The sequence below is a fragment of the Neisseria sicca genome, from assembly GCF_017753665.1.
In the GTDB taxonomy this organism is placed as follows: domain Bacteria; phylum Pseudomonadota; class Gammaproteobacteria; order Burkholderiales; family Neisseriaceae; genus Neisseria; species Neisseria flava.
On record NZ_CP072524.1, the window covers coordinates 1,901,616 to 1,956,799 of the forward strand.

60 protein-coding genes, 3 tRNA genes, 3 rRNA genes, 3 pseudogenes and 1 riboswitch (2 of these 70 cut by a window edge) are annotated in these 55,184 nt (G+C 49.6%); of the genes and pseudogenes, 16 read left to right on the top strand and 53 right to left on the bottom strand.

Annotated features, from left to right (window positions below; genetic code table 11):
• The 4 genes from J7445_RS08895 to J7445_RS08910 form a co-directional block, all read right to left on the bottom strand.
• Positions 1–443 carry the 5' portion of an ABC transporter ATP-binding protein gene (locus J7445_RS08895; protein ID WP_070655892.1) on the bottom strand. It extends 301 nt beyond the left edge of the window, so 443 of the gene's 744 nt are visible here — the first part of the coding sequence; its start codon is at positions 441–443; the stop codon falls past the left edge of the window.
• A 1-nt stretch (position 444) separates the two neighbouring features.
• Positions 445–1,377: a FecCD family ABC transporter permease gene (locus J7445_RS08900; protein WP_070655891.1), complete on the bottom strand. Its 933-nt coding sequence runs from the start codon at positions 1,375–1,377 to the stop codon at positions 445–447.
• 228 nt (positions 1,378–1,605) lie between these two features.
• The gene (locus tag J7445_RS08905; protein ID WP_070655889.1) at positions 1,606–2,394 is read right to left on the bottom strand and encodes a heme/hemin ABC transporter substrate-binding protein; all 789 of its coding nucleotides are present in this window, start codon (positions 2,392–2,394) and stop codon (positions 1,606–1,608) included.
• Positions 2,395–2,478: 84 nt separating this feature from the next.
• Entirely contained in the window at positions 2,479–2,709 is a 231-nt protein-coding gene (locus J7445_RS08910; protein WP_070655888.1) for a ChuX/HutX family heme-like substrate-binding protein, read from the bottom strand.
• Positions 2,710–2,741: 32 nt separating this feature from the next.
• Here J7445_RS08910 and J7445_RS12590 point away from each other — a divergent pair.
• Positions 2,742–2,849 (top strand): annotated as a pseudogene (locus J7445_RS12590) (IS5/IS1182 family transposase); the annotation flags it as partial.
• A gap of 234 nt (positions 2,850–3,083) precedes the next feature.
• Positions 3,084–5,876 (top strand): isoleucine--tRNA ligase, encoded by a 2,793-nt coding sequence (gene ileS / locus J7445_RS08915; protein ID WP_070655886.1) that lies wholly within the window; start codon positions 3,084–3,086, stop codon positions 5,874–5,876.
• Between the two features lie 237 nt (positions 5,877–6,113).
• Here the strand turns inward: ileS and miaB are convergent, their stop codons facing one another.
• Together miaB and J7445_RS08925 are read right to left on the bottom strand one after the other, a co-directional pair.
• The gene (gene miaB, locus J7445_RS08920; protein WP_003743791.1) at positions 6,114–7,442 is read right to left on the bottom strand and encodes a tRNA (N6-isopentenyl adenosine(37)-C2)-methylthiotransferase MiaB; all 1,329 of its coding nucleotides are present in this window, start codon (positions 7,440–7,442) and stop codon (positions 6,114–6,116) included.
• Positions 7,443–7,643: 201 nt separating this feature from the next.
• Positions 7,644–8,051 (bottom strand): hypothetical protein, encoded by a 408-nt coding sequence (locus J7445_RS08925; RefSeq protein WP_070655884.1) that lies wholly within the window; start codon positions 8,049–8,051, stop codon positions 7,644–7,646.
• 213 nt (positions 8,052–8,264) lie between these two features.
• Between J7445_RS08925 and hemL the strand changes: the two genes are divergently transcribed.
• A complete protein-coding gene (gene hemL, locus J7445_RS08930) occupies positions 8,265–9,548 on the top strand; it encodes a glutamate-1-semialdehyde 2,1-aminomutase (protein ID WP_070655882.1) in 1,284 nt (427 codons plus the stop codon).
• Positions 9,549–9,653: 105 nt separating this feature from the next.
• Positions 9,654–9,770 (top strand): annotated as a pseudogene (locus J7445_RS08935) (IS5/IS1182 family transposase); the annotation flags it as partial.
• A 172-nt stretch (positions 9,771–9,942) separates the two neighbouring features.
• On the opposite strand, the gene J7445_RS08940 reads toward J7445_RS08935, so the two are convergent.
• A complete protein-coding gene (locus J7445_RS08940) occupies positions 9,943–10,875 on the bottom strand; it encodes an AEC family transporter (protein ID WP_019270966.1) in 933 nt (310 codons plus the stop codon).
• A gap of 663 nt (positions 10,876–11,538) precedes the next feature.
• On the opposite strand from J7445_RS08940, the gene J7445_RS12365 reads away from it, so the two are divergent.
• The 5 genes from J7445_RS12365 to J7445_RS08965 all read left to right on the top strand — a co-directional run bounded on the left by J7445_RS12365 (position 11,539) and on the right by J7445_RS08965 (position 16,349).
• A complete protein-coding gene (locus J7445_RS12365; RefSeq protein WP_209283009.1) occupies positions 11,539–13,557 on the top strand; it encodes a YadA C-terminal domain-containing protein in 2,019 nt (672 codons plus the stop codon).
• Positions 13,558–13,790: 233 nt separating this feature from the next.
• On the top strand, positions 13,791–15,104 hold the full coding sequence (locus J7445_RS08950; RefSeq protein WP_019270964.1) for an NCS2 family permease: 1,314 nt from the start codon (positions 13,791–13,793) through the stop codon (positions 15,102–15,104).
• 92 nt (positions 15,105–15,196) lie between these two features.
• Positions 15,197–15,547 (top strand): helix-turn-helix domain-containing protein, encoded by a 351-nt coding sequence (locus J7445_RS08955; protein WP_244969474.1) that lies wholly within the window; start codon positions 15,197–15,199, stop codon positions 15,545–15,547.
• Entirely contained in the window at positions 15,451–15,879 is a 429-nt protein-coding gene (locus J7445_RS08960) for an IS3 family transposase (protein ID WP_209283011.1), read from the top strand. Before J7445_RS08955 ends, J7445_RS08960 begins: the two co-directional genes overlap by 97 nt.
• On the top strand, positions 15,810–16,349 hold the full coding sequence (locus tag J7445_RS08965) for an IS3 family transposase (RefSeq protein WP_209283012.1): 540 nt from the start codon (positions 15,810–15,812) through the stop codon (positions 16,347–16,349). The genes J7445_RS08960 and J7445_RS08965 overlap by 70 nt, the downstream gene beginning before the upstream one ends.
• A gap of 150 nt (positions 16,350–16,499) precedes the next feature.
• On the opposite strand, the gene J7445_RS08970 is transcribed toward J7445_RS08965, so the two are convergent.
• The 9 genes from J7445_RS08970 to J7445_RS09010 all read right to left on the bottom strand — a co-directional run bounded on the left by J7445_RS08970 (position 16,500) and on the right by J7445_RS09010 (position 25,537).
• On the bottom strand, positions 16,500–16,964 hold the full coding sequence (locus tag J7445_RS08970; protein WP_019271154.1) for a type IV pilin protein: 465 nt from the start codon (positions 16,962–16,964) through the stop codon (positions 16,500–16,502).
• Between the two features lie 174 nt (positions 16,965–17,138).
• Positions 17,139–17,429, bottom strand: coding sequence for a ComEA family DNA-binding protein (locus J7445_RS08975; RefSeq protein WP_209283013.1), 291 nt, complete (start codon positions 17,427–17,429; stop codon positions 17,139–17,141).
• A gap of 348 nt (positions 17,430–17,777) precedes the next feature.
• Positions 17,778–17,891: ribosomal RNA gene (rrf, locus tag J7445_RS08980) — 5S ribosomal RNA — on the bottom strand.
• A 93-nt stretch (positions 17,892–17,984) separates the two neighbouring features.
• A 23S ribosomal RNA gene (locus J7445_RS08985) occupies positions 17,985–20,876 on the bottom strand.
• A gap of 431 nt (positions 20,877–21,307) precedes the next feature.
• A tRNA-Ala gene (locus tag J7445_RS08990) sits at positions 21,308–21,383 on the bottom strand.
• Between the two features lie 5 nt (positions 21,384–21,388).
• Positions 21,389–21,465: transfer RNA gene (locus tag J7445_RS08995), tRNA-Ile, on the bottom strand.
• Positions 21,466–21,566: 101 nt separating this feature from the next.
• Positions 21,567–23,107 (bottom strand): 16S ribosomal RNA (locus tag J7445_RS09000).
• Together the 16S, 23S and 5S rRNA genes with 2 tRNA genes alongside form the textbook arrangement of a ribosomal RNA operon.
• Positions 23,108–23,608: 501 nt before the next feature.
• Positions 23,609–24,574 carry an IS30 family transposase gene (locus tag J7445_RS09005; RefSeq protein ID WP_209283014.1) on the bottom strand — a complete coding sequence of 322 codons (966 nt, stop codon included), beginning with the start codon at positions 24,572–24,574 and terminating at the stop codon, positions 23,609–23,611.
• 156 nt (positions 24,575–24,730) lie between these two features.
• Positions 24,731–25,537 (bottom strand): cytochrome C assembly family protein, encoded by an 807-nt coding sequence (locus J7445_RS09010; RefSeq protein ID WP_019270386.1) that lies wholly within the window; start codon positions 25,535–25,537, stop codon positions 24,731–24,733.
• A 116-nt stretch (positions 25,538–25,653) separates the two neighbouring features.
• On the opposite strand from J7445_RS09010, the gene ffh reads away from it, so the two are divergent.
• Positions 25,654–27,024, top strand: a complete 1,371-nt coding sequence (gene ffh / locus J7445_RS09015; protein WP_019270387.1) for a signal recognition particle protein — start codon at positions 25,654–25,656, stop codon at positions 27,022–27,024.
• Between the two features lie 127 nt (positions 27,025–27,151).
• On the opposite strand, the gene J7445_RS09020 is transcribed toward ffh, so the two are convergent.
• Positions 27,152–27,739, bottom strand: a complete 588-nt coding sequence (locus tag J7445_RS09020) for a YdcF family protein (protein ID WP_070656420.1) — start codon at positions 27,737–27,739, stop codon at positions 27,152–27,154.
• A 331-nt stretch (positions 27,740–28,070) separates the two neighbouring features.
• On the opposite strand from J7445_RS09020, the gene J7445_RS09025 reads away from it, so the two are divergent.
• Together J7445_RS09025 and J7445_RS09030 are read left to right on the top strand one after the other, a co-directional pair.
• Positions 28,071–28,643 (top strand): TMEM165/GDT1 family protein, encoded by a 573-nt coding sequence (locus J7445_RS09025; protein WP_070656417.1) that lies wholly within the window; start codon positions 28,071–28,073, stop codon positions 28,641–28,643.
• A 10-nt stretch (positions 28,644–28,653) separates the two neighbouring features.
• Positions 28,654–29,277, top strand: a complete 624-nt coding sequence (locus J7445_RS09030) for a TIGR01621 family pseudouridine synthase (RefSeq protein WP_070656414.1) — start codon at positions 28,654–28,656, stop codon at positions 29,275–29,277.
• A 76-nt stretch (positions 29,278–29,353) separates the two neighbouring features.
• Here J7445_RS09030 and J7445_RS09035 read toward each other — a convergent pair whose 3' ends face one another.
• The 4 genes from J7445_RS09035 to tpiA form a co-directional block, all read right to left on the bottom strand.
• Entirely contained in the window at positions 29,354–29,752 is a 399-nt protein-coding gene (locus tag J7445_RS09035) for an Arm DNA-binding domain-containing protein (protein ID WP_019270390.1), read from the bottom strand.
• Positions 29,753–29,972: 220 nt separating this feature from the next.
• Positions 29,973–30,058, bottom strand: a tRNA-Leu gene (locus tag J7445_RS09040).
• Positions 30,059–30,071: 13 nt separating this feature from the next.
• Positions 30,072–30,434 (bottom strand): preprotein translocase subunit SecG, encoded by a 363-nt coding sequence (secG, locus tag J7445_RS09045; RefSeq protein ID WP_009310962.1) that lies wholly within the window; start codon positions 30,432–30,434, stop codon positions 30,072–30,074.
• A gap of 7 nt (positions 30,435–30,441) precedes the next feature.
• On the bottom strand, positions 30,442–31,215 hold the full coding sequence (gene tpiA, locus J7445_RS09050) for a triose-phosphate isomerase (protein ID WP_003742925.1): 774 nt from the start codon (positions 31,213–31,215) through the stop codon (positions 30,442–30,444).
• A 206-nt stretch (positions 31,216–31,421) separates the two neighbouring features.
• Here tpiA and J7445_RS09055 point away from each other — a divergent pair, with 206 nt between their 5' ends.
• The 3 genes from J7445_RS09055 (at position 31,422) to J7445_RS09065 (ending at position 33,111) form a co-directional block, all read left to right on the top strand.
• Positions 31,422–31,925, top strand: coding sequence for a GAF domain-containing protein (locus tag J7445_RS09055; protein ID WP_100066875.1), 504 nt, complete (start codon positions 31,422–31,424; stop codon positions 31,923–31,925).
• 103 nt (positions 31,926–32,028) lie between these two features.
• Positions 32,029–32,685, top strand: coding sequence for a protein-L-isoaspartate O-methyltransferase family protein (locus J7445_RS09060; protein ID WP_070656410.1), 657 nt, complete (start codon positions 32,029–32,031; stop codon positions 32,683–32,685).
• A gap of 99 nt (positions 32,686–32,784) precedes the next feature.
• Positions 32,785–33,111 (top strand): rhodanese-like domain-containing protein, encoded by a 327-nt coding sequence (locus J7445_RS09065; protein WP_019270395.1) that lies wholly within the window; start codon positions 32,785–32,787, stop codon positions 33,109–33,111.
• On the opposite strand, the pseudogene J7445_RS12595 reads toward J7445_RS09065, so the two are convergent.
• The 8 genes and pseudogenes from J7445_RS12595 to J7445_RS09100 form a co-directional block, all read right to left on the bottom strand.
• Positions 33,111–33,221, bottom strand: a pseudogene (locus J7445_RS12595) (IS5/IS1182 family transposase); the annotation flags it as partial. The gene J7445_RS09065 and the pseudogene J7445_RS12595 overlap by 1 nt on opposite strands.
• 54 nt (positions 33,222–33,275) lie before the next feature.
• Entirely contained in the window at positions 33,276–33,503 is a 228-nt protein-coding gene (locus J7445_RS09070) for a SlyX family protein (protein WP_003742919.1), read from the bottom strand.
• Positions 33,504–34,877, bottom strand: coding sequence for a Na+/H+ antiporter family protein (locus tag J7445_RS09075; RefSeq protein ID WP_070656407.1), 1,374 nt, complete (start codon positions 34,875–34,877; stop codon positions 33,504–33,506).
• 438 nt (positions 34,878–35,315) lie between these two features.
• A complete protein-coding gene (locus tag J7445_RS09080; protein WP_070656405.1) occupies positions 35,316–36,800 on the bottom strand; it encodes an EVE domain-containing protein in 1,485 nt (494 codons plus the stop codon).
• A 9-nt stretch (positions 36,801–36,809) separates the two neighbouring features.
• Positions 36,810–39,599 carry a DNA polymerase I gene (gene polA, locus J7445_RS09085; RefSeq protein ID WP_209283015.1) on the bottom strand — a complete coding sequence of 930 codons (2,790 nt, stop codon included), beginning with the start codon at positions 39,597–39,599 and terminating at the stop codon, positions 36,810–36,812.
• 205 nt (positions 39,600–39,804) lie between these two features.
• A complete protein-coding gene (locus J7445_RS09090; protein WP_209283016.1) occupies positions 39,805–40,593 on the bottom strand; it encodes a thiazole synthase in 789 nt (262 codons plus the stop codon).
• Between the two features lie 59 nt (positions 40,594–40,652).
• Positions 40,653–40,847 carry a sulfur carrier protein ThiS gene (gene thiS, locus J7445_RS09095; RefSeq protein ID WP_070656398.1) on the bottom strand — a complete coding sequence of 65 codons (195 nt, stop codon included), beginning with the start codon at positions 40,845–40,847 and terminating at the stop codon, positions 40,653–40,655.
• A 30-nt stretch (positions 40,848–40,877) separates the two neighbouring features.
• On the bottom strand, positions 40,878–41,231 hold the full coding sequence (locus J7445_RS09100; protein WP_003684634.1) for a winged helix-turn-helix transcriptional regulator: 354 nt from the start codon (positions 41,229–41,231) through the stop codon (positions 40,878–40,880).
• Positions 41,232–41,335: 104 nt separating this feature from the next.
• Between J7445_RS09100 and J7445_RS09105 the strand changes: the two genes are divergently transcribed.
• Complete coding sequence (locus tag J7445_RS09105) at positions 41,336–42,355, top strand: zinc-binding alcohol dehydrogenase family protein (RefSeq protein ID WP_070656395.1); 1,020 nt, start codon at positions 41,336–41,338, stop codon at positions 42,353–42,355.
• Between the two features lie 115 nt (positions 42,356–42,470).
• Here J7445_RS09105 and thiE read toward each other — a convergent pair whose 3' ends face one another.
• The 24 genes from thiE to rpmC form a co-directional block, all read right to left on the bottom strand.
• Complete coding sequence (gene thiE, locus J7445_RS09110) at positions 42,471–43,088, bottom strand: thiamine phosphate synthase (protein ID WP_070656392.1); 618 nt, start codon at positions 43,086–43,088, stop codon at positions 42,471–42,473.
• 16 nt (positions 43,089–43,104) lie between these two features.
• Complete coding sequence (locus tag J7445_RS09115; RefSeq protein ID WP_070656389.1) at positions 43,105–43,752, bottom strand: nuclease-related domain-containing protein; 648 nt, start codon at positions 43,750–43,752, stop codon at positions 43,105–43,107.
• 143 nt (positions 43,753–43,895) lie between these two features.
• The gene (locus J7445_RS09120) at positions 43,896–44,354 is read right to left on the bottom strand and encodes a methyltransferase family protein (RefSeq protein WP_070656387.1); all 459 of its coding nucleotides are present in this window, start codon (positions 44,352–44,354) and stop codon (positions 43,896–43,898) included.
• 51 nt (positions 44,355–44,405) lie between these two features.
• Entirely contained in the window at positions 44,406–45,500 is a 1,095-nt protein-coding gene (locus J7445_RS09125; RefSeq protein ID WP_070656384.1) for an FAD-dependent oxidoreductase, read from the bottom strand.
• Positions 45,501–45,607: 107 nt separating this feature from the next.
• Positions 45,608–45,717: riboswitch (TPP riboswitch) on the bottom strand.
• 302 nt (positions 45,718–46,019) lie between these two features.
• Positions 46,020–46,397 carry a 50S ribosomal protein L17 gene (gene rplQ, locus J7445_RS09130; RefSeq protein ID WP_019271041.1) on the bottom strand — a complete coding sequence of 126 codons (378 nt, stop codon included), beginning with the start codon at positions 46,395–46,397 and terminating at the stop codon, positions 46,020–46,022.
• Positions 46,398–46,421: 24 nt separating this feature from the next.
• Positions 46,422–47,408, bottom strand: a complete 987-nt coding sequence (locus tag J7445_RS09135) for a DNA-directed RNA polymerase subunit alpha (RefSeq protein ID WP_019271040.1) — start codon at positions 47,406–47,408, stop codon at positions 46,422–46,424.
• Between the two features lie 25 nt (positions 47,409–47,433).
• Positions 47,434–48,054, bottom strand: a complete 621-nt coding sequence (gene rpsD / locus J7445_RS09140) for a 30S ribosomal protein S4 (RefSeq protein WP_070656381.1) — start codon at positions 48,052–48,054, stop codon at positions 47,434–47,436.
• 15 nt (positions 48,055–48,069) lie between these two features.
• Positions 48,070–48,465 carry a 30S ribosomal protein S11 gene (gene rpsK, locus J7445_RS09145; RefSeq protein WP_002216249.1) on the bottom strand — a complete coding sequence of 132 codons (396 nt, stop codon included), beginning with the start codon at positions 48,463–48,465 and terminating at the stop codon, positions 48,070–48,072.
• Positions 48,466–48,484: 19 nt separating this feature from the next.
• Positions 48,485–48,847: a 30S ribosomal protein S13 gene (gene rpsM, locus J7445_RS09150; protein WP_003749295.1), complete on the bottom strand. Its 363-nt coding sequence runs from the start codon at positions 48,845–48,847 to the stop codon at positions 48,485–48,487.
• Between the two features lie 65 nt (positions 48,848–48,912).
• A complete protein-coding gene (rpmJ, locus tag J7445_RS09155; protein ID WP_003697674.1) occupies positions 48,913–49,026 on the bottom strand; it encodes a 50S ribosomal protein L36 in 114 nt (37 codons plus the stop codon).
• A gap of 19 nt (positions 49,027–49,045) precedes the next feature.
• Positions 49,046–49,264, bottom strand: a complete 219-nt coding sequence (infA, locus tag J7445_RS09160; RefSeq protein WP_003684714.1) for a translation initiation factor IF-1 — start codon at positions 49,262–49,264, stop codon at positions 49,046–49,048.
• Positions 49,265–49,268: 4 nt separating this feature from the next.
• A complete protein-coding gene (gene secY / locus J7445_RS09165) occupies positions 49,269–50,582 on the bottom strand; it encodes a preprotein translocase subunit SecY (RefSeq protein ID WP_070656423.1) in 1,314 nt (437 codons plus the stop codon).
• Between the two features lie 13 nt (positions 50,583–50,595).
• Entirely contained in the window at positions 50,596–51,030 is a 435-nt protein-coding gene (rplO, locus tag J7445_RS09170) for a 50S ribosomal protein L15 (protein WP_070656378.1), read from the bottom strand.
• 1 nt (position 51,031) lies between these two features.
• Positions 51,032–51,217 carry a 50S ribosomal protein L30 gene (gene rpmD, locus J7445_RS09175; protein ID WP_019271035.1) on the bottom strand — a complete coding sequence of 62 codons (186 nt, stop codon included), beginning with the start codon at positions 51,215–51,217 and terminating at the stop codon, positions 51,032–51,034.
• A complete protein-coding gene (rpsE, locus tag J7445_RS09180; RefSeq protein ID WP_003742903.1) occupies positions 51,210–51,728 on the bottom strand; it encodes a 30S ribosomal protein S5 in 519 nt (172 codons plus the stop codon). Before rpsE ends, rpmD begins: the two co-directional genes overlap by 8 nt.
• A 17-nt stretch (positions 51,729–51,745) precedes the next feature.
• Positions 51,746–52,099: a 50S ribosomal protein L18 gene (rplR, locus tag J7445_RS09185; protein WP_003742901.1), complete on the bottom strand. Its 354-nt coding sequence runs from the start codon at positions 52,097–52,099 to the stop codon at positions 51,746–51,748.
• Between the two features lie 13 nt (positions 52,100–52,112).
• Positions 52,113–52,646: a 50S ribosomal protein L6 gene (gene rplF / locus J7445_RS09190; RefSeq protein WP_003742899.1), complete on the bottom strand. Its 534-nt coding sequence runs from the start codon at positions 52,644–52,646 to the stop codon at positions 52,113–52,115.
• Positions 52,647–52,659: 13 nt separating this feature from the next.
• Positions 52,660–53,052, bottom strand: a complete 393-nt coding sequence (gene rpsH, locus J7445_RS09195) for a 30S ribosomal protein S8 (RefSeq protein ID WP_003742898.1) — start codon at positions 53,050–53,052, stop codon at positions 52,660–52,662.
• Positions 53,053–53,066: 14 nt separating this feature from the next.
• Entirely contained in the window at positions 53,067–53,372 is a 306-nt protein-coding gene (rpsN, locus tag J7445_RS09200) for a 30S ribosomal protein S14 (RefSeq protein ID WP_003684736.1), read from the bottom strand.
• A gap of 2 nt (positions 53,373–53,374) precedes the next feature.
• Entirely contained in the window at positions 53,375–53,914 is a 540-nt protein-coding gene (gene rplE, locus J7445_RS09205) for a 50S ribosomal protein L5 (protein ID WP_003759725.1), read from the bottom strand.
• Between the two features lie 9 nt (positions 53,915–53,923).
• Positions 53,924–54,247: a 50S ribosomal protein L24 gene (gene rplX, locus J7445_RS09210; protein WP_070656375.1), complete on the bottom strand. Its 324-nt coding sequence runs from the start codon at positions 54,245–54,247 to the stop codon at positions 53,924–53,926.
• Between the two features lie 11 nt (positions 54,248–54,258).
• On the bottom strand, positions 54,259–54,627 hold the full coding sequence (rplN, locus tag J7445_RS09215) for a 50S ribosomal protein L14 (RefSeq protein ID WP_002215434.1): 369 nt from the start codon (positions 54,625–54,627) through the stop codon (positions 54,259–54,261).
• Positions 54,628–54,852: 225 nt separating this feature from the next.
• The gene (gene rpsQ, locus J7445_RS09220) at positions 54,853–55,116 is read right to left on the bottom strand and encodes a 30S ribosomal protein S17 (protein ID WP_070656372.1); all 264 of its coding nucleotides are present in this window, start codon (positions 55,114–55,116) and stop codon (positions 54,853–54,855) included.
• Positions 55,116–55,184 carry the 3' portion of a 50S ribosomal protein L29 gene (gene rpmC / locus J7445_RS09225; protein ID WP_003675882.1) on the bottom strand. Its footprint extends 123 nt past the window's final position, so only the last 69 of its 192 coding nucleotides appear in the window; the start codon falls outside the window, past its right edge — the gene reads right to left on this strand; it ends in the stop codon at positions 55,116–55,118. Before rpmC ends, rpsQ begins: the two co-directional genes overlap by 1 nt.

The window sequence follows — 55,184 nt, forward strand, 5'->3', positions numbered from 1 at the left end:
TCCTGCAACAGCGCGCGGATGACGGCGGCGCGTTGCTGTTCGCCGCCGGAGAGGGTTTGGATGCGTTTGTGTTGCAGGTCGGCGAGGTCGAAATGCTCGAGCAGGGTTTGGGCGCGTCGGGTGTCCGCCTGTTTGGGCCGCCGATACCAGGCGAGTTTGGGGTATCGTCCGATGAGGACGTATTCAGACAAGGTCATGGGGAGGTTGAAATGTTCGTGTTGCCCGACCCAGGCGATTTTATGTTGCCTGAGCGCGTCCTTCATGGGCGTTCCACACCAGCTTGCTTGCGGATGGTAGAGGAACTGTTTGAGCAGGGTGGACTTGCCCGCGCCGTTGGGTCCGATGACCGCGCTGACGGCGCATTGGGGAAATTCGGCGCGGTCCAAAGACAGGATGGTGCGTTTTCCGGCTTTGACGGTGCAGTTTTCGATCAGCAATGCCATGTCAGCTCCTTTGGTCTTTGACAATCAGCCACAGGAAAAACGGCCCGCCCAAAATGGCGATGACGATGCCGACGGGCAGGTCGATGGGATAGACCACCCAACGGGCAAACGTATCGGCGAGCAACATAAAAATCGAACCGACGACGGCGGACAGGATAATCAGGCGGGTGCGCGAGCCGCCGACTGCTTGCGCCAATACGTTGGGTATCATCATGCCGACGAAACCGATAATGCCGCCGAGCGAGACGGCGGCTCCGGTCATCAAAGCCGCGCCGATGATGGTTGCCACGCGGGTGGCGGCGACGCTGATGCCCATGGTGTGCGCCGTTTCGTCGCCCAAGAGCAGATAGTCGAGATGGCGACCGACAGCAGTCAACACGACCAAACCCGCCAACATCACGCCGCCTGCGTAGCCGGGCGAAACAAAGCCTGCTTCGGAAAAGCTGCCCGAGAGCCAAGTCATGGCGCTGCGCAATGCCATGTCGTCTGAAAGGAAAAGAATCAGGCTGACCAACGCGCCGCACAAAGCGCTGACCACAAAACCCATGACCAACAGCCCCAGCTTGCCGCCGCCGACCAGACGGTGTCCGAACAGAATCAGGATACAGACGGCAAACGCGCCCGAAAATGCCGCCAGTGGCACGGCGATGCTCCAGCCCATCGCAATCGCCAGCACCACACCCATTGCCGCGCCGCCCGACGTACCGATCAGGCTCGGGTCGGCAAGCGGGTTTTCAAACAACGCCTGCAACGCCGCACCGCTGGCGGAAAGTGCCGCGCCGACCAGCAAAGCGACAAAAATACGCGGCAGGCGGATTTCCATCAACACGGGATCGGCAGCAAGCGGATTGCTCCACCCCCCCTCGCCCACTCCGGCGCAAAACCAGATCAGAAACAAAGATAAAACCGGCAACGCCGGAAGCCATTTTTTCATGTTGTGATTCTTTGAAGAGTATTTCGGCAGCGGCTGCGAAACGCCGACGGATTCGCCGTTGATTGCTTTTCAGACGACCTGTTCGCAATAAACGAACGCAGAAAGCTGCTGCCTTCATGTGCATCCATTCCAAAACAACGACGGCAAAAGAAGGTCGTCTGAAACCGACAAGAAGCCGGATTGCCCATCCGACTTCATGCCATCACGCAACTTTCAGACGACCGCTCCTTATTTCCCTAAATCATGCAGCTTGCGGATGATGTCGGACGTGTAGAGGCCGTAGCGCATATAGTCGTCCGCCTGCCAGAACAGGATGCGTTTGTTTTTCCCGGCGGGGCTGGAGGCGATTTCGGGGCGGGTCATGATTTTGTCGAGGCCGCCGAGGGCTTTTTCATTGTGTTTGGCGATGATGATGACGTCAGGTTTCGCGTTTAGCCAGCCTTCGCGCGAGAACGGTTTGAGTCCGTCCACCGAAGCCGCCGCGTTCGTCCCGCCAGCTAAGCGGATAAGCACGTCGCCGACGGTGTTTTTACCCGCAACATAACGGCCGTCGTAGCTGAGGATGTAGCGTTTGCCGTTGGCTGGTTGCGCCTTGATACTGCTTTTAAACTGCTGCGCCAAAGCCTGCGCCTGCTTTTCCTTGCCCAACAATTTGCCGATGCGGGCGAAACTTTGCTGGTATTGCTCCAGCGTTTCGTTTGAATTGACGTTTTCCGCTTTGACACCGGCGCGGCTGAGTTGGGTGTAAATGCCGTCGGGTTTCGCCATCCAGCTTCCGATGACCAAATCAGGCTTTTTGGCGATGATGGGTTCGGCGGAGAAATTGCGGTAGAAGCCGATGGACGGCGTGTTTTTATAGGCGGGATTGCGGTTGAACTCGTGGATGCCGACGACTTCTTTATCCGCACCGAGTTTCGCGGCGATGTCGGCAACGTCGGGCGTCAGGATAACGACGCGCTGCGCGGCGGCATGGGCGGCAAGCAGGGTCAGGACGGCGGCGATGATGGTTTTTTTCATGATGTTTCCGTATGGTTTGCAGGGTTTGGAGGTCGTCTGAAAACCCAAAACGGGGTTTCAGACGAGGTGTGGATTTAAAAAAGATTACAGCCCGTATGTTTGGCGCACTTCGGCAATCAGCGCGCGCCACGCTTCGGATTCCGCCTCCGCATCGGCAGGTCTGCCAAACAGTTGCAACACCAAATTGCGGCGTTCGTCATAGGCTTCGATGCTGTGAACAATGCCGTTGCTGCCCGGACGGCGGACGAACCAAAGTTCGGCGAGTTTGGCGTCGTCGAGGAAGATATTTAGAAGGTTAATGATATAAATTATCATTTTATTTCAATTTAAGGTCAACCTTCATTAAAAAGTATAGTGGATTAAATTTAAATCAGGACAAGGCAACGAAGCCGCAGACAGTACAGATAGTACGGCAAGGCGAGGCAACGCCGTACTGGTTTAAAGTTAAGCCACTATAACGAAAAATCAAAGCAAATCGAGACTATGCCGCCTCGGTTTAATGTGAACCCGTCAAACCGCAAAAATGACGGTAAAACCGACTCCCCACCCTTGCGCCAAGCCCCAAGCTTTCGTCCAAACCCCTTATAAAAACAATACAATTCCGCTACAATAGCCCTTTGCATTTTTTCAGACGACCTTAGCGAAACGTCGTCTGAAACCGAAATACCGAAACCATAGAGAATCACAACATGACCGATTACAGCAAAACCGTAAACCTGCTTGAAAGCCCGTTTCCGATGCGCGGCAATCTTGCCAAGCGCGAGCCTGCGTGGCTGAAAAGCTGGTACGAGCACAAACGCTATCAAAAACTGCGCGAAATCGCCAAAGGCCGTCCGAAATTCATCCTGCACGACGGCCCGCCGTATGCCAACGGCGACATCCACATCGGTCATGCCGTCAACAAAATCCTCAAAGACATCATTATCCGCAGCAAAACCCAAGCCGGTTTCGACGCGCCTTATGTGCCGGGTTGGGACTGCCACGGTCTGCCCATCGAAGTGATGGTGGAAAAGCTGCACGGCAAAGACATGCCCAAAGCGCGCTTCCGCGAATTGTGCCGCGAATATGCCGCCGAACAGATTGCCCGTCAGAAAAAAGACTTCATCCGTCTGGGCGTGTTGGGCGACTGGGACAATCCTTACCTGACCATGGATTTCAAAACCGAGGCGGATACCGTGCGTATGCTCGGCGAAATCTACAAATCGGGCTATCTCTACCGCGGCGCGAAACCGGTTCAATTCTGCTTGGACTGCGGCTCTTCGCTGGCTGAAGCGGAAGTGGAATACAAAGACAAAGTATCGCCTGCGATTGATGTCGGCTATCCGTTTAAAGACACCGCCGCGCTTGCCGCCGCATTCGGTTTGGCAGGCATCGAAGGCAAAGCGTTTGCCGTCATCTGGACGACCACGCCTTGGACGCTGCCTGCGAGCCAAGCCGTGTCTGCGGGTGCGGACGTGGTTTACCAACTGATTGATACGCCCAAAGGCAAATTGGTATTGGCGAAAGATTTGGCGGAAGACACGCTCAAACGCTACGGTTTTACTTCAGACGACCTGAAAGTATTGGCAGAAACCACCGGTGACAAGCTGGAAAACCTGCACATGAATCATCCGTTCCTCGAACGCGATATTCCCATGCTCAACGGCGAACACGTTACCACCGACGCCGGTACGGGCTTGGTACACACCGCCCCCGCACACGGTTTGGAAGACTACGCCGTCTGCAACAAATACGGCATCGAGCTTTACAACCCCGTCAACGCCGAAGGCAAATACATCAGCGAAACGCCGCGCGTCGCAGGCATGAGTGTTTGGGAGGCGAATCCCGTCATCCTGCAATGGCTGGAAGAAACCGGCAACCTCTTGGCAAGCAGCAAAATCGAACACAGCTACGCCCACTGCTGGCGCCATAAAACCCCGCTGATTTACCGCGCGACAGGTCAGTGGTTTATCGGCATGGACAAAGCCGGCAGCGACGGCAAAACCCTGCGCGACAAAGCCATCAAAGCCGTGGACGACACCGAGTTCTTCCCGTCTTGGGGTCGCGCGCGCCTCGAAGCCATGATCGAAGGCCGCCCCGACTGGGTCGTTTCGCGCCAACGCTACTGGGGCACGCCGATGACCTTCTTCGTCCACAAAGAAACCGGCGAACTGCATCCGAACTCCGCCGAGCTTTTGGAAAAAATCGCCCTGAAAATCGAAGAAAAAGGCATTGAAGCATGGTTCTCCCTCGATAAAAGTGAATTGTTGAGCGCGGAAGATTGCGAAAACTACGACAAACTTTCCGACACGATGGACGTATGGTTCGACTCCGGCTCGACCCATTATTCCGTTTTGAAACAGCGCGAAGAATTGGACTGGCCCGCCGACCTCTACCTCGAAGGCAGCGACCAACATCGCGGCTGGTTCCAATCCTCCATGCTGACCGGCTGCGCCTCCTCCATGGGACGCGCCCCGTACAAACAGCTTCTGACCCACGGTTTCGTGGTTGACCAAAACGGCCGCAAAATGTCGAAATCCATCGGCAACGTCGTCGCGCCGCAAGAAGTCTATAACGAGTTCGGCGCCGACATCCTGCGCCTGTGGGCGGCATCCACCGATTACAGCGGCGAATTGGCGATTTCTAAAGAAATCCTCAAACGCGTCACCGAAAGCTACCGCCGCATCCGCAACACCTTGAGCTTCCTGTTTGCCAACCTCAGCGATTTCGACCCGTTCGAACACACCGTACCGCAGGCAGACATGGTCGAAATCGACCGCTACGCCTTAGTATTGGCGCGTCAGTTGCAAGAGCGTCTGGCAGGCGACTTCTATCCGCGCTATGCCTTCCACTTCGCCGTGAAAGACATCGTCGCCTTCTGCTCGGAAGACTTGGGCGCGTTCTACCTCGACATCCTGAAAGACCGCCTCTACACCACCCAAGCCGACAGCCACGCCCGCCGCAGCGCGCAAACCGCCCTGTATCACATCACGCGCAGCCTGGTTCTCTTGATTGCACCGATTTTGTGCTTCACCGGCGAAGAAGCGTGGGACATCATCGGCGGCGGCGAAGAAGACAGCGTCCTCTTCCACACTTGGCACGAGTTCCCACCCATCAACGAAAAAGCCGAAGCCGAACTGGTGAAAAAATGGACGGCAGTCCGCGAAGCCCGCGAAGCCGTAACCGCCGCCATCGAGCCTTTGCGCGCCGACAAAACCGTCGGCTCGTCCTTGCAGGCAGAAGCCGAAATTACCGCGCCGGAAGCCACCGCTGACTACCTGAACGCCTTAGGAGAAGAATTGCGCTTTGCCCTCTTGGTGTCCAAAGTCGAAGTCAAAACCGGCAGCGAACTTGCCGTTACCGCCAAAGCCAGCGACGGTGAAAAATGCGAACGCTGCTGGCACTACACCCACGACATCGGCTCAGTCGCAGGCCATGAAACCATCTGCAAACGCTGCGCCGAGAATGTCGATGGCAAAGGCGAAGAGCGGCATTACGCTTAAGTGCTGCCGACATTTGATTTTCGAAGTGGATTTTTGTTTGAAAAGCGGCAAAATCAAGCTGGAAACCGCAGCAAGATTGGATACCTTGCGAGAATTTCCAACGCGGAAGATGCCGCTTTAAGAACAAAAAGATACAGAAATTATTGAATATCGACAGACTCTCAGGTCGTCTGAAAAAAGGTCGTCTGAAAACCAAGATACAGGTTTTCAGACGACCTTTGCTATGGCGGAACGGCTTTATGCTTCGACTGGTTTGCCGCGCAGGGAGAAGGTGTAGGCTTCGGTGATTTCCAAATCGATCATTTGGTTGATCATGTCGGGCGTACCGGTGAAGTTGACCACGCGGTTGTTGGCGGTACGGGCTTGGAGCTGGTCGGGGTCTTTTTTGGAGATGCCTTCGACCAGACAGCGTTGTACGGTGCCGATCATGGTTTGGTTGATGCGGGCGGTTTCGGCTTCGATGACTTCATTCAGGGCTTCGAGGCGGCGCACTTTTTCGGCATGCGGGGTGTCGTCCGGCAGGTTGGCGGCAGGTGTGCCGGGGCGCGGGCTGTAAATGAAGACGAAGCTCAAATCGAAAGCGATGTCTTTCACCAGCTTCAGGGTCTGCTCGAACTCGCGCTCGGTTTCGCCGGGGAAGCCGACGATGAAGTCGCTGCTCAGGCACAAGTCGGGGCGGATGGCGCGCAGTTTGCGGATGATGGATTTGTATTCCAAGGCGGTGTAGCCTCGTTTCATCGCGCTCAATACGCGGTCGGAACCGCTTTGAATCGGCAGGTGCAGGTGCGACACCAGCTTGGGCAGGTCGCGGTAGCACTCGATAATCGAGTCGGTAAACTCGCGCGGGTGGCTGGTGGTAAAGCGCATACGCTCGATGCCGGGGATTTCGTGGACGATGCGCAGCAGGGTGGCAAAATCGCAGATTTCGCCGTCTTCCATTTCGCCGCGATAGGCGTTGACGTTTTGTCCCAAGAGGTTGATTTCTTTCACGCCTTGCTGGGCAAGGTTGGCGATTTCGGTCAAAACGTCGTTCAGCGGGCGGGAGAACTCTTCGCCGCGTGTGTAGGGGACGACGCAGAACGAGCAGTATTTGGAACAACCTTCCATAATGGACACGAATGCTGCGCCGCCTTCGACGCGGGCGGGCGGCAGGTGGTCGAATTTTTCGATTTCGGGGAAGGAAATATCGACTTGCGACAGGCCGCTGGTTTCTTTATCCACAATCATTTTGGGCAGGCGGTGCAGCGTTTGCGGGCCGAAGACGACGTCCACATAAGGCGCGCGTTTGATGATGTTTTCGCCTTCTTGGGAGGCGACGCAGCCGGCAACGCCGATGATGAGGTCGGGATTTTTTTCTTTGAGCGGGCGCACGCGGCCTAAGTCGGAGAACACTTTTTCCTGCGCTTTTTCGCGCACGGAGCAGGTGTTGAAGAGGATGATGTCGGCTTCGTCGGCTTCGGTCACTTGTTCGATGCCGCCGTTTTCTTCGGCGAGTACGGCGAGCATTTTTTCGCTGTCGTATTCGTTCATTTGGCAGCCGAAGGTGCGGATAAATACTTTTTTCATGGTTTGTGTCTTTCTCAGGTAGCCCGTAATTGCGGGGCTGATTGTTATAAAAATCTTCATTTCAGACGACCTTTGGAACGTGGACAGGTCGTCTGAAACGCAGATTCGTCAGGGCGCAAAAATGCGCGGTTGCGCTGCTGCGGCTGCAACAGCCAACCACGCGGTGTGTGTTTGGGTCGTCTGAAACGGGCAAACGACGGCTTATTGCGCGTCTTTTTTAACCTCGTCGCGGACTTCTTTTTGCGCGGTAAAACGGGAGGCTTCGTCGTCGGTCAAAACCCACACTTCGCGCACAAGGGCGTTGGTGTCGTTGTGTTTGAACGCGATGGTTTTGCCGGTTTTGCCTGCCAGCCGCCCCATCGGGATGAAGCGGTCGTTTTCGTCGTGGATTTTGGTGAAACGGGTGATTTGCAGCTTGGCGGAATTGCCGTCGGCAATGCCCAGCGTCAAGAGGCGCGTCCATGAGAAGCCGCCACGGCTCACTTTCAGATAAGGCAGTTCGACCTGTTTCAAAACCGCCGCGTCCATATCGCTCGGCAGCCTGCGCTGGGCGGCGTAGGAGACGGTGGAAACCAAAAGGGTAAGCATTAAAATGAATCCGCGTAACATGATGTTTTCTTTATGGTATAAATGGGTGCGGATTATAGCACAAACGCTTCAAATATGAACAGAGTGATTGTTTTTACAGAACAATTTTCATTTTCAGATACAGAGTTCAAGTCTTGGCGGTTTGGGCTTTAGGGGTCGTCTGAAACGGCTGGCGCGGGCAATCTGATGATAAAATACCGCTTATTTTTCAGACGACCTCAGAAAGAATCCGCTATGAACCGTAACGAAACCCTGTTTGACCGCGCCAAAGCCATCATCCCCGGCGGCGTAAACTCCCCCGTCCGCGCATTCGGCAGCGTCGGCGGCGTACCGCGCTTCATCAAAAAAGCCGAAGGCGCGTATGTTTGGGACGAAAACGGCACGCGCTACACCGATTACGTCGGTTCGTGGGGGCCTGCGATTGTCGGACACGCGCACCCCGAAGTCATCGAAGCCGTGCGCGAAGCCGCCTTGGGCGGTTTGTCGTTCGGCGCGCCCACCGAAGGCGAAATCGTCATCGCCGAAGAAATCGCCAAAATCATGCCGTCGGTCGAACGGCTGCGCCTCGTCAGCTCCGGCACCGAAGCGACCATGACCGCCATCCGCCTCGCACGCGGCTTTACCGGACGAGACAAAATCATCAAATTCGAAGGCTGCTACCACGGCCATTCCGACAGCCTGCTCGTCAAAGCCGGCAGCGGCCTGCTTACCTTCGGCAACCCGTCTTCCGCAGGCGTTCCCGCCGATTTCACCAAACACACCTTAGTCCTCGAATACAACAACATCGCCCAACTCGAAGAAGCGTTCGCCCGCAACGGCGACGAAATCGCCTGCGTCATCCTCGAACCCTTCGTCGGCAATATGAACCTGGTCCGCCCGACCGAAGCCTTCGTCAAAGCCCTGCGCGAATTGACCGAAAAACACGGCGCCGTGTTGATTTACGACGAAGTGATGACCGGCTTCCGCGTCGCGCTCGGCGGCGCGCAGTCGCTGCACGGCATCACGCCCGACCTGACCACGATGGGCAAAGTCATCGGCGGCGGTATGCCGCTTGCCGCGTTCGGCGGACGCAAAGACATCATGGAATGTATTTCCCCGTTGGGCGGCGTGTATCAGGCAGGCACATTATCAGGCAACCCGATTGCCGTCGCCGCCGGCTTGAAAACGCTCGAAATCATCCAGCGCGAAGGCTTCTACGAAAACCTGACCGCCTTGACCTGCCGCCTCGCCGACGGGCTTGCCGCCGCCGCCAAAGCACACAACATCGAGTTCACCGCCGACAGCGTGGGCGGTATGTTCGGTCTGTATTTCGCCGCACACACCCCGCAAAACTACGGCGACATGGCGCGCTCCAATATCGACGCCTTCAAACGCTTCTTCCACGGTATGCTCGACCGCAACACCGCCTTCGGCCCGTCCGCCTACGAAGCAGGCTTCGTCTCCGCCGCGCACACGCCCGAGCTGATTGACGAAACCATCGCCACCGCGCACCAAGTGTTCGCGGAAATGGCGAAGTAGGGCGAAGCGCATCCGCAGAAGCAGGTGTGATTTACATAGCAAAGGTTGTCTGAAAACTCGAATTTAGGTTTTCAGACAACCTTTTAAATTTGAAGCGATACCCGAAAATATAGTGGATTAAATTTAAATCAGGACAAGGCGACAAAGCCGCAGACAGTACAAATAGTACGGCAAGGCGAGGCAACGCCGTACTGGTTTAAATTTAATCCACTATACCTTATCGCCTCCCGCAAGTCTGATGTCGGTATTCGACAACGCTGTAATCAGGAAGCAGCCGCATCGAAGGCCAACATTCTGCGGCATACAGGAAACAAAAATCATATCTGCTTTAAAGGCAAGGTCGTCTGAAAGCCTGAATTCAGGCTTTCAGACGACCTTGCCTTGCCCTCCCCTTTTAAACCATCGCTTGATACAACGCAATCATCAGCGGCATGGTGATGACGCACAGCAGCGTCGTGATGCCGTAAATCGCGCTGGCTTTACGGGCGTTTTGACCATAAACCATCGCCATTTGGGTAACGGTGGACGCGGCGGGGCTGACGGTGGCGAGGAAGCTGATAAGGACGACGGTATCGCTGTGTCCGCCCAAGCGGGCTATGCCTGAAACTTTGACAAACACCAACAGAATCAGCGGGATAAGTATCAGGCGCAGGAAGGCGACGAGGTAAATCCGTTTGGAGAGGACGATTTCTTTGAGCGGCAGCGAGGCAATCAACATTCCGGCAACGAGCATGGCGACTGGGCCTATCATGCTGCCGACAGTAGCGAGCGTATTGTCGATGATGTGCGGCAGTTTGATTTGGAAAGCAAACATGAACACGCCGATAAAGATGGAAAGGATGTTGATGTTGGTCAGTACGGTTTTCCACGCAAGATTGCCGCGCCCGCAAAGCAGCAGGCGCAGGTGCGTCCAGAAAAGGAACATTTGGACGATGATGAAGCCGCTGGTGTAAATCACCCATTGCGGTCCGAAAATGGACATTACCAGCGGGATGATGAGGTTGCCGGAATTGGTGTAAACCGTGGCAGCGTGTTCGAGCGTATCGAGCTTAAACACAGTTTTGAAAAGCCTGCCCAGCGCAATCAGCAGGATGTGGAACACGACCGCCAAGGCGACCGAGAGTTTCAACCCGTCAACGATGTCGGGCGTGTTCTCGATTTGGAAAGCGTGAATCATCACCGACGGGCTGATGAGGTAGAGCGCGATGACGGAGAGCGTGCGGCTGTGTTCGGAATTCAGAAGCTTAAACTTCACCAACGCCATGCCCATCAGGACAATCAGGGTCAGCTCGGTGATTTTGCCGGCAAGGAGCAGGGCGGTTTCCATAGCTTATCCGTATCTGAATATAGAAAAGGAATTCTATAGCAAATCGCAGCTTTCGTTATCCATAAAGCCCCGGTTTTCCAAGCTATATCGCCATCACTATGCAGACCCCTATAAATAAAAAGCAAAAGGGTCGTCTGAAACCTATTTAAGCCTTATGCCAGAATACCAGAGCCTTTCCGACAACAAGTACATCATCCTCATACGCAAGAGAAGTCTTTACAAAAATTAAAACATTTACTTGTAGTAGTAAAATGCCAAATGCATCCTAATAGTCAGATAAAAATACCGTTCGTCGCTTTTTCCCCACAAATTGATAAAAATAGAAATTTAAAATATTTTCTACCAAACAAGGTAATACCCATCAAAAAACCCAAAAATCAAATTAAAATATCATATATTTCATATGCTTATTATTCTATTGCAATTTATTGCATCAAAATACATTTCAAAAAAATCGAAGAATACAGGCCTATGCGCCCCTGTTCCCACTATAAAAAATTACACAAGCCTTGATTTTTAATTTCGTACTTTTACAATATGCATTGAAACTTTTCTTGGCGATTATTAAGTTCCAGCCCGAAACGGCATAATCCTTTTACAGTTTACGGGGAGCCGCCGGAAAAGCATCAACGTCCCTACACCCACCATACAAAGGTAAAAAACATGAAAAAATTCAATGTAAAAGTATTGAGCATGGCTGTTACGGCAGCCGTAGCAAGCGGCGCAGCGGGAGCGGCTGAACAAAACTTTGCAGCAGCGGTTGGCGGCAAAGACGATCAAGGTCAAGCAGCGTTTTTTACTGTCTTCGGCGAAGGCACAACATATGATAAAGATACCGGTAAGCTGACTTTCAAAAAAGATAGCGATGCCCTGCTTTTGAAAACCTTAGAGTTAGAACAAACCATTAATGGTTTTGCATCTGGTTCAAATTTCATCACAACTGATGCTAATGGCAACAAAACCGTCCGCGAAGCCACTAATGAAGATGTTGAAGCCGATGAGTTTAAAGGACTGGGCTTGAAAGAAGTTGTCGCAGCACACGATGAAGCATTGGGTGACTTGACTGAAACCGTCAACGAAAACAGCGAAGCATTGGTGAAAACTGCAGAAGTCGTTAATACCATCAGCGCAGATGTAAATGCCAATAAAGCGGCAATCGAAACCAACAAAACAGCAATCGCCACGAAAGCCGACAAAGCTGATGTTGACAAATTGGTGGAATACACTGCCGATATGGGCAAAAAAGTTAACGATATCGGTGATACGGTAACTGAATTGGGTGATTCAACCAAGGAGGCAATCGCTACTGTTGAACAGGACATCGTTGGTTTGACAAAGGGCTTGGGGCTTGCGGCAGAAGCTGTAGAAGACAATCGTAAAGAAATTGATGCCAATAAAGCGGCAATCGAAACCAACAAAACAGCAATCGCCACGAAAGCCGACAAAGCTGATGTTGACAAATTGGTGGAATACACTGCCGATATGGGCAAAAAAGTTAACGATATCGGTGATACGGTAACTGAATTGGGTGATTCAACCAAGGAGGCAATCGCTACTGTTGAACAGGACATCGTTGGTTTGACGAAGGGCTTGGGGCTTGCGGCAGAAGCTGTAGAAGACAATCGTAAAGAAATTGATGCCAATAAAGCGGCAATCGAAACCAACAAAACAGCAATCGCCACGAAAGCCGACAAAGCTGATGTTGACAAATTGGTGGAATACACTGCCGATATGGGCAAAAAAGTTAACGACATCGGTGATGCGGTAACTGAATTGGGTGATTCAACCAAAGAGGCAATCGCTGCTGTTGAAAAAGACATCGATGCCAATAAACAAGACATCGTTGGTTTGACGAAGGGCTTGGGGCTTGCGGCAGAAGCTGTAGAAGACAATCGTAAAGAAATCGACGTCAACAAAGCAGCAATTGATGCCAACAAAGAAGCAATTGCAACCAAAGCCGACAAAGCTGATGTTGACGAATTGGTGAAATACACTGCCGATATGGGCAAAAAAGTTAACGACATCGGTGATGCGGTAACTGAATTGGGTGATTCAACCAAAGAGGCAATCGCTGCTCTTGAAGAAGACATTGATAGCAATAAAACAGCAATTGAAAACAAAGCTGATAAAAAGGATGTGGAAGGAATCAGAATCAAAGCTATTGAAGCTAAAGAATTAGCTCAATCTGTACAAGGTTCTGTTGAAGTTGCTAAAAAATCAGCTAAAACTGCCGCGGATTCTGCTCAAGCTGCACAAAAGGCTGCTGATGCAAATGCAGCACAAGTTGAAACTAACAAAGCCGATATTGTTACACTGCAAACAGCAAGCAACCAACACGCTACCGATATTGCTACGCTGCAAACAGCAAGCAACCAACACGCTGCAGGTATTGCTAAAAACTCAGCTCGCATCGACAGCTTGGATAAAAACGTAGCAAACCTGCGTAAAGAGACCCGTCAGGGCCTGGCAGCACAAGCAGCCCTCAGCGGCCTGTTCCAACCTTACAGCGTCGGTAAATTCAACGTTACCGCTGCTTTGGGTGGTTTCAAATCTGACACCGCAGTTGCAGTCGGTGCAGGCTACCGCTTCAATGAAAACTTTGCAGCCAAGGCCGGTCTTGCAGTGGGTACCTCTTCAGGCGGCTCTGCATCTTACAACGTAGGTTTGAACTACGAATGGTAATATTCTTCGTAGAACTGACCTAAATTGACCCGCAGCTTCGGCTGCGGGTTTTTTATGCATTTAATCTTTGAAAGAAAAAATGCCCAAAGGTCGTCTGAAAACCCAACTCTGATTTTCAGACGACCTTTTCTCAAACCATTTCAACCGAAATGTTGACAATTTTTCACCCGATAACAAAGCGTTTTCAGTATAATACCGCCCGCAAATTTCCTTTTTTTTGAAAAGCATAAATCATGACTACTTCAAATCAAAATGTGCTGGAGCGCATATTCAATTTAAGCGCAAACGGCACGAATGTACGCACGGAGCTGACGGCTGGGCTGACCACCTTCCTCGCCATGTGCTACATCATCATCGTCAATCCGCTGATTCTCGGCGAAACGGGCATGGACATGGGCGCAGTATTCGTCGCCACCTGTATCGCTTCCGCCATCGGCTGCTTCGTGATGGGCTTCGTCGGCAACTATCCGATTGCGCTCGCGCCGGGTATGGGCTTGAACGCCTACTTTACTTTCGCCGTCGTCAAAGGCATGGGCGTACCCTGGCAGGTGGCTTTGGGCGCGGTATTCGTTTCCGGCATCATTTTCATTTTATTCAGCTTTTTCAAGGTGCGCGAAATGCTGGTGAACGCGCTGCCTATGGGTTTGAAAATGTCGATTGCCGCCGGTATCGGACTGTTTCTGTCGCTGATTGCACTCAAAGGTTCCGGCATTATCGTTGCCAGCGACGCGACTTTGGTGAAACTGGGCGACATCCACCAACCTGCCGCGCTCTTGGTATTGGCGGGCTTCGCCATGGTGGTGGCTTTGGGGCATTTCCGCATCAAAGGGGCGATTATCCTGACCATTCTGACGATTACTGCCATTTCCACCCTGCTGGGCTTGAGCGAGTTTAAAGGCGTAATCGGCGAAATTCCAAGTATCGCGCCGACTTTCATGAAGATGGATTTCAACGGCCTCTTTACCCTCAGCATGGTCAGCGTAATTTTCGTCTTTTTCCTGGTTGATTTGTTTGACTCCACCGGCACGCTGGTCGGTGTTTCCCACCGAGCAGGCCTGCTGGAAGACGGCAAACTGCCTCGTCTGAAACGCGCCCTGTTCGCCGACTCGACCGCCATCGTAGCCGGTGCCGCACTGGGTACGTCTTCAACCACGCCGTATGTCGAAAGTGCGGCGGGTGTTGCCGCAGGCGGCCGCACCGGTCTGACTGCCGTAACCGTCGGCGTATTGATGTTGGCGTGTCTGATTTTCTCACCGCTGGTGCAGAGCATCCCCGGTTTCGCCACAGCGCCTGCGCTGCTCTACGTTGGTGCGCAAATGCTGCGTAGCGCGCGTGAAATCGACTGGGACGACATGACCGAAGCCGCCCCCGCTTTCCTGACCATCGTGTTCATGCCGTTTACCTATTCGATTGCAGACGGCATCGCCTTCGGCTTTATCAGCTATGCAGTGATTAAACTTTTGTGCAACCGCGTGAAAGACGTACCACCTATGGTGTGGATAGTTGCCGTATTGTGGGCGTTGAAATTCTGGTATTTAGGAGGCTAATGCCCCATTTGCAGAAAGATCGTCTGAAAAAACCTGAACTGCACCCCAAAAGTTGGACACATCCCCTCCAACTCGCAAGGTGCAGTTTTTTTATGAGCAAATATACATTACACTTCAAATACCAAGCCGTACTCCACTACCTGCACATACGCAGCCAACAGCGTACCGCAGACCATTACGGCATTTCCCGAACCCACCTGCGGCGATGGATACGCGCCTATCAAGAAGGCGGCATCGGCGCACTCGAACATCCCCAATCCAAAACCATGACCGACCACCGCAAAAACCCCTTCATCGCCGACAAACCCGACAACGAAAAAACACAGGCAGAGCTTATCGAAGAGTTGTGCTATATGCGCGCAGAGGTCGCCTACCTAAAGGAGTTAAAAGCCCTCAGCCAAAAGCAGACCGCAAAGGACAAAGCCAAACCGTCCAAACACTGAGGGCGCAACATCCGCTCAAATACCTGCTGCACATCGCAAACCTGCCCAAAAGCAGCTTTTACTACCACCACCAAGACCGACCCGACCCCGATGCAGCCGACAAAGCCCTTATCGCCGAAATCTACGAACGGCATAAAGGACGCTACGGGCAAAGGCGCATTGCCGCAGCATTGGATTGGAACCGCAAAAAAGCAGCGAGGTTGATGAAGCAGTTGGGGCTGAAAGCCCTTATACGGGCGAAAAAGCCTACCGCCATCCCGCCATGGGCGAAATATCGGAACACCTCCTCAAACGCCGGTTCAAAGCCCGAAAGCCCAACGAAAAATGGCTGACCGACGTGACCGAACTCAAAGGAAAGGACGGCAAACTGTACCTCTCACCAATCTTGGACCTGTTCAACCGCGAGATCGTCGCCTACGCCATGAGCCGCAATGCTAACAGCGAAATGGTGAAGGAAATGCTCGAAAAGGCCGCACCCGGTCTGACTGATAAGAAAGGAACGATGCTGCATTCCGACCAGGGTGTGCTGTACCGTACGGCGGGGTATAGGGAATTGCTTGCGGAGCATTCCATGGTTCAAAGCATGTCGCGTAAGGCGAACTGTTGGGACAATGCGCCGATGGAAAGCTTCTTTGCGGTGTTGAAGACGGAGTGTTTCTATAACGCAGGTGAATTGACGGTAGATGAATTGATGAAGCAGATAGATGACTATATGGATTACTACAACCGGGAGCGTTGCAGTTTGAAATTGAAAAAGCTGAGTCCTGTCGCATACAGAACCCAGCTTGCACAGAGCGCCTGAAAAGGCTTTTATGAGTGTCCAAGATTTGGGGGGCAGTTCACAAGTTTTCAGACGACCTTTTATATATAATAAGTAGTGGCTCAGGCTCTATTAATTAATATTAGTTTAAATAGACGTATAAACCATTCAGTAATAACTGCACAAACTCTCTTAAAGCCGATATACGGAACAGTTTTTATCTGCACCAGAAAAATAGTTTTTCGTAACATCATCACAAGAACTAGCAGTACTCTCACAAATAAAAGTCGTTAGAGATTCATTAATCTTTATTACCCTAGGTTCTTTATTTTTATCCAATGCAACTGCCTTTAAAGTAAATTTCCCATCTAACGCGCCTCTAGCAAGCCCATGAGGATAAATACAAAAGTTTTCTAAACTCCGCGAGTTAGGTAAATCAGGCCACGCTGTAGAAGTTTTCTTGAAACTACCATTCTGCTGATAAAATCGCTCCATAAACTGAGCACTCTCAACAAGCGCTGCTAGAGCCTGACGTATTTCTGAGTCTCTAAGATATTTTTGATAACTTGGATAAGCTATTGAAGTTAAGAACCCAATTATTGCAATTACAAAGATTAATTGAGTAAGAGAATACCCTTTACAATTTTCTTTATTCATAATTTATTACCTATTGATAATTTCATCACCCAATTTCAATATATATCCTTTTGTATAAGAAACCTTTTGGGTTTACAACACTTACTTTCAGACTGACTAAGGCCACCCATATTTTCTTCCAGGCAGAATACCAGCCTACATCTCAAATTCCTTGTCTTAATGCTCCCAGTTAATTTACTTTTGGACGGCGTTTTTAGCTTTTGAGTTTGCAGGTGCGGGCGCGACGGTTGCTTCGGCCTTCAGTTTGGAGAAGATACCCTCGCCGATGCCTTTGACGTTTTTGAGCTCTTCCACCGATTTGAAGGCACCATGCTGCTGACGGTAGTCCACAATGGCTTTCGCTTTGGCCGGACCGATGCCGGGCAGGGCTTCCAATTCGGAAGAAGAGGCGGTATTGATGTTGACGGCTGCCAGCGACAGCGAGGCAGTTAAAACGGAGAGTGCGGCAAAGAGGAGTTTTTTCATAAGGGCGTTTTCCTATCATTTCGTTAATATGGACGGTAACACCGGGGAGACGTTACCACTATATATCTTATCATCATATACTTTACATCATTTTAATTCAAACAATTTTAAATATTTCTAACTTTACTATCTCTCAATGTATTGATTCTACAACATCTACTAACCCACCTCAATTTCGAAGCGGCCCCATCCACATTCTCAAAAGTCCATTCTTCTGCAACCGGAGCATTCGGAGTATTACCCCATTCCGCCCCACCGCCGCTATCAAGGCAGGAGGGTCCGGTTCGCCAAACTTGTCAACGATTCAAAGTAAAAGCCCCCGACATCTGTCGGGGGCTTAGAATAGGTGTTTGGCAGTGACCTACTTTCGCATGGAAGAACCACACTATCATCGGCGCTGAGTCGTTTCACGGTCCTGTTCGGGATGGGAAGGCGTGGGACCAACTCGCTATGGCCGCCAAACTTAAACTGTACAAATCGGTAAAGCCTCAATCAATATATTCGGTGATGACTGAATCAGTCAGTAAGCTTTTTATTTGAAGTTCTTCAAATGATAGAGTCAAGCCTCACGAGCAATTAGTATGGGTTAGCTTCACGCGTTACCGCGCTTCCACACCCCACCTATCAACGTCCTGGTCTCGAACGACTCTTTAGTGCGGTTAAACCGCAAGGGAAGTCTCATCTTCAGGCGAGTTTCGCGCTTAGATGCTTTCAGCGCTTATCTCTTCCGAACTTAGCTACCCGGCTATGCAACTGGCGTTACAACCGGTACACCAGAGGTTCGTCCACTCCGGTCCTCTCGTACTAGGAGCAGCCCCCGTCAAACTTCCAACGCCCACTGCAGATAGGGACCAAACTGTCTCACGACGTTTTAAACCCAGCTCACGTACCACTTTAAATGGCGAACAGCCATACCCTTGGGACCGACTACAGCCCCAGGATGTGATGAGCCGACATCGAGGTGCCAAACTCCGCCGTCGATATGAACTCTTGGGCGGAATCAGCCTGTTATCCCCGGAGTACCTTTTATCCGTTGAGCGATGGCCCTTCCATACAGAACCACCGGATCACTATGTCCTGCTTTCGCACCTGCTCGACTTGTCGGTCTCGCAGTTAAGCTACCTTTTGCCATTGCACTATCAGTCCGATTTCCGACCGGACCTAGGTAACCTTCGAACTCCTCCGTTACTCTTTGGGAGGAGACCGCCCCAGTCAAACTGCCTACCATGCACGGTCCCCGACCCGGATAACGGGTCTGGGTTAGAACCTCAAAGACACCAGGGTGGTATTTCAAGGACGGCTCCACAGAGACTGGCGTCTCTGCTTCAAAGCCTCCCACCTATCCTACACAAGTGACTTCAAAGTCCAATGCAAAGCTACAGTAAAGGTTCACGGGGTCTTTCCGTCTAGCAGCGGGTAGATTGCATCTTCACAACCACTTCAACTTCGCTGAGTCTCGGGAGGAGACAGTGTGGCCATCGTTACGCCATTCGTGCGGGTCGGAACTTACCCGACAAGGAATTTCGCTACCTTAGGACCGTTATAGTTACGGCCGCCGTTTACTGGGGCTTCGATCCGATGCTCTCACATCTTCAATTAACCTTCCAGCACCGGGCAGGCGTCACACCCTATACGTCCACTTTCGTGTTAGCAGAGTGCTGTGTTTTTAATAAACAGTCGCAGCCACCTATTCTCTGCGACCCTCCAGGGCTTACGGAGCAAGTCCTTAACCTTAGAGGGCATACCTTCTCCCGAAGTTACGGTATCAATTTGCCGAGTTCCTTCTCCCGAGTTCTCTCAAGCGCCTTAGAATTCTCATCCTGCCCACCTGTGTCGGTTTGCGGTACGGTTCAATTCAAACTGAAGCTTAGTGGCTTTTCCTGGAAGCGTGGTATCGGTTACTTCATGTCCGTAGACACTCGTCGTCACTTCTCGGTGTTAAGAAGACCCGGATTTGCCTAAGTCTTCCACCTACCGGCTTAAACAAGCTATTCCAACAGCTTGCTAACCTAACCTTCTCCGTCCCCACATCGCATTTGAATCAAGTACAGGAATATTAACCTGTTTCCCATCGACTACGCATTTCTGCCTCGCCTTAGGGGCCGACTCACCCTACGCCGATGAACGTTGCGTAGGAAACCTTGGGCTTTCGGCGAGCGGGCTTTTCACCCGCTTTATCGCTACTCATGTCAACATTCGCACTTCTGATACCTCCAGCACACTTTACAATGCACCTTCATCGGCCTACAGAACGCTCCCCTACCATGCTAGTAAACTAGCATCCGCAGCTTCGGTTATAGATTTGAGCCCCGTTACATCTTCCGCGCAGGACGACTCGACCAGTGAGCTATTACGCTTTCTTTAAATGATGGCTGCTTCTAAGCCAACATCCTGGCTGTCTGGGCCTTCCCACTTCGTTTACCACTTAATCTATCATTTGGGACCTTAGCTGGCGGTCTGGGTTGTTTCCCTCTTGACAACGGACGTTAGCACCCGCTGTCTGTCTCCCGAGGAACCACTTGATGGTATTCTTAGTTTGCCATGGGTTGGTAAGTTGCAATAACCCCCTAGCCATAACAGTGCTTTACCCCCATCAGTGTCTTGCTCGAGGCACTACCTAAATAGTTTTCGGGGAGAACCAGCTATCTCCGAGTTTGTTTAGCCTTTCACCCCTATCCACAGCTCATCCCCGCATTTTGCAACATGCGTGGGTTCGGTCCTCCAGTACCTGTTACGGCACCTTCAACCTGGCCATGGATAGATCACTCGGTTTCGGGTCTACACCCAGCAACTGTTCGCCCTATTAAGACTCGGTTTCCCTACGCCTCCCCTATTCGGTTAAGCTCGCTACTGAATGTAAGTCGTTGACCCATTATACAAAAGGTACGCAGTCACACCACAAGGGTGCTCCCACTGTTTGTATGCATCAGGTTTCAGGTTCTATTTCACTCCCCTCCCGGGGTTCTTTTCGCCTTTCCCTCACGGTACTGGTTCACTATCGGTCGATGATGAGTATTTAGCCTTGGAGGATGGTCCCCCCATATTCAGACAGGATTTCACGTGTCCCGCCCTACTTTTCGTACGCTTAGTACCACTGTTGAGATTTCGAATACGGGACTATCACCCACTATGGTCAAGCTTCCCAGCTTGTTCTTCTATCTCAACAGTTATCACGTACAGGCTCCTCCGCGTTCGCTCGCCACTACTTGCGGAATCTCGGTTGATTTCTTTTCCTCCGGGTACTTAGATGGTTCAGTTCTCCGGGTTCGCTTCTCTAAGTCTATGTATTCAACTTAGGATACTGCACAGAATGCAGTGGGTTTCCCCATTCGGACATCGCGGGATCATAGCTTTATTGCCAGCTCCCCCACGCTTTTCGCAGGCTTACACGTCCTTCGTCGCCTATCATCGCCAAGGCATCCACCTGATGCACTTATTCACTTGACTCTATCATTTCAAGAACTTCTCTGACTTTGCCTGACATTCCGTTGACGAGAACATCAAACTTGAATTTCCTACTTTGATAAAGCTTACTGCTTGTTGTGTCTTAATCCCGCCTTTTGTCTTTCGGGATTAAGTCGATACAATCATCACCCAAATACTGCACCTGTTTTTCTTTTCCTATCCAGGAGACAACTGACCGTTTGCAATCGGTCAATCATCAAAAACAGACACATTGTCTTTGTTTGTTGATTTCGGCTTTCCAATTTGTTAAAGATCGATGCGTTCAATATTGCTATTTACTTCGCAAATCAAAATGAGCTGATTATTATAGCAGCCTTTCTTTTCCCGTCAAACTGATTCGTCAGCAGACTCCTCTTTAGAAAAAAAGAAAGCAGTTACACTGCCTTTTTAACTCGCTTTGATTTGGAAAGTATTGGTGGAGGCAAACGGGATCGAACCGATGACCCCCTGCTTGCAAAGCAGGTGCTCTACCAACTGAGCTATGCCCCCGTTCTTGGTGGGTCTGGGAGGACTTGAACCTCCGACCCCACGCTTATCAAGCGTGTGCTCTAACCAGCTGAGCTACAAACCCGGATTCTCTTCTTAAGCGAATCTTGTCTTCACTCAAGCATTTTTCCGCATCTTCTACAGTTTACCGATAAGTGTGAATGCAACAGCCTCTTCTTTCTCTAGAAAGGAGGTGATCCAGCCGCAGGTTCCCCTACGGCTACCTTGTTACGACTTCACCCCAGTCATGAAGCATACCGTGGTAAGCGGGCTCCTTGCGGTTACCCTACCTACTTCTGGTATCCCCCACTCCCATGGTGTGACGGGCGGTGTGTACAAGACCCGGGAACGTATTCACCGCAGTATGCTGACCTGCGATTACTAGCGATTCCGACTTCATGCACTCGAGTTGCAGAGTGCAATCCGGACTACGATCGGTTTTGTGAGATTGGCTCCACCTCGCGGCTTGGCTACCCTCTGTACCGACCATTGTATGACGTGTGAAGCCCTGGTCATAAGGGCCATGAGGACTTGACGTCATCCCCACCTTCCTCCGGCTTGTCACCGGCAGTCTCATTAGAGTGCCCAACTTAATGATGGCAACTAATGACAAGGGTTGCGCTCGTTGCGGGACTTAACCCAACATCTCACGACACGAGCTGACGACAGCCATGCAGCACCTGTGTTACGGCTCCCGAAGGCACCCCTCCGTCTCTGGAGGGTTCCGTACATGTCAAGACCAGGTAAGGTTCTTCGCGTTGCATCGAATTAATCCACATCATCCACCGCTTGTGCGGGTCCCCGTCAATTCCTTTGAGTTTTAATCTTGCGACCGTACTCCCCAGGCGGTCGATTTCACGCGTTAGCTTCGCTACTAAGCAGTCAAGCTGCCCAACAGCTAATCGACATCGTTTAGGGCGTGGACTACCAGGGTATCTAATCCTGTTTGCTACCCACGCTTTCGGGCATGAACGTCAGTGTTATCCCAGGAGGCTGCCTTCGCCATCGGTATTCCTCCACATCTCTACGCATTTCACTGCTACACGTGGAATTCTACCTCCCTCTGACACACTCTAGTCACCCAGTTCAGAACGCAGTTCCCAGGTTGAGCCCGGGGATTTCACATCCTGCTTAAGTAACCGTCTGCGCCCGCTTTACGCCCAGTAATTCCGATTAACGCTCGCACCCTACGTATTACCGCGGCTGCTGGCACGTAGTTAGCCGGTGCTTATTCTTCAGGTACCGTCATCAGACAGGGGTATTAACCCCGCCCTTTTCTTCCCTGACAAAAGTCCTTTACAACCCGAAGGCCTTCTTCAGACACGCGGCATGGCTGGATCAGGCTTGCGCCCATTGTCCAAAATTCCCCACTGCTGCCTCCCGTAGGAGTCTGGGCCGTGTCTCAGTCCCAGTGTGGCGGATCATCCTCTCAGACCCGCTACTGATCGTCGCCTTGGTAGGCCTTTACCCCACCAACTAGCTAATCAGATATCGGCCGCTCAAACAGCGCAAGGCCAAATGGTCCCCTGCTTTCTTCCTCAGAAAATATGCGGTATTAGCTAATCTTTCGATTAGTTATCCCCCACTGCTCGGTACGTTCCGATATGTTACTCACCCGTTCGCCACTCGCCACCCAAGAAGCAAGCTTCTCTGTGCTGCCGTCCGACTTGCATGTGTAAAGCATGCCGCCAGCGTTCAATCTGAGCCAGGATCAAACTCTTATGTTCAATCTCTAACTTTTTAACTTCTGGTCTGTTTCAAAGAAACTGACAGGACAATGTCTAAAACATCATCTTGTCTGTCTTTTAAACAGTGTGAGGCTGTCGCACTCACACTTATCGGTAATCTGTTTTGTTAAAGAGCGAAAACGAATTATAAAGCATTTCAAATCATTGTCAATCAAAACTTTTTTCAAAACCTCGAAAAATCAGACCAACTGTGATATACTTATTAGTTCGTTCAATCACCGCCAAAGCAGCGAAGAACCGAACTATACCCCTCCCCTCAAAAACCGTCAACTCCCAAACAACAAAAAATTCTACAAAACACACCAACAAACTGAAATACAAAGATTTTTATTTCAGAACCCTCAAAACAGCATTTCAAAACACCCTCAATCCAAACCCGAACAGCCCAAAACCATCCAATTCTCACAACTACAAACAGAAACTCAACTCCCAACACCTAATAACACCAAAGGTCCTTGGATTCGGATTTCAAGTGCAACACTAGTGTATCAGTGGTTTGAACAGATTCAAGAATAAAACACTTGGCGTTTCGTAGCCAAGTGTTTTTCTTGGCCGGTGGTTCAACTCATCTTGAACCCTGCGTATCTCCCGATCGCTGATGTTTCGGAAATCGGTTTGTTTGGGGAAATATTGTCGGATGAGTCCGTTGGTGTTCTCATTCAGCCCTTTCTCCCAAGAATGGTAAGGGCGGCAAAAATAGGTTTTCGCCTTCAATGCTTTGGCTATTTTGGTGTGTTGATAGAACTCTTTGCCGTTGTCCATGGTGATGGTGTGGACTCTGGCTTTATGTGCCCTTAATACCCTAATGGCCGCCCGGGCAGTGTCTTCGGCTTTTAAGTTCTTTAATTTGCAGATGATGGTGTAGCGGGTAACGCGTTCGACCAAGGTCAGTAATGCGCTTTTCTGTCCTTTGCCGACGATGGTGTCGGCTTCCCAATCGCCGATGCGGGTTTTCTGGTCGACGATAGCGGGTCGGTTTTCTATGCCGACACGGTTGGGCACTTTGCCTCTGGTCCATGTGCTGCCGTAGCGTTTGCGGTAGGGTTTGCTGCATATTCTGAGATGTTGCCACAAGGTGCCGCCGTTGCTTTTGTCTTGGCGAAGGTAGCGGTAAATGGTGCTGTGGTGGAGCGTGATTTGGTGGTGTTTGCGCAGGTAGGCGCATACTTGTTCAGGACTGAGTTTGCGGCGGATAAGGGTGTCGATGTGTTGAATCCGCTGCGAATCGAGCTTATAGAGTTGTCGCTTACGCTGTTTGATAGTCTGGCTTTGCCGCTGGGCTTTTTCGGCGCTGTATTGCTGCCCTTGGGTGCGGTGCCGTTTAATTTCGCGGCTGATGGTGCTTTTGTGGCGGTTAAGCTGTTTGGCGATTTCGGCGATGGTGCAGTAGCGGGACAGATATTGGATATGGTATCGTTCGTCTTGGGTCAGTTGCGTGTAGCTCATGGCAATCTTTCTTGCAGGAAAGGCCGTATGCTACCGCATACTGGCCTTTTTCTGTTAGGGAAAGTTGCACTTCAAATGCGAATCCGCCATCGTCTGAAATTAATTTCAGACGACCTTTGCTAATCCAAACACAGTTCCAAACAGATAATTGCCAATTTAACGCTGCAGCAAGATTTCCAATACAAACTTGCTTCCTACATAAGCGAACATTAGGCTGACAAACCCGATGATTGTCCAAACGGCTGCTTTTTTACCTCGCCATGCCGTCATACTGTGCTTAAGCAGCAACGCACCGTAAATTATCCATGAGAGAATGCCGAATACGGTTTTATGGGTAAATGTAACGGGTTTACCGAATACAGCCTCTGCAAAAAATGTCCCGCTGACAACCGAATAGGTTAATAAGATAAAACCTACCCACATCCCCTGGAACATGAGCTTTTCCAAACTCAGTAAAGACGGCAGAAAACCGGACAAACTGGAAACACGTCGTCTATGCAGGTTACGGTTGAGCAGCAAAATCAAAACGGCAAACAAGGTCACAATGCCGAATAAACCGTATGCCAGCAACGATGTACCAATGTGCGACATAAACGGCAAATCATTGATTTGATAACCGACATATTTTCCTGGAAACAGCGCGCCCAATAATAAGGTAAACGCTGCGCACGGATACAAAAGCAGCTGCAATCCGCGCAGACGATAGAAAAAACTACCGACGAAATACACCAGCAGCATTAACCATACAATTAAACTGACGGAATAACCGAAGCCCATAATCAATACTTTGTCTTGAATGACGGGCATGAGCAATACGGCACCGTGCATAGTTAACGCGGCACCCAAAACTGCCAGTTCGGCTTTTAGGGGATAATCTTTAATATCTCGGGTCTTGTGGTTGAACCAAACGAATATACCCAATCCGGCATACACCAGTATCAGGCAAATCAGGATAGTCGGCATAACAAACTTTCTTGGCGCGCATACATAACCGCACGCGATAGTGTAAAATAATCTCAATTTTATTTTAGCAAAGAATGCCCCGAACAGGGCAGCTATTATCATTACCAAGGACAAGCATGTTAGACAACTTAACCAACCGCTTTAGTAAAGTTTTCAAAAATATCCGCGGTCAAGCAAAACTGACAGAAGACAACATCAAAGAGGCATTGAGGGAAGTTCGCCTTGCTCTGCTCGAGGCGGACGTAGCCCTGCCCGTCGTAAAAGAATTTGTCAACAACGTCAAAGAAAAAGCTCTCGGACAAGAAGTTACCGGCAGCCTGACCCCTGACCAAGCCTTTATCGGCGTCGTCAACCAAGCCTTGATCGAATTGATGGGCAAAGAAAATTCTTCTTTAGACTTGGCGGCCGTACCGCCTGCTGTCGTTTTAATGGCAGGTCTGCAAGGTGCGGGGAAAACCACCACCGTCGGCAAACTCGCCCGTCTGCTGAAAAACGAACAGAAGAAAAAAGTCTTGGTCGTTTCAGCCGACGTGTACCGCCCTGCCGCTATCGAACAGTTGCGCCTTTTGGCTGAGCAAGTCGGCATTGACTTCTTCCCTTCCGACTCCAATCAGAAACCTGTCGAAATTGCCACTGCTGCGATTGATTATGCAAAAAAACACTTTTACGACGTCTTGATGGTCGATACCGCCGGACGCTTGGCGATTGACGAAGAGATGATGAATGAAATCAAAGCGCTGCACGCAGCCGTCAATCCGGTAGAAACCTTATTCGTCGTCGATGCCATGTTAGGTCAAGACGCTGTAAACACCGCACAAGCATTCAACGAAGCCTTGCCGCTGACCGGCGTCATCCTGACCAAAATGGACGGCGATTCGCGTGGCGGTGCTGCATTGTCTGTACGCCACATTACCGGAAAACCTATCAAATTCATCGGTATCGGTGAAAAAATCACAGGACTCGAACCCTTCTACCCAGACCGCATCGCCAGCCGTATCCTCGGTATGGGCGACGTGTTGAGTCTGATTGAAGATGTCCAAAAAGGCATAGACGAAGAAGCCGCTGCCAAAATGGCGAAAAAGCTGCAAAAAGGCAAAGGCTTCGACCTCAATGACTTTAAAGAACAAATCCAGCAAATGCGCAATATGGGCGGGCTGGAAAGCCTGATGTCAAAAATGCCGGGCGAACTGGGTCAGATTTCCAAACAAATTCCCGAAGGCACGGCTGAAAAAGCCATGGGCAAAGTCGAAGCCATCATCAACTCCATGACGCCCAAAGAACGCGCCAATCCAACCCTGCTCAAAGCCAGCCGCAAACGCCGCATTGCCGCAGGCGCCGGTACCAGCGTGGAAGAAGTCAACAAAATGCTCAAGCAGTTTGAACAATCGCAACAAGTGATGAAAATGTTCAGCGGAAAAGGACTGGGCAAACTGATGCGTATGGCAAAAGGCATGAAGGGTATGAAAGGAATGTTTCCCGGAATGTAATCCGCAGGAAATATAAGAGAGGTCGTCTGAAAACTGAAATTGGGTTTTCAGACGACCTCTTCATATTGAGATTCTAGTCAGTCAAAAGCATAGCAATCCATTATTACAAAAGAATAATAGTCATCCTCTAACTGTAAAGTGCAACCGCCTTTACCCATGCAAGCACCTCCCGAGACAGTTTGCGCAAGTAATTTACCGTCGAATCACCGCACGCCTCTGAAGCATACAATTCAACGGTTTTACCTTGCCAGTAGCGCTTGGCAAGCCAAGAGGCACGCGCAAGATGGAAAGCATCGCTGACAATGATGATTTCGTTCGCATCCCGTAGATCCGGTACACTCAGCAAGATGTTTTCATATGTACTTTTTGAATGTTCTTCCAACCGTATTTTTTCGGACGGTACGCCCATTTCCACGGCCATATCGCGCATAGTTTGAGCTTCATTGCTGCCGTCCCCGTCCGTTCCTCCGCTCATCAGCAACTCATCCACTTTACCTTGCCGATACAATCTGACACCTGCTTCAACCCGCGAGCGCAAACAAGGATTAGGTTTTCCTCTGCGGTTAACAGCATTACCTAAAACAACGGCAATATCGGCAGAAGACAGGTTTTCAGACGACCTTTTTTCCACATTGACTGCACATAGATGCAGCCAGCTCAAAACAGCACACCATACCAAAAAACAAACGATGCACAATATCCAATACTTTTGCATTAATACTCCGGTGGATTTTGACCTTGTGTCATCATAGCATAATCTCTTTCACCATCTTCCAAGGCTTCAGACAACCCCTTAGCTGCCAATTACTTATTGCATCCCTCCCCTTCCATCTTTATAATGCGCACACTCTTACGGGAGTAGCCATCTGATGTTTGCTGACCATCAGAGCCGTTATCAACATAATTGACTGAGTTCGACAAAAATTGGTCATGGTGGCGGCATCTTCCTGACAACTGGAAGACAGGCAAGACGTAAGCGTTGTCCATACCCTTGCGGGCGGTATGTGCAACGCTTTTTGTTTTTGCCCGCTTCGGTTGAGTATCTTATGGAAGCATTTTTCTCTTCAATATTGGGCATTGCCATTGCCGAAATCGGCGATAAAACGCAACTGCTCGCTCTTTTCCTTGCCGCACGTTTCGCCCAGAAAAACGCGGTAGTCTCCGGCATTTTCGTTGCCACTTTACTGAATCATTTGGTCTCCGCATTTGTCGGCGTATGGCTGGCGGAAACCGTTTCTCCCGAGACCGTCAAATGGGTCGTCGGCATCAGCTTCATCGCGGTCGGTCTGTGGCTGCTCTTGCCCGATAAAGATGAAAACCCCGACAGCCGATGGCTCAAATACGGCGCGTTCGGAGCGACGGTTTTTCTGTTTTTCATGGCGGAAATCGGTGACAAAACCCAAATCGCCACAGTCTTACTGGCGGCAAAATACCAATCCTTATCCATGGTCGTACTCGGCAGCGTTGCCGGATTGATGTTGGCAACCGTTCCCGTGGTTTATCTGGGCGATATGCTGATGAAAAAAATCCCCGCCAAAGCCGTGCGGATTTCCGCCTGCGTACTGTTTTGCGTATTGGGCGCCATCACTTTGTCCGGTGGCGGCATTATGTTGAAATAGGTCGTCTGAAATGTGGGAAATCTTATTTAGGCATCCGGATTTTGTCGCCATTAACAAGCCGCAAGGCGTATCCGTACATCAAGAAGAGGGCGAAGTCAGCCTGACGCAGACGCTGGCGGCGCAACTCGGTCTTGAGCAGGTTTGGCTGCTGCACCGATTGGACAAACAGACCAGCGGCGTGCTGCTGTTTGCATTGAACCCGCAAAGCGCGTCGGCGCTGGCGCAGCAATTTGCCGCAAAAACCATGCGTAAAACTTATTTGGCGCTGGCAACGGATAAGCCGTCTAAGAAACAGGGTTGGATCAAAGGCGATATGGAAAAATCACGGCGCGGTGCATGGAAACTGATGCGCAGTATGGAAAATCCCGCCATTACCGAGTTTGACAGCCATAGTTTAGAACCCGGCTTGCGCCTGTTCGTCCTGCATCCGCATACGGGCAAAACCCATCAGCTTCGTGTCGCCATGAAAAGTTTGGGCAGCCCGATTTTGGGCGATACGCTCTACGGCGGGAAGCCTGCCTCGAGGATGTTCCTCCATGCGTGGAAAATCAAATTTGATTATCAAGATCAGACGTTTGAAATCGTCGCGCCCTTGAGTGAGGAATGGCCTCCATTGGATTTCATTCATGAATAAATCCAAAATATCTGACAAGGTTTCGTGTATCGCATCAGATAATCGGAAATAAAAAAACCGCTAAGAAAGCGGGTAGTTAGGGCAACACCTTTTCAAAGTCGAAAATAATACGGGGGACGTTGTTTTCTTTCCAGCGGTGTAGATTGTCGGTATGCCATCGACGGGCGATTGATTCAAAGGTATTTAGGGCGGCGGCTTGCCGTTCGCACTTTTTCTGTTGCTTGGCTTCGCTGGGGTCTTGCCCCGATACAAGCAAGCGGCGGGCATTCTCGGCGGCTTGGCGGGCTTCTACCAGTGATACGGTCGGATATTTGCCGATTGAAAGCGTTTTACGTTTGCCGTTATGCGAAAAGTCAAACCGCCATAACTTCCCGCCGCTCGTATTGATATACAGATACAAGCCCTTGCCGTCATTCAGCTTAAACGGTTTTTCGGCGGGCTTGGCGTTTTTGATTTGTCGGTCATTCAGCGGCATAGTGGGGGTATGTTTTAGGGGGTATTTCAGATACCCCGAATCATACCCCCTGATTTTGGTTGATTCAATTAAGCTGAATTAGACGGAATTATACAATCGGGAAGAAGATAATAGGATAGCAATCAGTCTGAAAGCCTTGTATTTATTGAGATTGGTTGATGGCATTAGACGGGATTAAACGAAAAAAAAACGCCTAGAATTTCTAAGCGTTTTTGTGTGTTGGTGCCGACAGCGAGATTTGAACTCGCACAGCCTACGGCCACTACCCCCTCAAGATAGCGTGTCTACCAATTTCACCATGTCGGCATTTGAAAAACTGTTATTTCTGCTGCTGAGGAGCGGGTGCAGCAGGTGCGGGTTGGTTTTCAGCGGGAGCGGCGGGCTTAGGAGCCTGCTGGGTTTGTTTCACATTGCTGAAGTCCAAACCGTGTTTGTTTGTATGGGTATGGATATAAACCATTGCCATGCAGGTTGCGAAGAAGAAAGTCGCTGCGATGGCGGTTGCGCGGCTCAGGAAGTTTGCGTTGCCTGCGGAACCGAATACGCCCTGCGCACTGCCGCTACCTGACCCGAAGGTCGCGCCTGCGTCTGCGCCTTTGCCGTGTTGCAGCAATACTAACACAACCACTGACAAAGCGGAAATAATATTAATAATCCAGATAAGGGTTTTAAAGGCTTCCATATGTTTTCTACGAGGCTTGTGCTGCGTTGATGATGGCGGTAAATGAGTCATATGATAATGACGCGCCGCCAACCAATGCGCCGTCTACATGAGGTACTGCGAAGATGTCGGCTGCATTGTCTGCTTTCACACTTCCGCCGTAAAGAACGCGGATTTTAACATCGCTTCCGCACAAAGACAAGATTTCTTTGTAGATGAATGCGTGCATGTCGGCAATTTGTTCTACGGTGGCGACTTTGCCGGTGCCGATTGCCCATACCGGTTCGTAGGCGACGGCGATGTTTTTGGTGTCCAGCCCTTGCAATACGGAGAGTTGGTGGGCGATGACTTCGTGTTCTTTGCCGGCTTCGCGCTCTTCGAGGCTTTCGCCGACGCACAATAGGGGAATCAGACCTACGTTGAGGACGTTTTCCATTTTGCGGCGTTGGATTTCGTTTTTTTCGCCGAAATAGAGGCTTCGTTCGGAGTGTCCGATGAGAACGATATCTGTGCCGATGTCGGCGAGCATTTCTGCGGACACTTCGCCTGTGTAGGCGCCGTTGTTGGGGAAACGGCTGACGTCTTGGGCGCAGGTGAGGATGCGGTTGTTGAGGACAATCTGCATGGCGTTGTGCAGTTGCAACAGGTAAACGGTTGGGGCGGCGAGGCCGATGAGGACGCGTTCGGCGGTGGGCATGATGCGGAAGCGGTGCATGAGTGCGTTGTTGTTTTGGAGTCGGCCGTTCATTTTCCAGTTGCCGATGACCCATTTTTGATCCCACATTCCGATTTGGTGATGCATCTTTTTTGCTCCGTGTTGTGTTTCTTTGGCTGTACGCTGCGTGTAGCGTGATGTAACGTGAAGTTTAGTGGATATGCGACGGGTTCGCAACTTGAAACGGGCGGAATGTTTGGATACGGGATGGCTGTTTGGGGTCGTCTGAAATGCTGTTTCAGACGACCTGTTCTATAATAACTGCTTGATATACACATATATAGGACATGGCTATGCACGCGCTTCATTTTTCGGCTTCGGACAAGGCCGCGCTTTATCGGGAGGTATTGCCGCAGATTGAGTCTGTGGTGGCGGATGAGACGGATTGGATGGCGAATTTGGCGAATACGGCGGCGGTTTTGAAGGAAGCGTTCGGCTGGTTTTGGGTGGGTTTTTATTTGGTCGATACGCGCACGGACGAATTGGTTTTGGCGCCATTTCAGGGGCCTTTGGCGTGTACGCGGATTCCGTTCGGACGCGGGGTATGCGGTCAGGCTTGGGCGAAGGGCGAGACGCTGGTGGTCAAGGATGTCAACGCGCATCCCGACCATATTGCCTGCTCGTCTTTGTCGCGTTCGGAAATCGTGGTTCCGCTGTTTTCAGACGACCTTTGCATCGGTGTGTTGGACGTGGACAGCGAGCATCTGGCGCAATTTGATGAGACGGATGCTTTGTATTTGGGCGAACTGGCGAAGATTTTGGAGAAGCGGTTTAAGGCTTCGCGTCAGGCGGCTTGAGACTGAAAAAAACAGGCAGGCGGCGCGCGCTGAAGTTGGCGCGGCGGGAGTGTGGTTTTATAATGTCTGCCATTGCTAAAACAATTATTTAACGGAGCACAAAATGGATTTTGAAAAAGCGCGGTTCAACATGGTCGAGCAGCAAATCCGTCCGTGGGATGTATTGGATTTTGACGTTTTGGACGCTTTGGAGGAGATTCCGCGCGAGCGTTTCGTGAACGAGTCTTTGCAGGGCTTGGCGTATGCTGACATGGAGCTGCCGCTTGCCAACGGTCATAAGATGCTCGAGCCGAAAGTCGTGGCGAGATTGGCGCAGGGTTTGAAGCTGACCAAAACCGATACGGTTTTGGAAATTGGCACGGGTTCGGGCTATGCGACCGCACTCTTGGCGAAACTGGCGGGCAAAGTGGTTTCAGACGACCTCGATGCCGAACAGCAAGACCGCGCCAAAGCAGTGTTGGATAACTTGGCTTTGAATAATATCGATTATGTGCAAAACAACGGATTGACCGAACCTTCCGCGGGTGCGCCGTTTGATGCGGTTTACGTCGGCGGCGCGGTGGACCGCGTGCCTGACGTATTGAAAGAACAGTTGAAAGACGGCGGCCGCATGGCGGTCATCGTCGGCCGCCGGCCGGTACAGCGCGCGCTGCTGATTACGCGCAAGGGCGACGAATTTGAAGAAAAAGTCTTGTTCGATACACTGGTTGCGCATTTGGATGATAAAGAAAACCGCCCTTTCGGCGATTTCGATTTTTAATCTTTTTTGAAATCAAAGGTCGTCTGAAAACCAGCCGGACATGGCGAAACGTTTTCAGACGACCTTTCATCGTTTCCATCATTTCACACACACAACATCATGACGATCCCGCAACTCACCCCGCTGCAACTGCAACAATGGCAGGAAGAAGGCCGCGCGTTCCATCTGCTGGACGTGCGCACCGACGAGGAAACTGCCGTCTGCGCCCTGCCTGACGCCATCCATATCCCGATGAACCTGATTCCGCTGCGCCAAAACGAGCTGCCCGACGACGATTTGCCGATTGTCGTTTACTGCCACCACGGCATCCGCAGCCTGCATACGGCGATGTATCTGGCAGATGCGGGTTTTGAAAATCTGTTTAACCTGCAAGGCGGGATTGATGCTTGGGCTTTGCAGGTGGATGGGGCGATGGCGAGATATTGATATAGTGGATTAACTTTAAACCAATACGGCGTTGCCTCGCCTTGCCGTACTATCTGTACTGTCTGCGGCTTCGTCGCCTTGTCCTGATTTAAAGTTAATCCACTATAACGCTAAAAGGTCGTCTGAAAACCATTTTTCAGACGACCTTTTTTCATATTTTCGCTTCAATAATGTGGCGGAATTTCATCACGCAGGCTGTAAGGCTCGCGCTCTCCGTTTGCGCCTTTGTCCTGCATTTTCTGATAAAGCAGCCTCAACTGCGCCTGCTGCAAATCCAGCGTCTGCTGCATTTTCGCCACCGTATCGTTCAGGCTGCCGATTAAATCTTCCTGAAGCGCGGTTTGGATTTCCAGCTCGGTGATGCGGTGTTCCAATTCGTCCATTTCGCTCATTTACAGCACCATCGCGGCAACCCAGCCGGCAATCATCAGCGGGATATTGTAGTGGATAAAGGTTGGGATGACCGAGTCGCGAATATGGTCGTGTTGTCCGTCGGCGTTCAAACCCATGGTCGGGCCGAGCGTCGAGTCGGATGCGGGCGAACCGGCATCGCCCAACGCGCCCGCCGTACCGACGATGGCGACGGTTGCCAGCGGCGAGAAGCCGAGGCTGATACACAGCGGCACATAAATCGCGGTAATAATCGGCAAGGTGGAGAAAGAAGAGCCGATGCCCATGGTGACCAACAATCCGACAAACAACATGGCAAATGCCGCCATGCCTTTATTGCCGCCGAAAAGCTGCATACTGTGTTCGACCAGCGGTTTGATTTCGCCTGTCGCGGTCATGACTGCCGCAAAGCCTTGCGCTGCAATCATGATGAAACCGACCATCGCCATCATTTTGATGCCTTCGCCGAACACGTCGCTGGCAGCATTGCGGTTCATCACACCAAGCATCATAAAGACAGCAAAACCCAGCATCGCGCCCAACACCAGCGAATCTTCATACATCAACTGAATCGCAAAACACACGCCGATTGCGATTGCCGCCACCAGACTGCGGTAAACCGAAGGTTGCGGTTGTTCGGATGCTTCGCGGTTGTCCTCAGTATCAACGGTATTGGTTTGATAAGAACGCGGTTTGCGGTAATGGATAAACGCCAAAATCAGCCCCGAAACCATACCCAAAGCAGGAATCGCCATCGCGTGCATGACGCTGATGCCTTTGACGTCCATGCCCGCAGATTTGATATTGCCCAAGAGAATGTCGTTTAAGAAAATCGCGCCGAAGCCGAAGGGTAGGAACATATAAGTCGTAACCAATCCGAACGTAATCACGCAAGTAATCAATCGACGATCAACTTTCAAGCGGTTAAACACCAGCAAAAGCGGCGGAATAATCATCGGAATGAAGGCAATATGGATAGGCACGACGTTTTGACTCATGATGCCCATCGCCAGAATAATCAGCAGCAGCGTCCATTTCACCGAACTCTCGCCTTTCGCGGCATCCTGACTGTTGTTGAGTTTGCGGATAATGCCTCCAGCAAGCTGCTGCGGCAGCCCGGAATAGGTAATCGCCATCGCAAACGCACCGAGCATCGCGTAAGACAAAGAGATCCGCGCGCCGCCCTTCAAACCTTCGTTAAACACAGGAATAATCCCCGATTGCGTAACATTGCCTGCCGCATCCACGACGTTTTCCAGCGGCATTCCCGCCACCAAGCCGCCGACGAACGCACCGACAGTCAGGCTCAATACGACGTGTACCCGCGACAGCGACAACACGAGCATCACGATTACTGCAATCACTACGGCATTCATGCCCTTTCTCCATTTCAGACGACCTGTCAGCCATCTATTTATATGTTAAAAGAAACATCATAACCTAACATGATTTAACACGCTAGGGCAAACCGCCTTTCAGACGACCCGCCCTACCCCGCTGCCTAAAAATAAAGGTCGTCTGAAAACAAGTGAAACAAGTTTTCAGACGACCTTGGATGGGTTTTGGGTTTCAACTACCGCGTGTGTGCAGTATGCACGCACCCTACACCCGATGCCCGGTTTCAGTAGGTCAGATTCTCGAATCCGACGGCTATTTGAGATGGCAGCGGCTTTAGTCGGATACAAGTATCCGACCTACGGCTGGCTGTCTATATTTCAGACGGCATCGGATGGATTGTAGATTAAACTGCCAGATGTGCATCTAGGGATACGCATACGGTAACCGTAGGGTGGGTTCAAGAACCCTGCCTATAGTTACTTAGCCAATACGCGTTTATCTGCCAATCCTGTCAATCTTGAAAAATTTTCTTTTTGTTTCAATTCACCCCAAGAAAACTGATGCAACCGCTCCCATCGAAAGTCATCTTGCCGAGTTGAAATCCAGACTCCTTCAAGCGCAACCAAGCCAAAGCCATCACACCCCAAACGCAAAGCATAAGACTTTGCCTGCAGGAAGGCATCTTTTAACTGTCTTTCATTAGCAATACGATATTTGGCTTCCCAAATAAATCGGGCACTCTCTTCTCCACGTCGATCATTTGCAAATAGGGCATAATCAGGAAAAACACGATCATTACGCCCCATTCTTAAAGTCATCTGCCTTAGCCAATCATTTTCATCAAACCCTAATCGTTTCAACAATGGTTCAAGTAAAGTAATTTCTACATCCCGCTCATTACTTAAATTGCCAAAATCAGGCTCGTCCAAAAATGGTAATTTTGGCAGTATAGAAACATCAAAGTTTTTAGATTTCAATATCTCTATGATTGCATTGTATTCATCTGATGTACATTCTCTTCCATTCACTCCTTGCATATTGGCTTTAACCAAACCTTTTTCTTTCCAAACTGGGTTACTTTTCAATTCATATAAACGAATCGTCGGAATGACTATGGGAAAGCCTACCCAAACTCGTTCAGGATAGTAACTAAATGGATCATAGTAGGTAGGAGATACTGCGCGGAAGATAGCCGTCAATCCGCTATACGGGGACAAACTATACAATAAAATAATATCCCCTATTTTCGTTTGCGGATTTCCCTGCCAAAAAGTTCGATATGTTTCTCCATTCTTCCCTAATAAATCCGTATCCTCTTTGGTTCCTCCGCTGATATAAATATTGATTGCATCAGGCAATTCATCGGTATTAATAAAGTCAGGTAGGGTTTTTAACGAAAAATCATATAGAAAACAATTTAATTCTATATAGTCTAATGAATATTTTTTCCGAAATTCGTATATCTCTCGGCATAAATTTCCATAGTAAAGGAAACGATCACGGTATTTCTGTTTACTTGGCGGTATTGGCAAAGGTATATCAAATGACTGGAAAACTCTTTCTAACAAGAAAAACCGGTTAGTAAAAAAATACGGAATATAATGTTCAGGGTCTTTTAGATACAAAAACAATGAAATTACATCTAACTTTGCCAATTTGTCCCTACATTCCTTTTTATCACTTCCAGCAAGAAAAGAATCAACAAATCTTTCAAACTTTTCAATTGCCTGCTCAATATTCTTAGCACGTTCCCAATCTGAAAATTTTGCTGATAGGTCTTCAAAAGTTTCTATCCAATAACCTTCGCTTTCCTGTGTATATCCCTGCTTAAATAAATAGGCGTATATTTCCTTCCATTTTTCTTCTTTTACCCATACAGATAAATTTTCAAAGAAGTTTTTAGTTTCTCTTGCTGAATCAGTTTGCAGATAACAATCAAAAACATAGCGATTAAAATACATACCACCTCCTCAATGCGCTTCTTCCCAATTCATTCCTACGCCCACTTCCGCCACCAGCGGCACGTTCAACATCCCTCCGTCCACTTTCGCCATAATCTGCGGCAGTTTTCCTTTCACTAAATCCAGTTCGGCTTCGGGTACTTCCAACACTAATTCGTCATGTACCTGCATAATCAGTTTGCTTTGCAAGAGGTCATCTGAAAGCCAGCGGGATACGTCTATCATGGCGCGTTTGATGAGGTCGGACGCAGTGCCCTGCATGGGGGCGTTGATGGCGGCGCGTTCGGCTCCGGCGCGGGCGTTGGCGTTTTTGTTGTGGATGTCGGGCAGGTAGAGGCGGCGGCCGAACAGGGTTTCGACAAAGCCTTGTGCGGCGGCTTGTTCTTTGGTGCGCTGCATGTATTCGGCGACGCCGGGATAGCGGGCGAAGTAGCGGTCGATAAAGTTTTTGGCGGAGATGTTGTCGATACCCAGTGATTTGGCGAGGCCGTATTGGCCCATGCCGTAAATGAGGCCGAAGTTGATGGTTTTGGCGTAGCGGCGTTGTTCGGACGAGACGTTTTCGGGGGCGATGCCGAATACTTCGGCGGCGGTGCGGCGGTGTACGTCTTCGCCGTTTTGGAACGCGGCAATGAGGGTTTTGTCGCCGGAGAGGTGCGCCATGATGCGCAGCTCGATTTGGGAATAGTCGGCGGAAACGATGACGCTGCCTTGCGGTGCGGTGAAGGCGCGGCGCACGCGGCGGCCTTCGGCGGTGCGGATGGGGATGTTTTGCAGGTTGGGGTTGTTGCTGGCGAGGCGGCCGGTAATGGCGACGGCTTGGGCGTAGGTGGTGTGCACGCGGCCGTCTTTGGGCGAAATCATTTCGGGCAGTTTGTCGGTGTAGGTGGATTTGAGCTTCGCTAGACTGCGGTTTTGCAGGATGATTTTGGGCAGGGGGTAGTCGGGCGCGAGCTGTTCGAGCACGGCTTCGTTGGTGGAAATGCCGCCTTTGGCGGTTTTTTTCAGGCCTTTGGTGGGGATGCCCATTTTGTCGAACAGGATTTCTTGCAGCTGTTTGGGCGAGTTGAGGTTGAACGGCTGGCCTGCGGCGGCATAGGCTTCCTGTTCGAGCTTCATCAGCTCAGCGCCGAGTTCTGCGCTTTGGCGGGCGAGTTCGGCACGGTCGATTTGTACGCCGTTGCGTTCCATTTCAAACAATACCTGCGCGACGGGCAGCTCCATTTTTTCATACATTTCAAGCTGTTTGGCGTCCATTTGCGCACGCAGGTGCGCTTCGAGGCGCAGGGCGAAATCTGCGTCTTGGGCGGCGTATTCGGTCGCCTGCTCAATGGCGACGTCGGCAAAACCGATTTGCTTCGCGCCTTTGCCACACAGCGATTCGTAGGTAATGGTTTCCAAGCCGAGCCAGCGTTCGGACAATTCGTCCAAGCCGTGTCCGAGATGGCTCTCGATGATGTAGGAAGCGAGCATGGCGTCGCCGGCAATGCCGTTCAGGGCGATGCCGTAGTTGGCGAAAACGTGTTGGTCGTATTTGAGGTTTTGCCCGATTTTTTTCAGGGCGGGGTTTTCCAAATGCGGTTTCAGACGACCTAATACATCCTGCAAATCAAGCTGTTCTGGCGCAGCAGTCAGGCTGTGTCCTACGGGGATGTAAACCGCTTCGCCCGCTTGGAACGCGATGCTGATGCCGACCAGCGAGGCGTTCATCGCGTCTAAAGATGTGGTTTCCGTATCAATACCGATTTTGTCCGCCTGCGACAGTTTGTCCAACAAGGCGGCAAACTGCGCTTCGGTGGTAACGGCTTGATAATCCAGTTTTTCGGGCGCAACGGCTTTTTCATGTAGCCTTTCAGACGACGTTTCCATGTCCAACGCTGCCTGTTCGCCTATTGTATCGCTGCCAAACAAATCGCCGTCCGCTGCTTCGTGCATACGGCTTTCTGCTTCTTTCAGCCAAGTGCGGAAGCCCCAGCGTTTGAAATCGACCGCAAGCTGCGACCATTTCGGCGAAGTACGGCGAAGGCTTTCGAGGCCGTCTGAAAGCTCGGTGTGCAAGTCCACATCGGTTTTAATCGTCACCAAATCATACGAAAGTGGCAGTTGGGGCAGCGCGGCTTGCAGGTTTTCGCCGACCTTGCCCTTGATTTCCGCAGCGTGTTCCATCACACCATCCAGCGAGCCGTAGGCTTCCAGCCACTTCACCGCCGTTTTCGGGCCGCACTTCTCCACGCCCGGCACATTGTCCACCTTGTCGCCCATCAGTGCGAGATAATCGCGGATTTGGTCGGGGCGCACACCGAATTTTTCCTTCACGCCTTCAATGTCCAGCGTTTCGCCGCTCATCGTGTTCACCAGCGTAACGCGCTCGTTCACCAATTGCGCCATGTCCTTATCGCCAGTGGACACCACCACATTCCAACCCGCTTCGCCGGCCATCGCCGCCAGCGTGCCGATCACGTCGTCCGCTTCGACTTGCGGAATGACCAACACCGGCCAGCCCATCAGCCGCACCAAATCCGGCAAGGCTTCCGCTTGCGGGCGCAAATCGTCCGGCATCGGCGGGCGCGTCGCCTTATAGTCGGGGAACATCTCGTGGCGGAAATTCTTGCCCTTCGCATCAAACACCACCGCGCAATAATCGTGCACATAATCCGCCCGCAGACGGCGCAACATGTTCAACACGCCGTAAAGCGCACCCGTCGGCGCACCGTCAGGCGCAGTCAATTGCGCCATTGCATGATATGCGCGGTAGAGATAAGAAGAGCCGTCAACGAGGAGAAGGGTGGGTTTGGACATGGTGAACTTGCTTGAAATAAGTGAAAAATAGATGGATGGATTATAAAGGAAAAGGCAAGAGGTCGTCTGAAAGCAAGTTTTCATGGCATAACACGTTCCACTCAAAACGCCCTTCCCTTTTCGCGACCAGACCGTTAGACATTGCCGTAAAAAGGTCGTCTGAACTTTCAGACGACCTTTTTGCATACCTGCAACACGCTATTCGTCAATACTCCGCCGAATGCCAAAACGGCTGCCCTACGGTCGGCGTACTGGCTTGTGCTTTGGTGCGCGCCTCGACCGGTTCGGCTTCAAATGCCAACCGTCCGGATTCGACGGCGAGTGCGAAGGCGCGCGCCATGTTGACGGGGTCGCCGCTGCGGGAAACGGCGGTGTTCAGCAATACGCCGTCAAACCCCCATTCCATCACTTGCGCCGCCTGCGAGGGCAAACCCAAGCCTGCGTCGATAATCAGCGGCGTGTCGGGCAGGCGTTCGCGTAGGACGTTCAGCGCATAGGCGTGAACCGCGCCCAAACCCGTGCCGATCGGCGCTGCCCACGGCATCAGCGCCTGACAGCCTGCGTCAAGCAGGCGGCGGCAGGCGACCAGGTCTTCGGTGCAATAAGGCAGCACTTTGAAGCCGTCTTTAATCAGGATTTCCGCTGCTTCGACAAGCTGGAACACGTCGGGCTGCAACGTGTCGTCGTCGCCGATAAGTTCGAGTTTGATCCAATCGGTTTCAAACACTTCACGCGCCATCTGCGCCGTCGTTACCGCTTCCTGCACGCTTTGGCAGCCTGCTGTGTTCGGCAGTACGGGCACGCCGCTTTCTTGCAATAGCGACCAAAACCCTTGCCCGTGTGCCTCACCGCCGTTTCCCGCGCGGCGCAGCGAAACGGTAATCATCGCGGGTTGGGAAATTTGGACGGATTGTTTGAGGATTTCAGGGGTCGGATAGGCTGCCGTGCCGAGCAGCAGCCGTGAAGGGAAAGTTTCTCCGTATAGGGTGAGCATGATGGGTTCCTTTGTAAGGTTGTTCTGGGGACAGGGGTCGTCTGAAAAGGCAAAACCGCCTAACCGCCGACCACCGGCCGCACGATATCGACTTTATCGTTTTCGTTCAAAACCCTTTCCGCATACGCGCCTTTGGCGACAAATCCGGTATTCACCGCTACGGCAAAAGGCTTTTGCGGCGCGGTTTGGGCGATGAGGTCGGCGATGGTTGTGCCGTGAAGTTCGGCGGGTTCGCCGTTTAAGATGATGTTCATGGTTTCTCGATGTTTCGTAGGTAAGTTTCTTTATTCGCGATGCGCCTGTTCCTGCTTGAACCCGTCGCCCCATTCCTTCAATGCCGTCAGCACGGGCGCAAGCGTTTTGCCGTAGTCGGTCAGGCGGTATTCCACTCGTGGCGGGACTTCGGGATACACAGTACGCAAAATGATGCCGTCGGCCTCCAATGCGCGCAGTTGGGCGGTCAGCGTGCGCTGCGACACATCAGGCAGGATGCGGCGGATTTGGTTGAAGCGCAGCGTGCCGTCCGTGTGCAGGCGGTAGAGTATCGTTCCTTTCCATTTGCCGCCGATGACGGAAAGCGCGGCTTCCACCGAGCAGCCTTCGGCGCAGTCGTAGCTTGGGTGCGGTGTGCGGGGCATGGCAGTATCCTTTATGTAACTATATGAAAAATAAGTGCGTTCTTGTTAGTGGTGTGCTTCGGGCGCATGATACACGCTTTCAGACGACCTAACAGGAGAACATCATGAAAGCCATCGGTTTCAACCGCCCTTTGCCCGTTGCCAACCCTGAAGCCCTGCTCGACATCGAAATGCCCGAACCCGAACTGCGGCCGCACGATATTTTGGTTGCCGTGCAGGCGGTTTCGGTTAATCCTGTCGATGTGAAAGTTCGGGCGGCACATACGCCTGCGGCAGGGCAGTACCGCATATTGGGTTACGACGCGGCAGGCATTGTTCAGGCGGTCGGCAGCGAAGTGCGGAATTTCAAAGTCGGCGACGAAGTGTATTACGCGGGCGCCATCAACCGCCAAGGTTCGAACGCTCAATTACAGGCAGTGGACGCGCGCATTGCCGCCAAAAAGCCGCGTTCGCTGGATTTTGCCCAAGCCGCCGCGCTGCCATTGACGGCGATTACCGCATGGGAAACGCTGTTCGACCGCTTGGACGTCAACAAACCCGTGGCAGGCGGCGCCAATGCGCTGCTCTTAATCGGCGGTGCAGGCGGGGTCGGCTCGCTTGCCATCCAGTTGCTGAAAAAGCTGACCGGCATCCAAGTCATCGCCACCGCTTCCCGCCCCGAAAGCCGCGCGTGGGTGAAGGAATTGGGCGCGGATTTCGTCATCAACCATCATGAAAACATGGCGGAACAGATTGCCGCGTTAAATATCGGCGCGCCATCGTTTGTTTTTTCCACTAACCATACCGACCGCCATCTGCCGCAAATCGTGGAACTCATCGCCCCGCAAGGCAGAATCGCGCTGATTGACGACCCCGAAACGTTGGACGTGAACCCGCTCAAAGGCAAAAGCCTGTCGCTGCATTGGGAATTTATGTTTACCCGTCCGCTGCGCGAAACGGCAGACATCGAACGGCAGGGCGAAATCCTAGCCGAAACCGCGCGGCTGGTGGACGAAGGCATCATCCGCCCGACCGCCACACAAATCCTGCACGGCATCAATGCCGCTAACCTGCGCCACGCCCATGAGATGCTGGAGCGTGGGGATATGGTCGGCAAACTGGTGGTGGAAGGCTGGGACAACTGAATCCGCCGATTATTTTTGCGCCGTTATGCCCGCTTCTGCCTGTATGGCATCCGAAATGACGGCAATCGAATATCCTAATTGAGCAGGTCGTCTGAAATTTGGCTTTCAGACGACCTTATTCCTCCCACAAAGCCTGAAAAGCTTTAACCACCGCTTCGGGATTTTCCGCTTCGGTAACGGCACGGACGACGGCGAGGGAGGAAACGCCGGTGGCAAGGACGGCTTGGGCGTTGTTCAAATCGATGCCGCCGATGGCGACGACAGGCGTGCCGCCTGCCTGTTTCACATATTCGCGCAGTTTGTCCAATCCTTGCGGGGCGGTGGGCATTTGCTTGGTCGTGGTCGGGAAAATCGCGCCGCTGGCGACGTAGCTGGGGTGTACGGACAGGGCGCGGTCGAGTTCGGCGACGGAGTGCGTACTCAAACCCAAACGTAAACCGGCGGCGGCGATGGCGGCGAGGTCGGCGGTGTCCATGTCTTCCTGTCCGAGATGCACACCGTATGCGCCCGCTTCTATCGCCTCGCGCCAGTGGTCGTTGATGAAAAGCTGCGTGCGGCTGCCCTGACAGGCGGCGACGCAGCGGGCGATTTCGCGTTTCAATTCATCGCCGTGCAGGGTTTTGCAGCGCAGTTGCACCGTGTCGGCACCTGCTTCGACCATGCGTTCCACCCAATCGGCTGTGGGAACGACGGCGTAGAATTTAAGCGGGGATTTTAGGGGCGGGAAGGTCATGGGGTGTCCTTTTAAGTTATCGCTGATGGCGTTCCTGCAGGCGTTCGGTATGCGCCCGCAGTTTTTCGCCGTCGGCTTGGTATTCGTTTGAAGACAGCACGGCAGTTGCCGCTTCTATTTCCTGTGGCAGCAATAAGGTCGTCTGAAAACGTCTGATATAGGATGCTGCCTGTCTGATACGGCAGACATTCGGCGGCATTTGCGTTTTCAGTTCACAATCGCCGAGGAAAACCACCATCGAATGAAATTTTTCTTCCGGCAGTTGCAGCAGTTCGGATAATGCCTTGATGTGTGCGTAATTCTGGCGCAACGGATTTTGAAAGTAGTGTTTCTGTTTATAGACGACTTGTGTCCATTTCGATTGCTTTTCGCTGCCGAAAATCCAACCTGTGTAATTCTTTGTTTCTATGACAAATATCCCGAAAACCGAAACATAGATATGGTCGATTTGCGTCGTGCCGCTGCGGGATGGAATAATCAAATCGTGAAATTCGATATAGGTTTCTTCATCCAAATCTTTTCCGATTACTGAACGGACTGCTCGTTCGCCTATGCGTCCTTTCACTTTGGGATTTTGGAGCAGCGCTTTCAAAAAAAGCAGGGGAATGACGAGCAGGAAAATCCAAAATATACCTGACAGGTTTCCCATTGCTTGTTCAATCATGACGTTTTCCTTTTTGTTTTATTGTTTAAGTTAAGGTGAGCAGCTTGGTATAGCCATCTAATGGGGTCGTCTGAAAACATCGAGTATTCACATTCATACCGTAAAGTAGAAGACGGATGACACTTGATGGGAAGCTTCCACTTTTATAACCAACGGCGAACGCGCCGACAGTAAGACTCGTACTCTGCACCGAATTTCTGCGCCAAAACGCGTTCTTCTGGCATGATTTGAAAACGCGTCATATAGGCAACAAATGCAGCCAAAAACAACCACGGCAGCGGGTGCGCCAAATAGCCCGCCCAGGCGACCAGCCAGCAGCCCAGACCCGCATACATCGGGTTGCGGCTGAAACGGTACACGCCGTCTGAAACGAAGTGTTCGGTTTGTTCGGGGTTGAGCGGGCTGACGGTCGTGCGCACACGGCGAAACGCCCACACACCTAATACGCCCAACGTCGTCCCAAATACCATCAAAACAACCGACAGCAATATAGGAAAGCGCGGCAGTATGCCGACCAAAGCCGACACTTGGGCAGAGATGTACATCAACAACGCACAAATAAAACATATCGCCGGCGGCGGAATTTTGGTTTCTAAATTCATATTGTTGCCTTTATAAAACTGATGGCGCGACGTTTTCAGACGACCTCAAACTTATTTTCCAATATACGCCAAACCGCTTTCTTCATCACGTTCGGGCGCGTCTTTTCCGTCAAACAGTGCCACTGCCAATCTGACGGCGGCGGCGGTTACGGCGGGGGAAATCATGAAGCCGTGACGGAAAAGGCCGTTGATTTCAATCAGGCGTCGGGCGCGGCTGTAACGGATTTCGGGATTGTGGTGGTTGAGCGTGGGGCGCAGTCCGGTGGCGATTTCGAGGATGTCGGCTTCGCCGAAAGCAGGGTGGACGGCATAGAGTGCCGATAAAAGTTCCAACCCTGAACGCACACTGGCGGGGGCTTGGCTTTCGCTTTCAATTTGGGTCGCACCGATGACGAAGACGTGGTTTTCTTTCGGGGCGATGTAGAGCGGGTAACGTGGATGGAGCAGGCGCACGGGGCGGTTTAGCATGATTTCGGGCGTGTAAACCCTCGCCACTTCGCCGCGTATGCCGCGCAAGGTGCTTGTGTGTTCGGGGGATTGGTTCCACGCAGTTTTTGCGCCGTAACCGCGGCAGTCGATCAGCCAGTCGTATTGGGCTTGCAGGTCGTCGGGGGCGCATTCGTGTTCCCAGTGGCAAGGGACGTTCAGTTCGTCCAAAGCGTCGGCAAGTGCAGACAACATCTGCCGCCCGTCGAGTTGACCTTCGGTCGGCAGGTAGATGCCGTCTGAAAAACGTCCTGCGAGTTGCGGTTCGCGTTCGGCGATTTCATCGGCGTGCCAACGGATGATTTCGTCATTCGCCACGCCGCCGCGTTTAAGATGGCGGACGAACTCGCCGGATAAAGGTTTGTCCTGACCGTGCCACACGATCAGGCTGCCGTTCTCCTGCATCATGGTCGGCGTTTTCAGACGACCTCTGATGTTGCGCCAAAGCGGAATGCTCTGTCTGCCCAGTTTGATGACTTCAGGCGTAGCTTCGACCGCTTCCGCAGCAGGCGCGAGCATGGCGGCGGCAACATAAGCGGCGGCGTGTTCGCCTTTGCGCCCGCCCTTGTCAAAGAGGGCAACGGATAAACCTTGTACTGCAAGTTGTAAAGCAGTCAGACGGCCGCAGAGGCCGCCGCCGAGAATGGCGATACGGGGCATGGTGAATTCCTTTGCAGTATTTGGGCAGTCGGGAGGACGAAAGATAAGACGGAAGCGGAATCCACCGAATGGCGGGAAATGCGGGAAAGGGAACGGAAGCCTGAAAAGGCGTTTGACAGCTTGTTTCCTACGCAGGCATTACCCCGACAGGTTCTACGGATTCCGCTGGCGCGGTCTCAGCTGTTTGCGGGAACAAGCAGCACTCCGACAAGAAAAATATGAAGTTTATACAGATTTGTTTATTTTGGCAAAAGATCGTCTGAAAATACAAGTTTTCATGAAGTAAAATACTTTAAAAAAGTAATTTTCCAAATCAATCTTGGCACTTTGTCCAAATGAAACGCTCTATTAAAGAAATTTGTTTCAAAACACGAAAATGAAAAACATCAAATACAAACAAATAACGATAAATAAATAATTACCTAAACTAAAAAATAATTTATAGCATGCAATTCAACATCTTGAATTACTAATAAAAAATGTCATCCGCAATGCGGATGACACTTAATTTCGAAGCAATTATTCGCTAACTGTATTATCAGCTTTATCAACCAATTCAACGAGTGCTAACGGGGCATTATCGCCTTTTCGGAAACCATACTTCAGCACGCGAACATAGCCACCATTTCGGGCAGCAAAGCGTGGACCCAATTCATCAAACAATTTAACCACAACATCACGATCACGAGTGCGGTCAAATGCCAAACGACGGTTTGCCAAGGAAGGTTTTTTACCCAATGTAATCAAGGGTTCTACTACGCGGCGCAATTCTTTAGCTTTAGGCAAAGTTGTCACAATAGTCTCGTGAGTCAACAATGAGTTCGCCATATTACGCAGCATTGCAGCGCGATGGCTGCTTGTACGGTTTAATTTGCGGTTACCATTACGATGACGCATGTCATTATCCTTTAATCTTCAAACTTACGGCTTTTCTAAGCCTACAGGCGGCCAAGCTTCCAATTTGGAACCCAGTGTCAAGCCTTTAGATGCCAACACCTCTTTGATTTCATTCAAAGACTTACGACCCAAATTCGGAGTTTTAAGAAGCTCTGTTTCAGTACGTTGAATCAAATCGCCAATATAATAAATATCTTCAGCTTTCAGACAATTAGCTGAACGTACAGTTAATTCCAAATCATCTACCGGGCGCAGCAGGATAGGATCAATAGGAGGAGCTTTTTCTTCAACTTCTTCTACTGGAGTACCTTGCAAATCAGCAAAGATAGACATTTGATCAATTAAAATACGAGCGGCACTACGTACAGCTTCTTCAGGATCAATAGAACCATCAGTTTCAATATCCAAAACCAACTTATCTAAATCCGTACGCTGCTCTACGCGTGCAGGTTCAACTTCAAAGCTAACACGACTGATGGGCGAAAAGCTCGCATCCAACTGAATCGCACCAATCTGACGGTTCTCATCGCGCACAACACGACGACCGGAAACAGATTGATAGCCACGCCCCTGCTCAACTTTGATTTCCATCTCAATTTGACCGTTCTCAGCCAAATGACAAATAATATGCTCAGGATTTAAAATTTCCACATCATGTGGTAATTCGATATCACCGGCAACAACAGCACCGGCACCTGACTTTTTCAAAGTTAACTGAACTTGGCCACGTCCATGCAGCTTAAATACAATACCTTTGACATTCAATAAAATATCGACAACATCTTCTTGAACACCATCAACAGTAGAGTATTCGTGCAACACACCGGAAATGGCCACTTCAGTAGGAGCAAAACCATTCATGGATGACAGTAAGATACGACGCAAAGCATTACCTAAAGTATGACCAAAACCGCGCTCAAACGGCTGCATAGATACTTTTGCACGAGTTGTAGATAAAGTATCGACATCAATTTGACGAGGTTTCAAAAATTCGGTTGTGCTATTTTGCATTTAACTGTCCCTCACTGAGCTAGCATTATTTAGAGTAGAATTCTACCACCAGCTGTTCATTAATATCGCCAGTTAATTCTGAACGATCCGGCATATTTTTAAATACACCTTCCAATTTGTCTGCATCAACAGAAACCCAGCTTGGCAAACCGATTTGAGTTGCTAAACTTAAAGCTTCTTGAATACGAACTTGTTTTTTAGCTTTCTCACGAACAGCTACAACATCACCTGCTTTAACTTGGAAAGAAGGAATATTTACAACCTGACCGTTAACGGTAATTGCTTTATGAGAAACCAGCTGACGTGCTTCTGCACGAGTCGAGCCAAATCCCATGCGATATACTACATTATCCAAACGAGATTCTAACAATTGCAACAGTAATTCACCGGTAGAGCCTTTACGTCGATCTGCTTCTGCAAAATAGCGACGGAATTGACGTTCCAAAACGCCATAAATACGACGAATCTTTTGCTTTTCACGCAGTTGCAAGCCATAGTCAGACAAACGTGGTTTCTTTACACCATGCTGACCAGGAGCTGAATCAAGTTTACATTTAGAATCCAAAGAACGACGAGCGCTCTTCAAAAATAAATCGGTGCCTTCTCGACGAGCCAATTTACATTTAGGGCCAATATAACGTGCCATGTTTCAATCACTCCTTTAAATACGACGTTTTTTAGGCGGACGGCAACCGTTATGAGGCAACGGAGTAACGTCAGTAATACTGGTAATTTTAAAACCAAGAGCGTTGAGTGCACGTACAGAAGACTCTCGACCAGGGCCAGGACCTTTTATACGAACTTCTAAATTTTTAACGCCATATTCTTGGGCAACTTTACCAGCTGCTTCTGCAGCTACCTGAGCTGCAAATGGTGTACTTTTACGAGAACCTTTAAAACCAGCACCGCCAGAGGTAGCCCAAGACAATGCATTGCCTTGACGGTCAGTGATTGTAATGATGGTATTGTTGAAAGAAGCATGTACATGCACAATACCTTCGCTTACGGTTTTACGTACTTTTTTACGTACACGCGAAGCTGTGTTTGCTTTAGCCATTAATAAAATTCCTTAAAAATTATTTTTTACCAGCAATCGCTTTACGCGGACCTTTACGGGTACGAGCATTTGTGCGAGTGCGTTGACCACGACAAGGCAAACCGCGACGATGACGGAAACCACGATAACAACCCATGTCCATCAATCGCTTGATGCTCATCGTTACTTCACGACGCAAGTCACCTTCTACTTCATATTTAGCAACTTGTTCACGCAAAGCGTCTAATTGAGCCTCGTCCAAATCTTTTGCTTTAGTAGTGGGAGCAATATTTGCTGCCTCGCAAATCAATTTAGCACGAGTAGCACCAATACCATAAATAGCCTGCAAGCCAATTACGATATGTGCATTATTAGGGATATTTACCCCTGCAATACGAGCCATATTTTTTCCTTTAAACGGCAAAGTTCGTCACTATACCACAAAGTCTTACTAAAAGAAAAGTTCCCTTAGCCTTGACGTTGTTTGTGACGAGGATCAGTACAAATTACACGAACTACTCGATTACGACGGATAATCTTACAGTTGCGGCAAATTTTCTTTACAGACGGTTGTACACGCATTATATTTCCTTATATCGTTTTATCTAGCTCGGAAGACAATCCGAGCTCGAGTTAAATCATAAGGTGTCAGTTCTACCGTCACCTTATCCCCAGGAGAGATCCGGATATAGTGCATACGCATTTTCCCGGAAATATGACCTAATACAACATGGTCATTCTCAAGCTTTACTTTAAAAGTTGCGTTAGGTAGAGTTTCAAGAATCTCCCCCTGCATTTGTATGGTATCTTCTTTAGCCATAATTCTACTTACGTGATAAAGATTTCATATCAAGACCGCTCATTAAACTCTCATATTGCTGAGTCATGCGGTAAGAGTTAATTTGGGTACTAAAGTCCATTGTCACTACAACTAAAATTAGTAAAGATGTACCACCCAAATAAAAAGGAACATTCAAAGCTGTTGTCAAGAACTCTGGAATTAAACAAATAGTTGTAATATATAATGCACCAAACAAAGTGAGGCGCAACACAACTTGTTCCAGATATTGCGAAGTTTGTTTACCTGGTCGAATTCCTGGCACGAAAGCACCGCTTTTCTTTAAATTCTCTGCCATTTCTTTTGGGCTAAAAACTAAGGCTGTATAAAAATAGCAAAAGAAAATAATTGCCACTGTAAATAGCAAAATATACAAAGCTTGTCCATGCTGAAGCAAACCAGCAATTTTATGCAACAAACTGCCTGTATCACTAGGACCAAACCAACTCAACAAAGTGGATGGAAACAAAATAATACTTGATGCGAAAATAGGAGGTATTACGCCTGCCATATTCAACTTAAAGGGCATATGCGTATTTGAACCTTGCATTACACCGCTGCCAACTTGGCGTTTTGCATAATGCACGGGAACTTTACGCTGAGCACTTTCAAAATATACAACAATATAAATTAACAGTAACGCACCAATAACAATTGACACAGCCGTTGGCATACCAATTGACCCTTGACTCGTTAAAGCCAATAATCTTGCGATACCGGAAGGAATACCGGCAGCAATACCAGCAGTAATAATCAAAGAAATACCATTCCCAATCCCACGCTCTGTAATCTGCTCACCTAACCACATCAGGAACATTGTACCTGTGACTAAGCTCACTACTGTAGAAATATGGAACTCCAAAGAATTAGTAACAACTACACCTTGCTGGAATACAAAAGTAGCTACACCAAAACTCTGTAAGATGGCCAATAGTACCGTACCATATCTTGTATATTTCGTAATAACTTTTCGACCAGCTTCACCTTCCTTTTTTAATGCCTTTAAAGAAGGAATAATTTCAGAAGCCAACTGAACAATTATTGATGCTGAAATATATGGCATGATGCCAATTGCAAATATACTAAAGCGCTCTAACGAACCACCAGAAAACATGTTCAACATGCCTAGTATGCCGTTCCCAGCGCTTTCGTATAATTTAGCTAAAGCAACAGCATCTACGCCAGGTACTGGGATATGTGCACCAATACGAAAAACAATTAACGCACCCAAAAGAAACGTTAGGCGTTTTTTCAGATCTCCAAATTTGGACAAGCCTGATAAAGATTGTTGATTAGCCACTGTAATGCAAGCCTTATTCTTCCACTTTACCACCAGCAGCTTCAATTGCTGCTTTAGCACCCTTAGTGGCCTTAATGCCTTTCAGGACAACAGCTTTTGAAAGCTCACCAGAGGCAATAACTTTCACATTAGAAACAGTTGCAGGAACCAACCCAGCTTGCTTGAGAACCAATACATCAATCTCATTTACAGCAAGTAAGTTCAATTCACTCAAACGAATCTCAGCATTTGCAGCAGCAGTCAATGATTTAAAACCACGTTTTGGTAGGCGACGTTGTAAAGGCATTTGACCGCCTTCAAAACCTACTTTATGAAAACCACCAGAACGGCTTTTTTGACCTTTATGACCACGACCACCGGTTTTACCTAAACCGCTACCAATACCACGACCCACACGACGACGGGCGTGGGTAGCACCCTCAGTAGGTTGAATAGAATTTAGAAACATATCAAGCCTCCACTTTCAACAAGTAGCTGATTTTGTTAATCATACCACGGTTTTCAGGGGTATCTAAAACCTCTACCGTATGCTCACGATGACGCAAACCTAAACCGCGAGCACATGCACGATGAGATTCAATTGTACCAATCAGGCTCTTCACCAATGTAACTTTAATCTTTTTTTGCTCAGTCATGGCTTGCTCCTAAAATGTCTTCTACTGTTAAGCCACGTTTAGCAGCAATATCTGCAGGTGTATACAACTTAGACAAGCCGTCTAATGTAGCTCGTACAATGTTATAAGGATTTGTAGAACCATGCACTTTAGCAGAAATGTTATGAATACCCATAGCATCAAAAACTAAGCGCATAGGACCACCTGCCTTTACACCACTACCTTCTTTAGCAGGCTGCATAAAGACCTTGGTAGCGCCATGACGTCCAATAACCTCATGATGAATCGTACCATTTTTTAGAGGCACTTTAATCATAGAGCGACGAGCCTGATCCATTGCTTTTTGAACAGCTACCGGCACTTCTTTTGACTTACCTTTGCCCATACCAATACGACCATCTCCATCACCAACAACAGTTAGTGCAGAAAAAGCCATGATACGACCACCTTTAACTACTTTAGTTACGCGATTAACTGCGACCATTTTTTCAATCAGGCCGTCACCGCGTTCTTCAATTTCATGTTTTGCCATCTGAAAGTCTCCAATTATTAGAAGCTTAAACCATTTTCACGTGCAGCTTCAGCCAAAGCTTTCACACGACCGTGATATTGGAAACCTGAACGATCAAAAGCAACTTTTTCTACACCTACTGCTTTAGCTTTCTCAGCAATACGCTTGCCAACCACTGCAGCTGCTTCGACGTTGCTACCAGATTTCAGGCTACCACGTACCTCAGCTTCCAATGTAGAGGCTTGAGCCAATACTTTATCACCTTCAGCACTAATTACTTGAGCATAAATATGATTATTGCTACGGAACACACATAATCTTACCATTTTCAAGTCCGCAATTCGCGCACGGGTTTTGCGTGCACGACGGAGTCGGGTTGCATGTTTATCCATTAGTGAACCTCAATTATTTTTTCTTGGCTTCTTTCATCACTACCACTTCGCCTACATAACGAACACCTTTACCTTTATAAGGTTCAGGAGAACGGAAAGCACGAATTTCAGCAGCAACTTGACCAATCACTTGTTTATCTGCACCAGTCAAAACGATTTCTGTTTGGCTAGGGGTTTGAACAGAAACACCTTCAGGCATTTCATATACGATTGGATGGGAAAAACCTAAAGACAAGTTTAAAACTTTGCCTTGAGCTTGAGCACGGTAACCCACACCAATCAACTGCAGTTTTTTCTCAAAACCTTCAGAAACACCTTTAACCATATTATTAACTAATGCACGGGCAGTACCAGACATAGCATTTGCCTGTTTACTGTCATTTTTTGCAGCAAAAGTTAATTTACCATCGTTTAATTCAATGGCTACATCAGAATGCAAAGGAAAAGACAACTCACCATTCTTACCCTTGATAACCAATGCTTCTGTTCCAAATTTTACTTCTACACCAGCAGGAACAGTCACTGGGTTTTTTGCGACACGTGACATTTACTTTTCTCCACTAGGCTACGATGCACAACAACTCACCACCAACACCCTCAGAACGAGCCTTGCGGTCAGTCATCACACCTTTAGAAGTACTAACAATAGCGATACCCAAGCCATTCATAACATTAGGAATTTCGCTAGAAGCTTTATAAATACGCAAACCTGGACGTGAAACACGTTTAATTTGCTCAATCACAGGGCGACCTGCATAGTATTTCAATTGAATTTCCAATACCGGTTTCGCATCAGCAGAAACCGAAAAATCCTCGATATAACCTTCTTCTTTCAAGACTTTTGCAATTGCACACTTTAATTTGGAAGAAGGCATGGCAACTACTACCTTATTGGCACGTTGCGCATTACGAATACGAGTCAACATATCGGAAATAGGATCATGCATGCTCATTATTAATACTCCTATTACCAGCTAGCTTTAACAACACCCGGAATCTCGCCACGCATAGCGATTTCACGGATTTTAATACGACCCAAACCGAATTTACGGAAAGTACCACGAGGACGACCTGTCAAAGCACAACGACGGCGTTGACGTACAGGAGCTGCATTACGTGGAATGGATTGGAATTTCAGACGAGCTTCAAAACGCTCCTCTTCAGTTGCATTCGCATCATTAATAACAGCAAAAATTGCCTCACGTTTGGCTGCAAACTTTTTCGCCAAAGCTTGACGTTTTAGTTCACGATTAATAAGTGCTTTCTTAGCCATGATTATCCTTTAAACGGAAACTTGAACAGCGATAATAAAGCTTTAGCTTCTTCATCAGTTTTTGCAGTAGTTGTAATAGTAATATTCAAACCACGCAAAGCATCAATTTTATCGTATTCAATTTCCGGGAAAATGATTTGCTCGCGAACACCCATATTGTAATTACCACGGCCATCAAAAGATTTGCCACTTACTCCACGGAAGTCACGTACTCGAGGTAATGCAATAGTAATCAAACGATCCAAGAATTCGAACATTTGATCACGACGTAATGTTACTTTGCAACCTACAGGATAATTATCGCGAATTTTAAAGCCAGCGATAGATTTACGAGCAACAGTAACTACTGGTTTTTGACCAGCAATTTTCTCTAAATCAGATACTGCGTGCTCCATAACTTTCTTATCAGCAACAGCCTCTCCAACCCCCATATTTAAAGTAATTTTTTCAATACGAGGAACTTCCATTACTGACTTGTAACCAAATTGTTTAATCAATTCAGGAACAACTGTATCTTTATAAAACTCTCTCAAACGAGCCATGTTATCTCCTTATGCTCCAATAACAGAGCCATTTGATTTGAAGAAACGAACGCGCTTAACTTTGCCTTCATTCTCAATCAGTTTAATACCAACACGGTCTGCTTTATTAGTTTCCGGATTCAGGATTGCAACATTAGAAATATCCAACGGCATTTCTTTGGAAACAATACCACCCTCAACACCACGCATCGGATTAGGTTTTTGGTGACGTTTTACAACGTTAACACCTTTAACAACAACTTTATCACCCAATACGCGAACTACTTGACCTTGCTTACCTTTATCCTTACCAGTGATCACAACAACTTGGTCACCTTTAATGATTTTATTCATCGCGCTATTCCTTATAACACTTCAGGCGCCAATGAAACGATTTTCATAAATCGCTCAGTACGCAACTCACGGGTTACCGGACCAAAAATACGGGTACCCAGAGGTTCAAGTTTATTGTTTAACAACACGGCGGCGTTGTTATCGAATTTAATCAACGCACCATCAGGACGACGCACACCTTTAGCAGTACGAACAACAACTGCATTGTACACATCACCTTTTTTGACACGACCACGTGGGGCCGCATCTTTAACTGCGACTTTAATAATATCGCCAACAGAAGCGTAGCGACGCTTAGATCCGCCCAACACCTTGATACACATAACGCGACGCGCACCAGAGTTATCAGCCACATCTAAGATGGTCTGCATTTGAATCATATTAGTACCTTTAAATTAACCAACTTAATTTACCATTTTCATATAGCTCGCTCACTTATTTAAATTAAGCTAACCAAATGAAACCATCACGGTTCTAGTAAACCAGTCTTGGATCCCGAAGGGAAGAAACTTCCAGAAGAAACTGAAAGATAAGAAACGAAGTTTACACGCAAATTCACTTTGGCGCAACACTTCGTTTCTTATTAAAGCCAACTGTCTTAATTCTTAAACAGTACGTGCTTTCTCAACCAGCTCTTTAACAACCCAAGATTTGGTTTTTGACAGTGGACGAGATTCCGCAATTACTACTACATCACCAATTCCATATTGATTATTTTCATCATGGGCATGGATTTTAGTTGATAAACGGATGATTTTACCGTACAGAGGGTGTTTCACTTTACGCTCAACCAGCACTGTAACAGTTTTGTCCATTTTGTCGCTTACCACTTTGCCTTGCAAAGTACGAACATTTTTATTTCCGCTCATTACTTAGCACCTTTTTCAGTTAAAATGGTTTTAATACGAGCAATATCGCGACGTACACGTTTTAATTC

What these genes read in the sequence shown, in the direction of transcription:
- J7445_RS09135 (WP_019271040.1), bottom strand. Translation starts at nt 47,408, where the DNA reads ATGCAAAATAGCACAACCGAATTTTTGAAACCTCGTCAAATTGATGTC.
- J7445_RS08910 (WP_070655888.1), bottom strand. Translation starts at nt 2,709, where the DNA reads ATGATAATTTATATCATTAACCTTCTAAATATCTTCCTCGACGACGCC.
- rpsQ (WP_070656372.1), bottom strand. Translation starts at nt 55,116, where the DNA reads ATGAGCGGAAATAAAAATGTTCGTACTTTGCAAGGCAAAGTGGTAAGC.
- rpsH (WP_003742898.1), bottom strand. Translation starts at nt 53,052, where the DNA reads ATGAGCATGCATGATCCTATTTCCGATATGTTGACTCGTATTCGTAAT.
- J7445_RS09030 (WP_070656414.1), top strand. Translation starts at nt 28,654, where the DNA reads ATGTGGGAAATCTTATTTAGGCATCCGGATTTTGTCGCCATTAACAAG.
- J7445_RS08900 (WP_070655891.1), bottom strand. Translation starts at nt 1,377, where the DNA reads ATGAAAAAATGGCTTCCGGCGTTGCCGGTTTTATCTTTGTTTCTGATC.
- J7445_RS09115 (WP_070656389.1), bottom strand. Translation starts at nt 43,752, where the DNA reads ATGATTGAACAAGCAATGGGAAACCTGTCAGGTATATTTTGGATTTTC.
- rplO (WP_070656378.1), bottom strand. Translation starts at nt 51,030, where the DNA reads ATGTTTCTAAATTCTATTCAACCTACTGAGGGTGCTACCCACGCCCGT.
- J7445_RS09080 (WP_070656405.1), bottom strand. Translation starts at nt 36,800, where the DNA reads ATGTATTTTAATCGCTATGTTTTTGATTGTTATCTGCAAACTGATTCA.
- J7445_RS12365 (WP_209283009.1), top strand. Translation starts at nt 11,539, where the DNA reads ATGAAAAAATTCAATGTAAAAGTATTGAGCATGGCTGTTACGGCAGCC.
- J7445_RS09125 (WP_070656384.1), bottom strand. Translation starts at nt 45,500, where the DNA reads ATGCCCCGTATCGCCATTCTCGGCGGCGGCCTCTGCGGCCGTCTGACT.
- J7445_RS09010 (WP_019270386.1), bottom strand. Translation starts at nt 25,537, where the DNA reads ATGCCGACTATCCTGATTTGCCTGATACTGGTGTATGCCGGATTGGGT.
- J7445_RS08925 (WP_070655884.1), bottom strand. Translation starts at nt 8,051, where the DNA reads ATGTTACGCGGATTCATTTTAATGCTTACCCTTTTGGTTTCCACCGTC.
- rpmD (WP_019271035.1), bottom strand. Translation starts at nt 51,217, where the DNA reads ATGACTGAGCAAAAAAAGATTAAAGTTACATTGGTGAAGAGCCTGATT.
- rpsE (WP_003742903.1), bottom strand. Translation starts at nt 51,728, where the DNA reads ATGGCAAAACATGAAATTGAAGAACGCGGTGACGGCCTGATTGAAAAA.
- ileS (WP_070655886.1), top strand. Translation starts at nt 3,084, where the DNA reads ATGACCGATTACAGCAAAACCGTAAACCTGCTTGAAAGCCCGTTTCCG.
- J7445_RS08965 (WP_209283012.1), top strand. Translation starts at nt 15,810, where the DNA reads ATGGGCGAAATATCGGAACACCTCCTCAAACGCCGGTTCAAAGCCCGA.
- rplE (WP_003759725.1), bottom strand. Translation starts at nt 53,914, where the DNA reads ATGGCTCGTTTGAGAGAGTTTTATAAAGATACAGTTGTTCCTGAATTG.
- J7445_RS08975 (WP_209283013.1), bottom strand. Translation starts at nt 17,429, where the DNA reads ATGAAAAAACTCCTCTTTGCCGCACTCTCCGTTTTAACTGCCTCGCTG.
- J7445_RS09005 (WP_209283014.1), bottom strand. Translation starts at nt 24,574, where the DNA reads ATGAGCTACACGCAACTGACCCAAGACGAACGATACCATATCCAATAT.
- J7445_RS09055 (WP_100066875.1), top strand. Translation starts at nt 31,422, where the DNA reads ATGCACGCGCTTCATTTTTCGGCTTCGGACAAGGCCGCGCTTTATCGG.
- secG (WP_009310962.1), bottom strand. Translation starts at nt 30,434, where the DNA reads ATGGAAGCCTTTAAAACCCTTATCTGGATTATTAATATTATTTCCGCT.
- J7445_RS09090 (WP_209283016.1), bottom strand. Translation starts at nt 40,593, where the DNA reads ATGCTCACCCTATACGGAGAAACTTTCCCTTCACGGCTGCTGCTCGGC.
- rplR (WP_003742901.1), bottom strand. Translation starts at nt 52,099, where the DNA reads ATGGATAAACATGCAACCCGACTCCGTCGTGCACGCAAAACCCGTGCG.
- polA (WP_209283015.1), bottom strand. Translation starts at nt 39,599, where the DNA reads ATGTCCAAACCCACCCTTCTCCTCGTTGACGGCTCTTCTTATCTCTAC.
- J7445_RS09020 (WP_070656420.1), bottom strand. Translation starts at nt 27,739, where the DNA reads ATGCAAAAGTATTGGATATTGTGCATCGTTTGTTTTTTGGTATGGTGT.
- J7445_RS09100 (WP_003684634.1), bottom strand. Translation starts at nt 41,231, where the DNA reads ATGCCCCGCACACCGCACCCAAGCTACGACTGCGCCGAAGGCTGCTCG.
- hemL (WP_070655882.1), top strand. Translation starts at nt 8,265, where the DNA reads ATGAACCGTAACGAAACCCTGTTTGACCGCGCCAAAGCCATCATCCCC.
- J7445_RS08950 (WP_019270964.1), top strand. Translation starts at nt 13,791, where the DNA reads ATGACTACTTCAAATCAAAATGTGCTGGAGCGCATATTCAATTTAAGC.
- J7445_RS08905 (WP_070655889.1), bottom strand. Translation starts at nt 2,394, where the DNA reads ATGAAAAAAACCATCATCGCCGCCGTCCTGACCCTGCTTGCCGCCCAT.
- rplN (WP_002215434.1), bottom strand. Translation starts at nt 54,627, where the DNA reads ATGATTCAAATGCAGACCATCTTAGATGTGGCTGATAACTCTGGTGCG.
- J7445_RS09105 (WP_070656395.1), top strand. Translation starts at nt 41,336, where the DNA reads ATGAAAGCCATCGGTTTCAACCGCCCTTTGCCCGTTGCCAACCCTGAA.
- rpsK (WP_002216249.1), bottom strand. Translation starts at nt 48,465, where the DNA reads ATGGCTAAAGCAAACACAGCTTCGCGTGTACGTAAAAAAGTACGTAAA.
- J7445_RS09025 (WP_070656417.1), top strand. Translation starts at nt 28,071, where the DNA reads ATGGAAGCATTTTTCTCTTCAATATTGGGCATTGCCATTGCCGAAATC.
- J7445_RS09070 (WP_003742919.1), bottom strand. Translation starts at nt 33,503, where the DNA reads ATGAGCGAAATGGACGAATTGGAACACCGCATCACCGAGCTGGAAATC.
- miaB (WP_003743791.1), bottom strand. Translation starts at nt 7,442, where the DNA reads ATGAAAAAAGTATTTATCCGCACCTTCGGCTGCCAAATGAACGAATAC.
- thiE (WP_070656392.1), bottom strand. Translation starts at nt 43,088, where the DNA reads ATGACCTTCCCGCCCCTAAAATCCCCGCTTAAATTCTACGCCGTCGTT.
- J7445_RS08970 (WP_019271154.1), bottom strand. Translation starts at nt 16,964, where the DNA reads ATGAATAAAGAAAATTGTAAAGGGTATTCTCTTACTCAATTAATCTTT.
- J7445_RS08955 (WP_244969474.1), top strand. Translation starts at nt 15,197, where the DNA reads ATGAGCAAATATACATTACACTTCAAATACCAAGCCGTACTCCACTAC.
- J7445_RS09065 (WP_019270395.1), top strand. Translation starts at nt 32,785, where the DNA reads ATGACGATCCCGCAACTCACCCCGCTGCAACTGCAACAATGGCAGGAA.
- rpmJ (WP_003697674.1), bottom strand. Translation starts at nt 49,026, where the DNA reads ATGCGTGTACAACCGTCTGTAAAGAAAATTTGCCGCAACTGTAAGATT.
- J7445_RS09120 (WP_070656387.1), bottom strand. Translation starts at nt 44,354, where the DNA reads ATGAATTTAGAAACCAAAATTCCGCCGCCGGCGATATGTTTTATTTGT.
- J7445_RS09060 (WP_070656410.1), top strand. Translation starts at nt 32,029, where the DNA reads ATGGATTTTGAAAAAGCGCGGTTCAACATGGTCGAGCAGCAAATCCGT.
- thiS (WP_070656398.1), bottom strand. Translation starts at nt 40,847, where the DNA reads ATGAACATCATCTTAAACGGCGAACCCGCCGAACTTCACGGCACAACC.
- rplF (WP_003742899.1), bottom strand. Translation starts at nt 52,646, where the DNA reads ATGTCACGTGTCGCAAAAAACCCAGTGACTGTTCCTGCTGGTGTAGAA.
- infA (WP_003684714.1), bottom strand. Translation starts at nt 49,264, where the DNA reads ATGGCTAAAGAAGATACCATACAAATGCAGGGGGAGATTCTTGAAACT.
- J7445_RS09035 (WP_019270390.1), bottom strand. Translation starts at nt 29,752, where the DNA reads ATGCCGCTGAATGACCGACAAATCAAAAACGCCAAGCCCGCCGAAAAA.
- rplX (WP_070656375.1), bottom strand. Translation starts at nt 54,247, where the DNA reads ATGAATAAAATCATTAAAGGTGACCAAGTTGTTGTGATCACTGGTAAG.
- rplQ (WP_019271041.1), bottom strand. Translation starts at nt 46,397, where the DNA reads ATGCGTCATCGTAATGGTAACCGCAAATTAAACCGTACAAGCAGCCAT.
- J7445_RS08940 (WP_019270966.1), bottom strand. Translation starts at nt 10,875, where the DNA reads ATGGAAACCGCCCTGCTCCTTGCCGGCAAAATCACCGAGCTGACCCTG.
- rpsN (WP_003684736.1), bottom strand. Translation starts at nt 53,372, where the DNA reads ATGGCTAAGAAAGCACTTATTAATCGTGAACTAAAACGTCAAGCTTTG.
- J7445_RS09075 (WP_070656407.1), bottom strand. Translation starts at nt 34,877, where the DNA reads ATGAATGCCGTAGTGATTGCAGTAATCGTGATGCTCGTGTTGTCGCTG.
- tpiA (WP_003742925.1), bottom strand. Translation starts at nt 31,215, where the DNA reads ATGCATCACCAAATCGGAATGTGGGATCAAAAATGGGTCATCGGCAAC.
- rpsM (WP_003749295.1), bottom strand. Translation starts at nt 48,847, where the DNA reads ATGGCTCGTATTGCAGGGGTAAATATCCCTAATAATGCACATATCGTA.
- rpsD (WP_070656381.1), bottom strand. Translation starts at nt 48,054, where the DNA reads ATGGCACGTTATATTGGCCCTAAATGTAAATTGGCTCGTCGAGAAGGC.
- ffh (WP_019270387.1), top strand. Translation starts at nt 25,654, where the DNA reads ATGTTAGACAACTTAACCAACCGCTTTAGTAAAGTTTTCAAAAATATC.